At 63.3% G+C, this 55,690-nt stretch carries 55 protein-coding genes (2 of these 55 running past the window's edge); 19 read left to right on the forward strand and 36 right to left on the reverse strand.

The genetic code is table 11. The features are described 5' to 3' along the window. The 9 genes from H0274_RS10485 to H0274_RS10525 form a co-directional block, all read right to left on the reverse strand. Nucleotides 1–678: the 5' portion of a TauD/TfdA dioxygenase family protein gene (locus H0274_RS10485; RefSeq protein ID WP_226795282.1), read on the reverse strand. Its footprint begins 222 nt before the window's first position; only the first 678 of its 900 coding nucleotides appear in the window; the start codon lies at nt 676–678; its stop codon lies beyond the left edge, outside the window. A gap of 4 nt (nt 679–682) precedes the next feature. Next, nucleotides 683–1,930 (reverse strand): MFS transporter, encoded by a 1,248-nt coding sequence (locus H0274_RS10490; RefSeq protein WP_226795283.1) that lies wholly within the window; start codon nt 1,928–1,930, stop codon nt 683–685. Between the two features lie 79 nt (nt 1,931–2,009). Then, nucleotides 2,010–3,014, reverse strand: a complete 1,005-nt coding sequence (locus tag H0274_RS10495; RefSeq protein ID WP_226795284.1) for a zinc-dependent alcohol dehydrogenase family protein — start codon at nt 3,012–3,014, stop codon at nt 2,010–2,012. 138 nt (nt 3,015–3,152) lie between these two features. Next, nucleotides 3,153–3,926, reverse strand: a complete 774-nt coding sequence (locus H0274_RS10500) for a glutathione S-transferase family protein (protein WP_226795285.1) — start codon at nt 3,924–3,926, stop codon at nt 3,153–3,155. Nucleotides 3,927–3,940: 14 nt separating this feature from the next. Next, nucleotides 3,941–4,687, reverse strand: a complete 747-nt coding sequence (locus tag H0274_RS10505; protein WP_226795286.1) for an SDR family NAD(P)-dependent oxidoreductase — start codon at nt 4,685–4,687, stop codon at nt 3,941–3,943. Continuing rightward, entirely contained in the window at nt 4,687–5,145 is a 459-nt protein-coding gene (locus tag H0274_RS10510; protein ID WP_226795287.1) for a protein tyrosine phosphatase family protein, read from the reverse strand. The genes H0274_RS10505 and H0274_RS10510 overlap by 1 nt, the downstream gene beginning before the upstream one ends. A gap of 11 nt (nt 5,146–5,156) precedes the next feature. Continuing rightward, the gene (locus H0274_RS10515; protein WP_226795288.1) at nt 5,157–6,029 is read right to left on the reverse strand and encodes an amidohydrolase family protein; all 873 of its coding nucleotides are present in this window, start codon (nt 6,027–6,029) and stop codon (nt 5,157–5,159) included. 70 nt (nt 6,030–6,099) lie between these two features. Continuing rightward, a complete protein-coding gene (locus H0274_RS10520) occupies nt 6,100–7,614 on the reverse strand; it encodes an aldehyde dehydrogenase family protein (RefSeq protein ID WP_226795289.1) in 1,515 nt (504 codons plus the stop codon). Between the two features lie 170 nt (nt 7,615–7,784). Then, entirely contained in the window at nt 7,785–9,899 is a 2,115-nt protein-coding gene (locus tag H0274_RS10525) for a PQQ-dependent dehydrogenase, methanol/ethanol family (RefSeq protein WP_226795290.1), read from the reverse strand. Nucleotides 9,900–10,141: 242 nt separating this feature from the next. Between H0274_RS10525 and H0274_RS10530 the strand changes: the two genes are divergently transcribed. Then, complete coding sequence (locus H0274_RS10530; RefSeq protein ID WP_226795291.1) at nt 10,142–11,251, forward strand: 5-methyltetrahydropteroyltriglutamate--homocysteine S-methyltransferase; 1,110 nt, start codon at nt 10,142–10,144, stop codon at nt 11,249–11,251. Nucleotides 11,252–11,355: 104 nt separating this feature from the next. Continuing rightward, nucleotides 11,356–11,901 carry a hypothetical protein gene (locus H0274_RS10535; RefSeq protein WP_226795292.1) on the forward strand — a complete coding sequence of 182 codons (546 nt, stop codon included), beginning with the start codon at nt 11,356–11,358 and terminating at the stop codon, nt 11,899–11,901. A gap of 104 nt (nt 11,902–12,005) precedes the next feature. Here the strand turns inward: H0274_RS10535 and H0274_RS10540 are convergent, their stop codons facing one another. From H0274_RS10540 to H0274_RS10565, 6 genes are all read right to left on the reverse strand, one after another. After that, a complete protein-coding gene (locus tag H0274_RS10540; RefSeq protein WP_226795293.1) occupies nt 12,006–14,351 on the reverse strand; it encodes a TonB-dependent receptor in 2,346 nt (781 codons plus the stop codon). Nucleotides 14,352–14,737: 386 nt separating this feature from the next. Next, nucleotides 14,738–17,188 (reverse strand): TonB-dependent receptor, encoded by a 2,451-nt coding sequence (locus H0274_RS10545; RefSeq protein ID WP_226795294.1) that lies wholly within the window; start codon nt 17,186–17,188, stop codon nt 14,738–14,740. A gap of 151 nt (nt 17,189–17,339) precedes the next feature. Then, on the reverse strand, nt 17,340–18,473 hold the full coding sequence (locus H0274_RS10550) for an amidohydrolase family protein (RefSeq protein ID WP_226795295.1): 1,134 nt from the start codon (nt 18,471–18,473) through the stop codon (nt 17,340–17,342). Nucleotides 18,474–18,508: 35 nt separating this feature from the next. After that, the gene (locus H0274_RS10555; RefSeq protein ID WP_226795296.1) at nt 18,509–18,934 is read right to left on the reverse strand and encodes a nuclear transport factor 2 family protein; all 426 of its coding nucleotides are present in this window, start codon (nt 18,932–18,934) and stop codon (nt 18,509–18,511) included. A gap of 24 nt (nt 18,935–18,958) precedes the next feature. After that, nucleotides 18,959–19,435, reverse strand: coding sequence for a nuclear transport factor 2 family protein (locus H0274_RS10560; protein WP_226795297.1), 477 nt, complete (start codon nt 19,433–19,435; stop codon nt 18,959–18,961). Further along, entirely contained in the window at nt 19,435–20,133 is a 699-nt protein-coding gene (locus H0274_RS10565; protein WP_226795298.1) for a nuclear transport factor 2 family protein, read from the reverse strand. Before H0274_RS10565 ends, H0274_RS10560 begins: the two co-directional genes overlap by 1 nt. Nucleotides 20,134–20,204: 71 nt before the next feature. On the opposite strand from H0274_RS10565, the gene H0274_RS10570 reads away from it, so the two are divergent. Together H0274_RS10570 and H0274_RS10575 are read left to right on the forward strand one after the other, a co-directional pair. After that, complete coding sequence (locus tag H0274_RS10570; RefSeq protein WP_226795299.1) at nt 20,205–21,134, forward strand: SDR family NAD(P)-dependent oxidoreductase; 930 nt, start codon at nt 20,205–20,207, stop codon at nt 21,132–21,134. A gap of 132 nt (nt 21,135–21,266) precedes the next feature. Next, nucleotides 21,267–22,148 (forward strand): dienelactone hydrolase family protein, encoded by an 882-nt coding sequence (locus H0274_RS10575; RefSeq protein ID WP_226795300.1) that lies wholly within the window; start codon nt 21,267–21,269, stop codon nt 22,146–22,148. 204 nt (nt 22,149–22,352) lie between these two features. On the opposite strand, the gene H0274_RS10580 is transcribed toward H0274_RS10575, so the two are convergent. From H0274_RS10580 to H0274_RS10620, 9 genes are all read right to left on the reverse strand, one after another. Next, the gene (locus H0274_RS10580) at nt 22,353–23,327 is read right to left on the reverse strand and encodes an alpha/beta hydrolase (RefSeq protein WP_226795301.1); all 975 of its coding nucleotides are present in this window, start codon (nt 23,325–23,327) and stop codon (nt 22,353–22,355) included. A gap of 28 nt (nt 23,328–23,355) precedes the next feature. Continuing rightward, the gene (locus tag H0274_RS10585; protein ID WP_226795302.1) at nt 23,356–24,180 is read right to left on the reverse strand and encodes a CmcJ/NvfI family oxidoreductase; all 825 of its coding nucleotides are present in this window, start codon (nt 24,178–24,180) and stop codon (nt 23,356–23,358) included. 37 nt (nt 24,181–24,217) lie between these two features. Further along, the gene (locus tag H0274_RS10590) at nt 24,218–25,204 is read right to left on the reverse strand and encodes an aldo/keto reductase (protein ID WP_226795303.1); all 987 of its coding nucleotides are present in this window, start codon (nt 25,202–25,204) and stop codon (nt 24,218–24,220) included. Nucleotides 25,205–25,372: 168 nt separating this feature from the next. Beyond that, entirely contained in the window at nt 25,373–26,329 is a 957-nt protein-coding gene (locus H0274_RS10595) for a Gfo/Idh/MocA family oxidoreductase (RefSeq protein ID WP_226795304.1), read from the reverse strand. Nucleotides 26,330–26,410: 81 nt separating this feature from the next. Beyond that, complete coding sequence (locus H0274_RS10600) at nt 26,411–27,322, reverse strand: class III extradiol dioxygenase subunit beta (protein WP_226795305.1); 912 nt, start codon at nt 27,320–27,322, stop codon at nt 26,411–26,413. A gap of 2 nt (nt 27,323–27,324) precedes the next feature. Then, nucleotides 27,325–27,744, reverse strand: a complete 420-nt coding sequence (gene ligA / locus H0274_RS10605; RefSeq protein WP_226795306.1) for a protocatechuate 4,5-dioxygenase subunit alpha — start codon at nt 27,742–27,744, stop codon at nt 27,325–27,327. Next, nucleotides 27,741–28,064 (reverse strand): DUF2218 domain-containing protein, encoded by a 324-nt coding sequence (locus H0274_RS10610; protein ID WP_226795307.1) that lies wholly within the window; start codon nt 28,062–28,064, stop codon nt 27,741–27,743. Before H0274_RS10610 ends, ligA begins: the two co-directional genes overlap by 4 nt. Beyond that, a complete protein-coding gene (locus tag H0274_RS10615) occupies nt 28,061–29,086 on the reverse strand; it encodes an amidohydrolase family protein (protein WP_226795308.1) in 1,026 nt (341 codons plus the stop codon). The genes H0274_RS10610 and H0274_RS10615 overlap by 4 nt, the downstream gene beginning before the upstream one ends. A 17-nt stretch (nt 29,087–29,103) precedes the next feature. Next, nucleotides 29,104–29,973, reverse strand: coding sequence for an NAD(P)-dependent oxidoreductase (locus H0274_RS10620; protein ID WP_226795309.1), 870 nt, complete (start codon nt 29,971–29,973; stop codon nt 29,104–29,106). A gap of 264 nt (nt 29,974–30,237) precedes the next feature. Between H0274_RS10620 and ligK the strand changes: the two genes are divergently transcribed. The 3 genes from ligK to H0274_RS10635 all read left to right on the forward strand — a co-directional run bounded on the left by ligK (nt 30,238) and on the right by H0274_RS10635 (nt 32,973). Further along, complete coding sequence (ligK, locus tag H0274_RS10625) at nt 30,238–30,912, forward strand: 4-carboxy-4-hydroxy-2-oxoadipate aldolase/oxaloacetate decarboxylase (protein WP_226795310.1); 675 nt, start codon at nt 30,238–30,240, stop codon at nt 30,910–30,912. A 1-nt stretch (nt 30,913) separates the two neighbouring features. Next, the gene (locus H0274_RS10630) at nt 30,914–31,972 is read left to right on the forward strand and encodes a 4-oxalomesaconate tautomerase (protein ID WP_226795311.1); all 1,059 of its coding nucleotides are present in this window, start codon (nt 30,914–30,916) and stop codon (nt 31,970–31,972) included. Nucleotides 31,973–32,070: 98 nt separating this feature from the next. After that, nucleotides 32,071–32,973 (forward strand): amidohydrolase family protein, encoded by a 903-nt coding sequence (locus H0274_RS10635; protein WP_226795705.1) that lies wholly within the window; start codon nt 32,071–32,073, stop codon nt 32,971–32,973. On the opposite strand, the gene H0274_RS10640 is transcribed toward H0274_RS10635, so the two are convergent. The 3 genes from H0274_RS10640 to H0274_RS10650 form a co-directional block, all read right to left on the reverse strand. Continuing rightward, nucleotides 32,925–34,253 (reverse strand): MFS transporter, encoded by a 1,329-nt coding sequence (locus H0274_RS10640; protein ID WP_226795312.1) that lies wholly within the window; start codon nt 34,251–34,253, stop codon nt 32,925–32,927. The two genes, H0274_RS10635 and H0274_RS10640, sit on opposite strands and share 49 nt — an antisense overlap. A 155-nt stretch (nt 34,254–34,408) precedes the next feature. Further along, complete coding sequence (locus H0274_RS10645; protein WP_226795313.1) at nt 34,409–35,713, reverse strand: PQQ-dependent sugar dehydrogenase; 1,305 nt, start codon at nt 35,711–35,713, stop codon at nt 34,409–34,411. A 183-nt stretch (nt 35,714–35,896) separates the two neighbouring features. Next, nucleotides 35,897–36,859: a complex I NDUFA9 subunit family protein gene (locus H0274_RS10650; protein ID WP_226795314.1), complete on the reverse strand. Its 963-nt coding sequence runs from the start codon at nt 36,857–36,859 to the stop codon at nt 35,897–35,899. A gap of 144 nt (nt 36,860–37,003) precedes the next feature. On the opposite strand from H0274_RS10650, the gene H0274_RS10655 reads away from it, so the two are divergent. The 3 genes from H0274_RS10655 to H0274_RS10665 all read left to right on the forward strand — a co-directional run bounded on the left by H0274_RS10655 (nt 37,004) and on the right by H0274_RS10665 (nt 40,304). Next, entirely contained in the window at nt 37,004–37,816 is an 813-nt protein-coding gene (locus H0274_RS10655; protein ID WP_226795315.1) for a nuclear transport factor 2 family protein, read from the forward strand. A 112-nt stretch (nt 37,817–37,928) separates the two neighbouring features. After that, nucleotides 37,929–39,890 carry an ATP-dependent zinc metalloprotease FtsH gene (ftsH, locus tag H0274_RS10660; RefSeq protein WP_226795316.1) on the forward strand — a complete coding sequence of 654 codons (1,962 nt, stop codon included), beginning with the start codon at nt 37,929–37,931 and terminating at the stop codon, nt 39,888–39,890. Between the two features lie 153 nt (nt 39,891–40,043). Continuing rightward, nucleotides 40,044–40,304 carry a hypothetical protein gene (locus H0274_RS10665; RefSeq protein WP_226795317.1) on the forward strand — a complete coding sequence of 87 codons (261 nt, stop codon included), beginning with the start codon at nt 40,044–40,046 and terminating at the stop codon, nt 40,302–40,304. A 453-nt stretch (nt 40,305–40,757) separates the two neighbouring features. Here the strand turns inward: H0274_RS10665 and H0274_RS10670 are convergent, their stop codons facing one another. Together H0274_RS10670 and rpoZ are read right to left on the reverse strand one after the other, a co-directional pair. Continuing rightward, on the reverse strand, nt 40,758–41,501 hold the full coding sequence (locus H0274_RS10670; RefSeq protein WP_226795319.1) for a ParA family protein: 744 nt from the start codon (nt 41,499–41,501) through the stop codon (nt 40,758–40,760). Nucleotides 41,502–41,857: 356 nt separating this feature from the next. Then, complete coding sequence (rpoZ, locus tag H0274_RS10675) at nt 41,858–42,202, reverse strand: DNA-directed RNA polymerase subunit omega (RefSeq protein WP_226795322.1); 345 nt, start codon at nt 42,200–42,202, stop codon at nt 41,858–41,860. A gap of 171 nt (nt 42,203–42,373) precedes the next feature. On the opposite strand from rpoZ, the gene H0274_RS10680 reads away from it, so the two are divergent. Beyond that, the gene (locus H0274_RS10680) at nt 42,374–43,573 is read left to right on the forward strand and encodes a phospholipase D-like domain-containing protein (protein ID WP_226795324.1); all 1,200 of its coding nucleotides are present in this window, start codon (nt 42,374–42,376) and stop codon (nt 43,571–43,573) included. A gap of 109 nt (nt 43,574–43,682) precedes the next feature. Here the strand turns inward: H0274_RS10680 and H0274_RS10685 are convergent, their stop codons facing one another. Next, nucleotides 43,683–45,203 carry a replicative DNA helicase gene (locus H0274_RS10685; RefSeq protein ID WP_226795326.1) on the reverse strand — a complete coding sequence of 507 codons (1,521 nt, stop codon included), beginning with the start codon at nt 45,201–45,203 and terminating at the stop codon, nt 43,683–43,685. A gap of 167 nt (nt 45,204–45,370) precedes the next feature. On the opposite strand from H0274_RS10685, the gene H0274_RS10690 reads away from it, so the two are divergent. The 4 genes from H0274_RS10690 (at nt 45,371) to H0274_RS10705 (ending at nt 47,592) form a co-directional block, all read left to right on the forward strand. After that, on the forward strand, nt 45,371–45,853 hold the full coding sequence (locus tag H0274_RS10690; protein ID WP_226795328.1) for a UPF0262 family protein: 483 nt from the start codon (nt 45,371–45,373) through the stop codon (nt 45,851–45,853). A gap of 39 nt (nt 45,854–45,892) precedes the next feature. Beyond that, nucleotides 45,893–46,591 carry a glycoside hydrolase family 25 protein gene (locus H0274_RS10695; protein ID WP_226795330.1) on the forward strand — a complete coding sequence of 233 codons (699 nt, stop codon included), beginning with the start codon at nt 45,893–45,895 and terminating at the stop codon, nt 46,589–46,591. Between the two features lie 69 nt (nt 46,592–46,660). After that, nucleotides 46,661–47,077, forward strand: coding sequence for a cytidine deaminase (locus tag H0274_RS10700; RefSeq protein ID WP_226795332.1), 417 nt, complete (start codon nt 46,661–46,663; stop codon nt 47,075–47,077). 17 nt (nt 47,078–47,094) lie between these two features. Beyond that, nucleotides 47,095–47,592, forward strand: a complete 498-nt coding sequence (locus tag H0274_RS10705) for an MgtC/SapB family protein (protein ID WP_226795334.1) — start codon at nt 47,095–47,097, stop codon at nt 47,590–47,592. 857 nt (nt 47,593–48,449) lie between these two features. On the opposite strand, the gene H0274_RS10710 is transcribed toward H0274_RS10705, so the two are convergent. The 4 genes from H0274_RS10710 to H0274_RS10725 all read right to left on the reverse strand — a co-directional run bounded on the left by H0274_RS10710 (nt 48,450) and on the right by H0274_RS10725 (nt 52,213). After that, nucleotides 48,450–49,373, reverse strand: a complete 924-nt coding sequence (locus H0274_RS10710) for a hypothetical protein (RefSeq protein ID WP_226795336.1) — start codon at nt 49,371–49,373, stop codon at nt 48,450–48,452. Nucleotides 49,374–49,540: 167 nt separating this feature from the next. After that, the gene (locus H0274_RS10715; RefSeq protein ID WP_226795337.1) at nt 49,541–50,677 is read right to left on the reverse strand and encodes a M14 family metallopeptidase; all 1,137 of its coding nucleotides are present in this window, start codon (nt 50,675–50,677) and stop codon (nt 49,541–49,543) included. Beyond that, nucleotides 50,674–51,273, reverse strand: a complete 600-nt coding sequence (locus H0274_RS10720; protein WP_226795339.1) for a DUF4136 domain-containing protein — start codon at nt 51,271–51,273, stop codon at nt 50,674–50,676. The genes H0274_RS10715 and H0274_RS10720 overlap by 4 nt, the downstream gene beginning before the upstream one ends. A gap of 91 nt (nt 51,274–51,364) precedes the next feature. Then, nucleotides 51,365–52,213, reverse strand: coding sequence for a DUF4136 domain-containing protein (locus H0274_RS10725; RefSeq protein ID WP_226795341.1), 849 nt, complete (start codon nt 52,211–52,213; stop codon nt 51,365–51,367). Nucleotides 52,214–52,344: 131 nt separating this feature from the next. Between H0274_RS10725 and galE the strand changes: the two genes are divergently transcribed. The 3 genes from galE (at nt 52,345) to H0274_RS10740 (ending at nt 54,393) form a co-directional block, all read left to right on the forward strand. Next, entirely contained in the window at nt 52,345–53,349 is a 1,005-nt protein-coding gene (galE, locus tag H0274_RS10730) for a UDP-glucose 4-epimerase GalE (RefSeq protein ID WP_226795343.1), read from the forward strand. 71 nt (nt 53,350–53,420) lie between these two features. Continuing rightward, nucleotides 53,421–53,546: a type B 50S ribosomal protein L36 gene (gene ykgO / locus H0274_RS10735; protein WP_029941846.1), complete on the forward strand. Its 126-nt coding sequence runs from the start codon at nt 53,421–53,423 to the stop codon at nt 53,544–53,546. 223 nt (nt 53,547–53,769) lie between these two features. Continuing rightward, entirely contained in the window at nt 53,770–54,393 is a 624-nt protein-coding gene (locus tag H0274_RS10740; protein WP_226795345.1) for an HAD family hydrolase, read from the forward strand. Nucleotides 54,394–54,529: 136 nt separating this feature from the next. Here the strand turns inward: H0274_RS10740 and H0274_RS10745 are convergent, their stop codons facing one another. Further along, nucleotides 54,530–54,871, reverse strand: a complete 342-nt coding sequence (locus H0274_RS10745; protein WP_226795347.1) for a CC_3452 family protein — start codon at nt 54,869–54,871, stop codon at nt 54,530–54,532. Nucleotides 54,872–55,062: 191 nt separating this feature from the next. Between H0274_RS10745 and H0274_RS10750 the strand changes: the two genes are divergently transcribed. Then, complete coding sequence (locus H0274_RS10750) at nt 55,063–55,530, forward strand: winged helix-turn-helix transcriptional regulator (RefSeq protein WP_413463478.1); 468 nt, start codon at nt 55,063–55,065, stop codon at nt 55,528–55,530. Between the two features lie 84 nt (nt 55,531–55,614). Here the strand turns inward: H0274_RS10750 and H0274_RS10755 are convergent, their stop codons facing one another. After that, nucleotides 55,615–55,690, reverse strand: the end of a protein-coding gene (locus tag H0274_RS10755; protein WP_226795349.1) for a hypothetical protein. The gene runs 245 nt beyond the window's last position; only the last 76 of its 321 coding nucleotides appear in the window; the start codon falls outside the window, past its right edge; it ends in the stop codon at nt 55,615–55,617.

Genomic DNA, 55,690 nt, shown 5'->3' on the forward strand with positions numbered 1-55,690 from the left:
ATAGGTGTCGCAGATGAACAGCGATTCCTCGCCCGTTTCGGGGTGGGTGCGGACCAGCGGGTGGAAGCTGCCTTTCAGCCCCTGTTCCTGCTTGCTCGCATCGCCGAATCCGATCGCCTCGCCGCGCAGTTTGGCCTGTGTGGCGAAGTTGTTTGCTGCGCTCATGTGCACGCGAAGGCCGCGCAGCATATCCTGATAGGTTTTCGACAGATGGCGGAAGGCCAGTGCGCAATTGGTCCAGCAGGTGTCGCCGCCATAGGGCGGGCCTTCGACCTGCCGCAGGGTGGTGATGCTGGGCGGTTCGGGCAGGAACGGGCTGTCGGTATGCCACCCGCCGCCGAACAGCGAGGGAGTGACTTCGTCCGCTTCCTTGATGATCGGGTGAACGTCCCGGTGGCCGGGCACGCCTTGCGTATAGGCATCCACTGCGAAGGGGCCGAGGCGGGATGCGAAATGCTCATGCTCGGCATGGGAAAGGTGCTGATCCCTCAGATACAGCATCTTGTGCCGGTAGAGGGCCTGCTTCAGCTCCTCCATCCCCTCGTCCGAAAGATCGGGCAAGCGCACGCCGACCACTTCCGCGCCCATGGCGGCGGCCAGCGGTTCCACGGTGAAGTTCTTGTATTCGCGCGGATGATTGTCGAAATCGCCGCAAGGCGTGACGCGCACTTCCCACATCGTATCAGCTCTCCATTGCCGCGACCTTGCGGGGTGCGGTTTCCTTGAGGAACAGGGCAGTCAGAGCGGCAGCGAGCGCAAGTCCGATGCAGGTGTAGAACACTGCATCCAGCCCCAGCGCATCCGCCACCGGTCCAACAATAAAGGGCGCTACCACACCCCCTAGCAGTTCGGCCGTGCCCATGGAAAGGCCTACCGCAGTGGTAGCAAGGGCGGGGCTGACGCTTTCGGTCGGCACCGCGGCGCAATAGAGCGGGGCAATGCCCAGCGGCAGCCAGCCGAGCAACACGGCCAGTGCCAGCATCACCGGGTCCGCCGGCAGCAGCAGCAGGGCCGCAGGGCCCAGCGTGCCTGCCAGCGAGCCCCAGATCAGCACCGGCTTGCGCCCGATCCGGTCCGACAGCAGCGGCAGGCTGATCCCGCCGATCAGACCGGCCCAGCCGCCCATGCTGACGATCCAGCCCGCCGTGGTCGGCTCCAGCCCCTTGGTCTTGGTCAGGAACAGGGTCAGGTAAGTGCTTTGCAGCACCAGCCATGCCGTGATCAGCCCCGCAATGACGAGCGAGGCCCGCATGTTGCGGTTCTTCAGCAGCACGCCGAAGGCCGCGAAGCTCGATCCCTGATGCTCGGCCGGTCGGGCCACTTGCGGGGGATCGCGCCGGATCAGGAACAGCATCATCGCCGCCACGGCAAGGCCGGGCAGGATGGACAGGAACATGGCGGTGCGCCAGCCATGGGTGGCGCCCAGCTGGGTCGCCACGATCGGGCCGATGAAACCGGCAATGCCAAAGGCGCCGACCATCTGCATGAAGCCCATGTTCAGGCCGCGCCGTTCCGGGCTGCTGGTCTGGAGGATCAGCGTCTGGCTGATCGGCACGATCGGCCCTTCCGCCGCGCCCAGCGTGAAGCGGGCCAGCAGCAGTACCAGAAAGGTGGTGGCAAGCCCGCTGACGCCTGACAGCAGCGAGAACAGCAGGGTGCAGATGATCAGCACGGTGCGGCGCTTGCCGGTGCGATCCGCGATCTGGCTGCCGAAGAAGGAACTGAGCGCGATGGCCAGCGACAGGGCGCTGGCGGTCCAGCCGACCTGCGTGTTGTTCAGCCCCAGATCGTCCACGATGAAGGGGGCGAGGAAGGCCACGGTCTGCCGGTCGAACCCGACCACGCCATTGGCCAGCGTGAGGACGATCAGCAGGCCGAATTCATACGACCGGTTGCGCGCGGGCGCGGGGCCCGCTTCGATACTCGCCATCAATCCTCTCCCCAAAACCTCGCCTTTCGCGCCGGGCGGCTTCGTTCCGAAGTCTCGCCCGGCGCGAAAGGTAATAGCCTTACAATTCGATCACGGTCTTGCCGAAGCTCTCAGGCCCCCAGGCATGGGCATAGGCATCCTTGGCCTGATCGAAGGTGAAGCTCTTGCCGATAACCGGCTTGATGCCGTTCACGTCCACGGCGGCATTCAGCGCCTTGGCCATGGCGGCCGAGCCGACGAAGATGCCGCGCAGGCTGCCGCCGCTCATCATCAGGGCGCGCGGATTGGGGCCGCCTTCGGGCGAAAGCACGCCGATGAAGGCCACTTCGCCCTGCGTGCGCAGCGCCGACATGGATTGTTCGGCCGTGCCCGCGCCGCCCACTTCGATCACCTTGTCCACGCCGCCGAAAGTGCGGGCGATATGCGCGCCCCAATCGGGGGTTTCCTTGTAGTTCACGCCATGCGCCGCGCCGAGTTCCTTCAGGCGCGCCAGCTTGCCGTCGGAGGATGAGGTGGCGAAGACTTCGCAGCCGCCCGCGCGTGCGATTTGCAGCGCGAGAGTGGAAACGCCGCCGCTGCCCAGCACCAGCACGCGGTCGCCGGGCTTGAGGGCGCGGGGGCCTTCGTAAAGGGCATTCCACGCCGTAACGCCCGCGCAGGGCATGCAGGCGGCTTCGGCATAGCTGAGGCTCTCGGCCATCGGCACCACGCCGCTGGCGGGCAGCACGACCAGTTCGGCCAGCATGCCGGGCGAGATGCCGTCACCCAGCGCCGGGCCCATGCGCGGCGGGCCTTCGACCCACAGGGGGAAGAAGCTGGACTGGACCTTGTCGCCCACTTTCACGCCGGTCACGCCCGCGCCCACGGCAACCACTTCGCCCGCACCGTCGGACAGGGGCACGGCGGGTTTCTGCAGCACGCCGCCGAAATATTTCCCCGCCACCACGGCGAAGTCGCGATAATTGATGGACCAGGCCTTGGGCGCCACCACCACTTCGCCCGGGCCGGGCGTGGGATCGGGCAAGGTGTCCTGATAAAGCTTGTCGAAACCGTCGGACCCGGCAGGCATCAGCCATGCGCGCATTGTTGTTCTCCCCAGTTCATTCCGTTTCGGATTGTTGCAGCGGTTCTAGGCCATTTCGGAGAATTGGCTACCCGCTGCGGGACAATCGGAAGGCGCCGCAGGCAAGTGTCCTTTCGGGCAGGCCGGCGGCGGAAATATTCAGCGGTCCCCGCTCCAGGTGCGCAGGCCGGGCGTGGTGCGATCCTCGCCCGCAAGCGCTGCCTGAACGGCGGGGCGGGCCATCACCGCCTCGCGCCAGGCGACGAGGCGCGGATAGGTCGCATCCACTTCCATTTCGGGGAACATGCGCGCCACCATCAGGCCGCAATGGGCGAAGAAATTGATGTCGGCGAGGGAATAGCTGTCGCCCGCCAGCCACTCGGTCTGCTCCAGCTGGCGCTCGATCTTCTGCAGCGCATAGACGATCTTGTCGGTCGCGTTCTGGAGGTCGGCCTCGGAAAAGCCGGAGCGGGCGGCGGCCCATTTCTTGCGCTGGTCGGGCAGGGGGATGTGGCTCAGCAATTCCTCGAAAGTGCCGGCATCGATATTGCGCGCGATCACGCCCACCATGCGGTGCCAGCCATGCATGGAAACATGGTTCATCACATGCTCGTCCACGAATTTGTTCCAGTAGCGCATCCGTGCCGCGCCAACCGGGGTGCGCGGCCGCAGCGGGCCGCTTTCCGGATTGGCATCGGGGAAGGCGTCTTCCAGATATTCGTTGATCACCGTGGTATGGGTGATGATCGTCCCGTCATGGTCCAGCACGGGCACCTGCCCTTCGGGATTGATCGCCACGAACCAGTCGGAATGCTGCTCGAACTTGTGCAGATCGACATAGTGGCTCTCGTAAGCGAGCCCCTTCTCCTTGAGGGGGATCATCGACTTGAGCGAATTGGCGACCGGCTCGGCGTGGTAATATTTCAGGGCCATTGCTGTGTCCTCTCTCAGACTTCGATGCTTTCCAGCACGCCGCCATCCACGGCCCAGTCCTGGCCCGTCACATGGCTGGCCGCGTCGGACAGCAGGAAGCAGGCGACTTCGGCCAGTTCTTCGGGGCTGCCCATGCGGCGCTGGGGCACGCGGGCGGCGATCTTGCCGGCCTGCTCGGGCGGGATGCGGTCCAGCGCCTCAGTGCGGATGAAGCCGGGGATGATGCAGTTCGCGCGGATGCCATGCGGGGCCATTTCCACCGCAATGGCGCGTGTCAGGCCCAGCACGCCATGCTTGGAGGCGACATAGGCCGGGTTCATCGCCATGCCGCGCTTGGAACCCATGGAGCCGGTGACCAGGATGGAGCCCTTGCCCGCCTCGATCATGGCGGGCAGCACTTTCTGGATTGCCCAGAACACGCTGATCAAATTCACTTTGATGGTCTGTTCGAACACGTCGGGATCGAAGGCGACGGCGGGAGTGAAGCCGCCGGTCAGCCCGGCATTGGCGAACAGGCCCTCGATCGGCCCGAAATGCGCGGCGGCGGCTTCCAGCGCGGCTTCCAGCTGGGCCTTGTCGCCCACATCGGCGGCGAAACCTGCGGCATTGCCGCCGAGCGAGGCGACCACCTCGTCCAGCATTTCCTTGCGCCGCGCGATCAGCGAAACGCGGGCCCCACGTGTCGCCAGCATCCGCGCGCTGACCAGGCCGATGCCGCTGGATGCGCCAGTGACGACGATATGCATTCCCTTGAAATCCATCAGGCTTCACTCTCTCCAATGAAGGCCGCCCAGGCGGGGGCGGCGGGGTGGTCGCTCGTCAGCGGCGACCATTGGCGTTCCATCAATGCGCGCGCTTCGGCCTTGGCCATGCCGCGCGCCAGATGGTAGCGATAGAAAAAGGCGGAGACCCGCCAATTGGCGATGCAGTGGACATGGATGGGCGCGTCGATAGCGCCCAGTGCATCCACGAAGGCGTGGAAATGATCCTCACCGGGCGCATCGAAGGGCACGGGAATATGGGTATAGCCGATCCCGGCAGAGGCGAGCTTCGCGCCCTCATCCGCCAGCGCATCGGGATGATCGTCCAGTGCCAGATTGATGACATGGGCAATTCCGATGGCCTTCAGCCGGGCAATGTCAGCATCCTCGATCCGCCCGGAAGTGGTGACCCGGGAAGACAGGCGTTGCCAGCCTCTGATGTCCTCCGGGTCGCCCATTCCAGATCGGTTCAGACGAGGCCCAGAACCCTTGCGGCATTGTCCTTCATGATGCCGGGCATCACTTCCTCGCGGAAGCCGACTTCCTTGGCTGCGGTGATCCACTTGTCAGGGTGGATCAGCGGGAAGTCGCTGCCGAACAGCATCTTATGCTTCAGCTGGGTGTTGGCGTACTGGATCACCTGCTTGGGGAAATATTTGGGGCTCCAGCCAGACAGGTCGATATAGACGTTGGTCTTGTGGAGGGCCATGGACAGGCTCTCGTCAACCCAGGGCCAGCTCGGGTGGGCCAGGATGATCTTCATGTCGGGGAAGTCCACCGCCACATCGTCGATCAGCATGGGCTGGCCATATTTCAGGCGCATGCCGCCGCCGCCGCGCATTCCGGTGCCCATGCCCGAATGGCCGGTGTGGAAGATCACCGGCAGCTGATATTCGTTGATCACTTCATAGATCGGCCAGGCCATCCGGTCCGCCGGGTGGGCGTTCTGGGCGATGCCGTGGAACTTGAAGCCCTTCACGCCGAAATTCTCGACCAGGTCGCGCGCTTCGCGGGCGCCATATTTGCCCTTGTGCGGATCGATGCTGGCGAAGGCCATGCAGATATCGTCATTCTTCGCGGCGAGTTCCGCCACTTCGTAATTGCTGACGCGCTTGGCGCCCATGCCGCTCTCGCAATCGACCGTGAACATGCACAGGGCGATGTTGGTTTCGCGGTACAGCTCGATGATTTCGGGCATCTTGGGCCGTTCGCGCGGCGCCTTGAAATAGGTGCTGGCGGCATCGAAGAATTCGCCCATCACCGGATCTTCCGGATCGTGGCACGAAACCTCCGCGTGAACGTGGACGTCGATGGCGCGGATCTTGGTGAGGTCGATTGGCACGTGCGGTATCCCGGATAGTAAAAGGCCCGCCCCGGCTGGTGCCGGAGGCGGGCCTGCATTGTCAATGCAATCAGAGCTTCATCAGCACCGACTTGGTTTCGAGATAAGCCTCGAGACCCAGGCGGCCCTGTTCGTGGCCGATGCCGCTTTCCTTGTAGCCGCCGAAGGGCAGCGCCGGGTCGATCATCGCGTGGCAGTTGACCCACACGGTGCCGGCCTTGAGCTGGCTGGCGATGCGCACGGCGGAGCTGGCGTCCTTGGTCCACACACCGGCGGCAAGGCCGAACGGCGTGTCATTGGCTTCCTTCACCACGTCGTTCAGGTCTTCGAAGCGCTGGGCAACCACGACCGGGCCGAAGATTTCCTCGCGAACGACGCTCATCTGCGGGTTCACGTCGGTCAGGATGGTGGGGCTGATGTAATAGCCGCCATCATTGCTGGGAACGTCGCCGCCCATCAGCACCGATGCGCCATCGCGCTTGCCCGCTTCGATATAGCCCAGCACGCGCTCGTGCTGTTCCTTCGACACGACCGGGCCCATATGGGCGTTGGGGTCGAGCGAGGGACGCGGAGCCCAGAAATCGGCGGTTTCGGCCATGCCTTCCACCACCTTGTCGAACACGGACTTGTGCGCATAGAGGCGCGAACCGGCGACGCAGACCTGGCCCGAATTGAAGAAGATCGCGCCGGCAACGCCGGGGGCGGTTTCGGCCACGTCCACGTCGGGCATGACGACCACGGGGCTCTTGCCGCCCAGTTCCAGGGTGACGTGCTTCAGCGTTTCGGTGGCATTGCGGTTGATCAGCTTGCCGATCTCGGTCGAGCCGGTGAAGGCAACCTTGTCCACATCGGGGTGCTTGACCATGCGGTCACCCGCGGTGTGGCCATAGCCGGTGATGATGTTGACGACGCCAGCGGGCACGCCCGCTTCGTTGATCAGGTCAGCCAGGCGCAGCGCGGTGAGGCTGGTCTGCTCGGCAGGCTTCAGCACCGTGGTGCAGCCTGCGGCCAGTGCGGGGGCGATCTTGAGGCAGGCCATCAGCAGCGGGAAGTTCCAGGGCACGATCTGCGCACAGACGCCGACGGGTTCCTTCACGGTATAGGCGAACATCATGCCGCCCGGCAGCGAATAGGGGGCCTGCGTTTCGCCGCCGATCTTGCCGGCCCAGCCAGCCATGTAGCGGAAGTGGGCGGCAGCGCCCGGCACGTCCACCGCATTGGCCATGCCCACCGGCTTGCCCACGTCGATCGCTTCCAGCTCGGCCAGTTCGGCACCATGGGCTTCGATCAGGTCGGCGATCTTGTGCATGGTCTTTTCACGCACGATCGGGGGCAGGTTGCGCCAGCGGCCATCGTCGAAAGCGGCGCGGGCAGCGGCAACGGCCCTGTCCACGTCCTTGTCGGTGGCTTCCACGACGCTGGAGATGACCTTGCCCGAAGAGGGATCTTCGACGTCGATCGTCTGGTTACCGGAGCTGTCGACCCATTCGCCGTTGATGTAGAGCTGCGGCTTGCGCGCCAGGGCAGCCTTGGCGGCTGCCGAATATTCCCGCTGGGTGCGGTCGATGGTGGTGATCTCGTTCATCTCAGGTCCTTTCCCGAAGCGAATCCTGTTGCTTCTTCCGACTACCAAATTCCGGCGGCCCTGCCCATGGCGAGCAGGGCGCCAACGTAACGCGCGTTATAATTCCCGGCGCATGTCTGTCGATTCAGAAATGCGCCGGGGCAATCTCGGGTTCCCCCTTACGTTCCCCCTTACGTTCCGGGGCCGCCAAGCTTCTTGTCCTCATTGGCACGCATGATGACATATTGGCGGATGCCCTCGATCTCCTGCCGCGAGAGCGTGCCGGCGAAGCTGACCATGCCGTTATCCTGCAAGGCGCCGTCATGCACCACACTGGCCCAGCCATCGGCATCGCCCAGCAGGGCGCTGCGGCGCAGGTCGGGCAGCACGGTGGAGCCAACTGCGGCATCGCCATGGCACTGCCCGCAATAGCGGCCGTAATTATAGAGGGCCGACGCGAGCTTGGCCTTGTCACCAGTGAAGGGCGGCGGATCGAGCGGCATGCGCGACAGCGGCGGGGCGGGGGGCAGGGTTGCCTTGCCGCCCAGCTTGAACACCAGCAGGCGCGAGATATTGGGCACGGGGCCCGCCACTTCGTTCAGCACGCCCCCGGGCGCCAGCGGCCAGATGCCGCCCCAGCCCGCCAGCACGGCGACATATTGTTCGCCATCGATCATATAGGTCATCGGCGGGGCAACCACGCCGGTCTGCGCGGCAAAGGACCACAGCTGCTTGCCATCCTTGGCATCGTAGGCGACGAAATTGCCCGCCGCAGTGCCCTGGAACAGCAGGCCGCCAGCGGTGGAGAGCAAGCCGCCATTCCACGGGCCCTGGTAGGGCACGCGCCAGCGTTCCTTCTGCGCCACCGGGTCCCACGCCACCAGCGCGCCCTTGGTCGCCGCGCGGGCGCCGTTGCGGGCGGCCAGGTCGGCGGGCATGCCGCCTGCGGCCTGGTCGATGCCCACGTTGAAGCCGCGCTTCGTGTTGGGCTTCCAGTTCGCCTCGGGGAAATAGGGGAAGGCCGCCTCGATCACCGGGATATAGACGAGGCCTTCCTTCGGGCTGAAGGCCATCGGGTGCCAGCTATGCGCGCCGCCCGCGCCGGGCGTGGAGACGAAGGGCTTGCCCGTCTTGTCATAGCGCGCTTCGGGCACTTCGATGGGCCGCCCGGTTTTCATGTCGACCCCGGTGGTCCAGTTCTGCGGCACGTAATTCTTGGCGGAGATCAGCTTGCCCGTCTCGCGGTCGATCACATAGAAAAAGCCGTTCTTGGGCGCCTGCATCAGCACCTTGCGCTCTTTCCCGTCGATCTTCAGCGTGGCCAGCATGATATGCTGCGTGGCGGTGAAGTCCCAGGTTTCGCCCGGCGTTTCCTGATAGTGCCAGACATATTCGCCCGTATCGGGCCGGATCGCCACAATGGAGCTGAGATAGAGATTATCCCCGCCGCCCGGCGAACGATAGGACTGGTTCCAGGGAGAGCCATTGCCCACGCCGATATAGAGCAGGTCCAGCTCGGGATCGTAGGCCATTGAATCCCACACGGTGCCGCCGCCGCCCAGCTTCCAGAACTCGCCGTTCCAGGTCTTGCGGGCCTTGGCGAGATATTCCGGCTCGTCCTTCGCCTCCTCCGGCGCGCCGGGCACGGTGTAGAAGCGCCACAGCTGCTTGCCGCTATCGGCATCATAGGCGCTGACATAGCCGCGCACGCCATATTCGGCGCCGCCATTGCCGATGATCACCTTGCCCTTCACCACGCGCGGGGCGCCGGTGATCGTATAGGCCTTGGTCTGGTCAACCGTGACCTGCGACCAGACTTCCTTGCCCGTTTCGCGATCCAGCGCGATCAGGCGGCCATCCAGCGTGCCGAGGAACAGCTTGTCGCCCCATGCGCCAAGCCCGCGATTGACCACATCGCAACAGGCCTTCACGCCTGTCTCGCCCGGCACCTTGGGATCATATTCCCACAGGAGCTTGCCGGTCTTGCCGTCATAGGCCTTCACCTTGCTCCACGCCGTGGTGATGTAGAGCTTGCCGCCGATCATCAGCGGCGTGCCTTCCTGCCCGCGCGCCGTATCGAGATCGGCCGACCAGGCGAGGCCCAGATCCTTGACGTTATCGAGGTTGATCTTGTCGAGCGGGGAATAGCGCTGCTCGCCATAATCGCGCCCATAGGTCAGCCATTCGCCATCGGGCGGGGAGGTGATCATCGCCTCCGTCACGCCGCCCGAGGCCGCATTATCGCTCTTGGCGCAGCCTGTCAGGGCCAGTGAAGCGGCAAGCACCGCAACGATTCCGAACCGCATTCCCACCTCCCAATCGGCCCGCCCGTCTTCCCGCGGCAAGGGCACTTTGTAAGCGATGCCTACGATTTGCGCCCCGTCCCGGTCAAGCACAGAAAGCGCGGGATTGCGTGCATTGGCGCGCATAATTTACCCATTGCCTCGCCCGCCGGATTGCCTGTATTCCTTGTGCGTCAGAAGAGCGCGAGCCCGCGTTATGACCCTGGCTTAGCAATGCTACAGCTTAAGATCAGGAACACTCTCAAATGACCACCAAACTGCCTTCGCGCGCCGACCATGTCGGCTCCTTCCTGCGTCCGCGCGAGATTATCGAAGCGCGCGAACATCGCGCGGCCAACAACATCGACTATGCAACCCTGCGCGCGATCGAGGACAAGGCGATTGCCGAACTCGTGAAGTGGGAAGAGGAACTCGGCCTCAAGGCGATCACCGATGGCGAATTTCGCCGCTATTTCTTCCATACCGATTTCCTGCTGAAGCTGGATGGGGTGGAAGAACAGGGCGGTATCGCCAAGGCGTTCAAGAACGACACCGGAAAGGATGTGCAATTCGCGCCGCCCAAGATGGTCGTCTCGGGCAAGATCCGCCATGTCGAACCGATCCAGCTGGCCGATTACCAATATCTCGCCTCGCTGACGAAAGAGACGGCCAAGGTCGCCATCCCTTCGCCCACAATGCTGCATTTCCGCGCGGGGCGCAGCGGCATTCCCCAAGACGTCTATCCCACGATGGACGAATTCTACGCCGATGTCGCCGCCGCCTATCGCGCGGAAGTGGACAGTCTGGCTGCAGCCGGCTGCCGCTACATCCAGATGGATGATACCAACCTTGCCTATCTGTGCGACGATACCCATCGGGCCGACGCCGCCGCGCGCGGGGTCGATCCCAACGATACGCCGCGCCAATATGCCAAGCTGATCAATGAAAGCTTCGCCAGCGCGCCGGCCGACATGATCAAGGCAGTCCACCTGTGCCGGGGCAATTTCCGCTCCAGCTGGGCGGCCGAGGGCGGCTATGAGCCGGTGGCCGAGATCATGTTCAACGAACTCGATATCGACGCCTTCTTCCTTGAATATGACGATCCGCGTTCCGGCGACTTCGCTCCCCTCCGCTTCCTGCCCAAGGGCAAGACGGTGGTGCTGGGCCTCGTCACCACCAAGCTGGGTGAGCTGGAAACCAAGGATGACATCAAGCGCCGGATCGACGAGGCGGCCAAGTTCGCCCCGCTCGACCAGCTGGCCCTTTCGCCGCAATGCGGCTTCGCCAGCACGGTGCATGGCAATGATATTTCCACCGAACAGCAGGCGGCCAAGATCCGTCTGGTAGTGGAAGTGGCCCAGGAAGTCTGGGGCTAAGCGCTTCGGCCTGTTTCGTCATTGCGAGGGCCTTTGGCCGCTTGCAATGACGACGGGCTGGAGGGGTTTAGGGGGATGTCCGTATGAGGTTGCTGCCCCTCGTAATGGCCCTGGCCTTCATACCTTCGGCATGTTCTGACGAGGCGCGGGAGTCTCCAGATACTGTTGCGGCCTGCGGTATAGCGTTGGACTACGCGCAGCGTTTCAGGACCGACTGGGAAAAACTCGGTCGTCCGATCGCGATACGCTATGAACCGGGCCTCAGCGTGCCCACACGTCAGAAACTCGAGCAAGTCCTGGCGGATAATCCGGAATTCGAGGGTGGCCCGGAGGTCGCCATCACGCTTGCGGCAGCTGATTTGCGTGACCGACGTGTGATGGATGAATGTTCAAATTTGCGAAACTGGGTGCAAACTTCCGGCATCCTTAGCGATGACGCGCGGATCGATGAGCTGACGCGTCAACCGGAATGGCCCATAGCGGTCCTTTCAATGTCGCTGCCGGCAGTCAGTGAGGATGGTTCCACCGCCCTCTTCTATTCCAGAAAATACGCGGGACCTCTTGCAGGGGCCCTCATGGCCGTGACCTACAAAAAGCAGGCAAGCGGCAAGTGGGTGCTTCACGATGAAGAGGAGCTGGCGATCAGCTAGCCGCCGAACGCTGCCACCGCTGAAGTCCGCGCTTCGGATCGCGCAAACAAAAAGGGCGGCCCCGAGAGGCCGCCCTTTCTTTTCCGGTATGCCGGAGTTTCGGATCAGAAGGTCTTCTTCACCGAAACGCGCCATTCGCGCGGCGCACCCACGGTGGAGTAAGCCGTGCCGCTGAGGGCATATACAGCCGCGAAACGGGTCGGCGTGTAATATTCGTCGAAGAGGTTCGTCACTTCGAGCGATACTTCCACGTCCTCGTTCGCATTGCGGTAGGTCAGGCGAGCGCTGCCCAGCGTGTAGGCGTCCAGGTAACGCAGGTCGGTGCTGAGCGAGTCCAGCGAGTGACCCACATACTGCTTGTCGCGGTAGGAGACGTCGAAACGCGGCGTGATCGAGCCCGTGTCGCCCAGGTCGACCTGGTACTGGATGCCGAAGCTGCCCTGGAAGGTCGGCGAGACGATCGGATCGTCAAGCGTCACGCTGGTGCCCACTGCGGCCGCGAGATAGGTGTACTTGGAATCCAGCAGGCTCAGCGAGCCGTCGATGGTCAGGCCGTCGATCGGTTCGGCGAACAGTTCCGCTTCCATACCCCAGATCTCGCCGTCGCCGGCATTGGCGCGGACGGCGCAGGGAGCTGCAATCCCGCCGTAAGCGGTGCAGTCCGACAGGCCGAGCTGGATGTTCTTGTAGTCGTTGAAGAAGCCCGAGAGGTTCAACCGCACGCGGCGATCGAACAGGTCGGTCTTCAGGCCCAGCTCATAGGAAGTGACGGTTTCGGGGCCGAAGGTGCCCATGGTCGCATGCGCGGGGTAGAACGGACGCGCCGTGACGCCGCCGCCCTTGAAGCCGGTGCTGACGGTTGCATAGGCCAGCAGCTGCTCGTTGAAGCGGTAGTCCGCCGAAACGCGCCAGTCGACACGGTTGCCGTCATAGACCGAGACGAGACCGTCGAGGTTTTCGACGCCGCCGCCCACGGGGCCCTGGCTGTAGTCAAGCCGACGACGCACGAAGGTGTAGTCCTTGTGCTCTTCGGTGTAGCGCAGGCCGCCGGTCAGGGTCAGGCTGTCGGTCGGACGAACGATCACGGTACCGAAGGCAGCGATCGTGTCGGCATTGACCGGATCGTTACCCACGAACTGCAGCGGGCTGCCAGCATAGGGACCGTAACGGATGTCCTGGATGGTGTAGTAGGTGCTCTTCTGGTCGGAATAGAAGCCGCCCAGGGTGTATTCCACCAGATCACCGACCTTGCCGTTCAGGCGCAGTTCCTGGCTGAAGAACCAGAAATCGAGATCGTTGTAACCGCCCGCGGCAATCGCCGGGTTCGGCGTGAAGTCGTCGTCCGAACCCCACTTGTTGTTGTAGGTGCGGTAGGCAGTGATCGACTGCAGGTTCAGCGAATCGCTGATCTCGTAATCGGCATGGCCCGACACGCCCCAGCCTTCGAAGACGTTGCGGTTGCCGGTGTTCCAGTCACCCGTCTGGCCGCGGCCGTCCAGGAACCAGCTGGCATAGGTGCAATACTTGCCGCAGATGAAGTTCGACTGGGCATTGTTGGTCACCGACACGACGTCAGCCGAGCTGGTGCGATCGGACTTCTGGTAATCGGCGATCACCATCAGTTCGAGCTTGGAGCCTTCGTAACGCACCGCGCCGCGCAGGCCGGTGTAGTTCTGTTCGCCCAGCTTATCGACCACGCAGCTGTCATCCGAACCCGGATGGGCAGCCATCATGGCGGGGATGCCTTCCGGATTGTTCGGGTTGGCGCAGCCATAATCGACCTGGTCGACATAGCCTTCCTGGCTCTTGTGGACGGCCGAGAAGCGCGCGAACAGATTGTCGCTGATCGGCAGGTTCGCACCAGCGCGCAGTTCGACGCGGTTACGGCTGCCATAGCTGGCTTCGCCAAAGGCTTCGGCCTTCGGTCCGGGCTTCTTCGAGAAGAGCTTGATCGCGCCGCCGATCGAGTTGCGGCCGGTCAGCGTGCCCTGCGGGCCGCGCAGAATTTCGACGCGCTCAAGGTCGAGCAGGTCGAAGTTCGCACCGGTCAGCGTCGGGTAGTAGACGTCGTCGATATACATGCCCACGCCGGGTTCATAGGCGGGGTTGAAGTCGTTCTGGCCAACGCCGCGGATCGAGGCCGACATGGAAGCGCCATAAGCACCGCCCTGTTCGGTCAGCGTCACGCTGGGAGCCTGGGCCGCGACGGCCTTGATGTCGTCCTGGTTGCGCGATTCGAGCAGCGCGGCATCCACCGCCGTGATCGACAGCGGGGTGTCCTGCAGCTTCTGTTCGCGGAACTGCGCGGTCACAACGATTTCGTTGCTGCGGGGTTCTGCGTCAGCGTCTTGCGCAAATGCGGGGGTGCCCACGGCGATCGCGAGAGTCGATGCGGCGAGGGTGAGCGAAACGGTACGGCGCGATGCCGTGAAACAGTTGTATCTGATCATGTACCTCTCCAGAAGGGCGCAATTGCGGGGGGTGCAATTGCTTAGCTAATCAATCCCCTGGTGAGAGGGCCCATATCGCGGAAGGTTGCTTTCGCAAGCATTTAGCTGGCACCCTGCGCAGGCGCGCAACAAGTGATGCAGGAAATCAACAGTTTGACGCAGGCAAACTGGATGGCGCGCCGATCAAGTAAAGAGTAGAACAGTTTTTTGCGGGGCTAGGAGAAAAGTATTGGCCGGGTCTAACGGTGCCATGCCCGCAATATCGGATGATCGGTGGCGAGTTGATTGTAAGCATTGCATACAATTTTTCAAGATTTATGTGCATGAATAAATGAAGGGCGACCATGCCAGGCCGCCCTCCAGATCTTGCCGCATGGGCGCGATGATCAGAACGTCTTCTTGACGCTCACCGCCCATTCGCGCGGACGGCCTGGTTGAGCCTTGTCCAGCCCCGCGCCGGCTTCGCGCAGGTCGAACAGGGTGACGTAGTAATATTCATCGGTCAGATTGGTTACCTCCAGCGATATGGAAAGGTCCTTGTCCGGATTCTGCCAGGTGAGTCTCGCATTCACGATGGTGTAGGCATCGATGTTTTGCGGCACTCCGTTATATTTGGCACCGGTATACACTTCGCTCTGATAGCTGGCGTCGATGCGCGGGGTGATCGATCCGAAAGAGCCGGCATCGATCTCATATTGCGCACCCAGCGCCCATTTCCACTTAGGCGCCCCGGCGAGCGGATCGTCGAGCGAGGTGCCGCTGACCGACGGGTCCAGCTTTGTATATTTGAAGTCGAGATAGCTTACCGAACCGTCGATCGAGAAACCTTCGGTCGGACGCAGCGTGAATTCCGCCTCGACACCCTTTTCCTCCGCATTGCCGGCATTGACCAGCGCGGCGCAGGGGGTGGTGCCGTCCGGGCAGACCGAGACGCCGATCTGAAGATCGCTCAACTTGCCGTAGAAGGCGTTGAGGTTAAGGCGCAGCATCCGGTCGAACAGATCCGCCTTCATGCCGACTTCGTAATTGGTCAGCACTTCAGGAGCGAAGCTGATTGCCTGGCTGGCATAGAAGGGGCGCGGATTGGTGCCGCCACCCTTGAAGCCGGTTGCCACGCTGCCATAGACCATCAACTCCGGAGAGAAGCGATAGTTCAGGGCAGCGCGCCAGTCCCACCGCTGGCCCTTGTAGCTGGCGACGAGCCCGGTCAGCGCCCCGGGCGTGCCCGCGCCGTTCACCGCGCCAACCGGATCGAGATAGGGGTTGATCGTCCCATCGGGATTGAGCCGGAAGTAGCGATACTCCTTGCTTTCATCCGTATAGCGGATGCCGCCGTCAAAGGTCAGGCCGGGGGTTATTTCCCAGCTGACATTGGCGAAGACCGCCTTCGCTTCCGCCGGGGTTTCGTCAGGCTGGATGAATTGCAGCGGGAACAGGCCCACGCCCGGCGCGACATTGAGATAACGCAGATCCTGATAGGAGTAATAGTCAGTCCGCTGCTTGAAGTAGTAGCCCCCCAGCACGGCGGTGATATTATCCGCCAATTGAGCGTTGAGCCGCAGTTCCTCGCTCCAGTTCCAATGGGTAAGGCTGTTATAGCCGCCCGAAAGCGGGATCGGGGAAAGATCGTCATCCACCCCGAAGGTGGTATCCCAGGCCTGATAGGCCAGGATATTGTCGATCGAGATCGTGTCGCTCAACGCGAAGTGGAAATTCGCGGCCAGATTGTACCCGCTATAGACGCTCTGGTCGGAATTCTGCGTCGCCAGCAGCGGCTGGCCGGTCGGCGGAGTGGCTACGCCAAAATAGGTGATCGCCGGTGATGAGTAGGACGAGAAGTTGCAGAACTTCCCGCAGATGAAGCGGTTGTCGTAGGGAACCCCGCCGATATTGGTGTTGGGATTGTCGATCACATCGGTCGCCGCCAGCACTTCGCCTGCGGCAGTGTGGGAATCATGGATATATTCCGCACTCAGATTGATATCGATGTCGCTCGAGGGGTTGTAGCGCAGGGCCCCGCGCACTGCCTGATAGCCGACTTCGCCCAGCTTATCGATCAGGCAGGAGCCTTGCGGCTTGAGGGCGGGAATGCCGCCCGCCGGGTTGACCAGCTTGGTGGTGCCGTCATTCGCCTTGAAGGTGGCCGAACCGCCCGCCGGATAGACGCAGCCGAAATCGTAGCGTTCGACATAGCCTTCCTGATGCTTGTAGACGCCCGAGACGCGGCCTGAGAGATCGTCCGTCAGCTTGAAGTCGAAGCCGCCGCGCAGCCCGATCCGGTTCCGGCTGCCATAAGTGGCCTCCATATAGCCGGTGTTGCTGCCCTGGGGCCTGCGGGTGAACATCTTGATTGAGCCACCTTCCGAATTTCGCCCGGAAAGCGTGCCCTGAGGCCCGCGCAGGATTTCGACGCGCTCCAGATCGAGCAGGTCGAACACTGCGCCGGTCAGTTGCGGATAATAGACATCGTCGATGTAGATGCCCACGCCCGGCTCGAAGGCTGGGTTGAAGTCCGCCCCCCCGATGCCGCGGATCGAAACCGCGATTGAGGGGCCGAACGAGGCACCCTGCGGCTTGAGTGTGACGTTGGGGGCGCTGTCCGCGACCTGAGCCAGATTGGTCTGGCTTTTGGCTTCCATGGTTTCCGCCGTCACGGCCGTGATGGCCAGCGGAGTATCCTGCAGGTTCTGTTCGCGGAACTGGGCAGTAACGATGATGTCGTTATTGCCGGTCGTATTGTCCTGGTCGGACTGTGCGGCGGCCGGACTTGCGATCCCGATTGCAAGCATGGACGCGCCGAGCACCATGGTGGTGCGCAGATGCAGATTGTTTTTCATTTTACCCTCTCCAGATTTTGTAAGTGCATTTCTCAGAAAGAGCCGGTCCGTTTGTCTGTTATCCGGCCCAAAATGCTTGCGTTTCTCCTTTCATTTCCGGGGCGCTTGTGAGTGGTGTGCCGCCCATCAAAAGCCGGGCGGCTCACCTGTGTCAGGCGGGAAGGTTGAACACCCTGCGGGCATTGCCTTCCATCAGCATCTTCTTGTGCTCGTCACTGATCGTCAGGCGATCATAGGCGGCGACCTCGTCGCTCGATTGCTGGTAGGGGTAATCCATCGCGTAGAGTACGCGTTCGGGGCCCAGCACATCCATGCAGAACTTGATTCCCGGCTCCCACCCGACGCCGCTGGTGGTGACCCAGATGTTGTTGCGGAAATAATGGCTGACCGGGTGTTGCAGCTTCACCGGCGGCTGGCCGCCGCGCAGGCCCGCGCGATTGTCCGCATTGCCCTGCATCCAGTCGAAGCGATAGAGATGCAGCGGCAGGCATTCGCCCAGATGGCCGATCACCAGCTTCAGCTTCGGGAAGCGGTCGAAAGCGCCGGAAAAGATCAGCCCCATCGTGTGCAGCCATACGTCGTGCGGGAAGCCGCCCAGCGCGCCGAAGAAGCCGCGCGTTTCATAATGCGGCGCGTTGAAGGGCGCTGTGGGATGGATGTAGAGCGCGCCGTCATGCGCTTCCAGCGCCTCAAGGATCGGCCAGTATTCCTGCTCGTCGATATAATGGCCCTGCCAGTGTGAATTGAGCACAGCGCCATTGAGCTTCAGCGTGCCCAGCGCGCGGTCCAGTTCCTTGACCGATCCCGCCACGTCCCGCGGATCGAAGGCCGCAAGGGCCGAGAAGCGGTCTGGATGGCGGGCACAGGCATCGGCGGCGATGTCGTTCGCCTCACGCGACAGGGGCGTGCCTTCGCCCGGCTTCACCACCTGCACGCCGGGCGCGGTGAGCAGCAGCAATTGCCGGTCGATCCCGAATTCATCCATGTGGGACAGGCGCAGATCGCCCAGATCCAGCAGCATTTCCTGCAAAGACGGCATCCGGGCGAAGAGGCCCGCCATCTTCAGCGAATCGTCGTCCGGTGCGGCGCCGCTCTGCAGATATTTCATCTGCGCATCCACCAGTGCGGGGAAGGTCCAGGCCTCTTCCGTGGCGATGCGCTTGTAGGGTGCGCTGCGATCGATATGCCCGGCGCGCGGGGCAAGCCCGATCCGCGTCCTGACGCTGAAATCTTCCTCGAAATGGCCCTTCAGGCCCTTTTCGCTACCATCCGGCAGAAGCGGCATCCCATCCCTCCCATCAGCCGGCCTTTGGCAGCCGGTCAGAACATTCCATTATCGTTGCGTGCGGTTTCCGGCACTTCCTGCATCACGTCCCAATGTTCGACGACATAGCCGTCCTTGATCCGCAGGATATCTACCACGGCATAGCCGCGCTCGTCTTTGCGGCGGCGGAAATGGTGGTGGACAGTCACCAGCCCTTCGCCGTCCTTTTCCTCGCCGAAGATCACGCGCTTCACATCATGCGTCAGTTCGGGATTGTTGCGCACGGCGGCGGCCAGCACTTCCAGCGTGGCATCGCGTCCTGTGGGTGCATTGGGGTTGTGCTGGATGTAATCCGGATGGACCCAGGCGAGGAAGGCGTCGGTCGGATTGTCCTGATGGTGGAACAGCTCGATGAACCGTTCCGCCACTTCACGGACGGAGAGCTTTTCCCGATTGGAAGTATCCCTCGGATCGATCGTCACGTGCCTCTCCTGCCTGTTTTGCGTTCAGAACATCCCGTTATTATTGGCGCTCTTGGCGGGGACGGGCTGCACTACGTCCCAATGTTCCACGATCTTGCAATTCTCCACGCGGAAGATGTCCACCACGGCTGAGGGGGCAGCGTCCGGATTGAAGCGCGCTTCATTATGCACGGCCACCAGATCGCCATCGGCGATCACGCGGTGGACGATATAGCGCGCCTGCGGGTTCGCATCGAAGAAGGGCTGCAGGAAGCCGACCGCCGCATCGCGCCCTGTGGCGGCGAAGGGATTGTGGTTGATGTAATCGGGGTGGACCCAGCGTTCAAAGGCCACCTTGGCGTTGCGCTGCTCGAAGAACAGGGGAATGAACTCATCCAGCACTTCGCGCGCGCTCATGGTGCAGGGCGCGTCGGATTGCCCGGTTTCGGCTGCGGCTGCCGGGACGGCGACCATGGTGGAGGCCAGCGCCCCCGCCAGAATGGTTGCGAGGGCGCCGCGCATCACTTCTTCTCCTGCCCGGCCAGAATCGAGCCGAACTTCGGATGGGCGAAGTGCATCGGCACATCCTGGCGATAGGGCCAGGTCTGGCGATGCTGGTCGGCGGGCAGCAGGACGTCGGGCCCCAGCGGATCTTCGGGGAAGGTCTTCTCGGCGGGCTGGAGGTGCGCGGTGGTGTGCGCCCAGCCTTCCTCGTAATTGCCCTGCCACTGCATCATGTAGTCCAGCCGCTTGATCTTCCAGATCCCGTCGACCTTCACATAATCGTTCTCGTAAATGCCGGCTTCCATGAATTGCTGCGGCATCATTTCTTCCTTGGTGTCCTGGAAGTCATCATGCCAGCCGCCCAGCAGGATGCCGTGGAAGCGGCCCTTGGCGGTCTGCCGGTCAGGCGCGACGGTGATGATGTCCTGCATCTGGAAATGGTCCAGCAGCAACCCGTTTACAGGGCCGGGGCGTCCGCCGGTGAAGCGGCCCGCGATCCAGTCGCCATAGAGGCGCTTCACACCGGCATGGCCGACATATTCGCCCGAAAGGAACACCACCGCGCCATCTTCGGCAAACAGGTCGGCCACTTCCTCGGGACGGTTGAAATCGATGTAATAGCCATAGGCCCAGTGCAACCGCCGGATCGCCTGGATATCCTCCAGCACGCCGACCTTCTGCTCCAGCTCCGCCAGGCGGGCTTCCACATCGCTCATTTGCTCTCTCCCAATTTGCTTGGCACACGTTACTAACGATCGTGATAATTTTGGCGAGAGGATTTTCGGACATGAGCAATGCAGATCGCCCCTGGGAGGGCCGGGTCGCTTTCATCACTGGCGCGGTCACGGGTATCGGGCTGGGCGTGGCGCAGGCCTTCGCCGATGCGGGGATGCGGCTGGCGCTGTCCTACAGGAACGAGGATGACAAGAACCGCGTGGCGGAATGGTTCAAGGCAAAGGGCTATGAACAGCCGCTGTTCCTCAAGCTGGACGTGACTGACCGTGCCCGCTTTGCCCAAGTGGCGGAAGAAGTGGTGAAGCATTTCGGCGAGGTTCACGTGCTGGTGAACAATGCCGGCGTCTCGGTCTTCGGGCCGACGGACGAGGCCAGCTATGACGATTATGACTGGATCATGGGGGTCAATTTCGGCGGCGTGGTGAACGGGCTGGTTTCCTTCCTGCCCAAGATCAAGGCCAGTCACGGCCGTCGCCATGTGGTGAACATCGCAAGCATGGCCGCCTTCCTGCCCGGCCCGCAGGCGGGGATATATACCGCCAGCAAGTTCGCCGTGCGCGGCCTCACCGAATCGCTGCGCTACAATCTGGCCCCGCACAAGATCGGCTGCTCGCTGTGCTGCCCGGCGCTGACCCGCACCAATGCCTGGACCAGCGCCTTGAAGCGTCCTGACGGCTTTGGCACCAGCGGATTTCCCGAAGTGGCCGAGGGCGAGCTGCAGCAATTCGGTACTGCTTTCGAGGAAGGGATGGACCCCTATGAGGTCGGCACCAAGATCCTTGCCGGCATGACCGAGCAGAAGGGCCTGATCCTGACCCATCCTGAGCATGGCCCCGATTTTGAGGAAATCCACGCCGCAACCATGGCCGCCCTGCCCAAGGAAGAAGCCCCTGCGGGCCGCCTGAAGATCGAACAATTGCGCCGCGACGCAATGAAGGCCGCCGAGGAAGGGCTGATCATCCGTCTCGATGACCTGACCTGATCGACCGATTTTCTTATTCCGCCTGCCGGTGCCTATTGGGCATTGGCAGGCCCGGACAAAAACAACATAGTGTCGGGCGATCCGGCGGGGCAACGTCCACCGGCTGGACGGGAGAAGTTAAGGAGAGAATCGATGTGCGATGATTTCACGGCTCTGGCCGATGATGCCACGCTGGCGAAACGGGGCCTTAGCCGCAGGGACTTTGCGGCGATCAGTGCGGCGGCGATGGGAACGCTTACGGTCAGCACTGCTTGCGCGGCGCAAGGCACCAGCCCGGCGCTGACTGAAACCACGGTTTCCATCACCACGCCCGATGGCAAGATGGACGCCTTCTTCGTCCATCCGACGGAGGGCAAGCATCCCGCCGTCATCATGTATCCTGACATTGCGGGCCTGCGCGATGCCTATAAGGCGATGGCGCGCACGCTCGCCGCGTCCGGCTATGCGGTGGTGGCGGTGAACCATTATTACCGCAGCGCCAAGGCGCCGGTGATGGCCACCATCTCCGAATTCTTCGCCCCCGAAGGGCGCGAGAAGCTCGCCCCGATGATGGCCAAGCTGACTACGCCCGCAATCATGAGCGATGCCAAGGCAATCGTGGCCTGGCTCGATGCGAACCCGGCGGTGGATGCCAGCAAGAAGATCGCTGCTGAAGGCTATTGCATGACTGGCTCCTACGCTGTGCGCACGGCTGCTGCCGTGCCTGGCCGCGTGGGCGCGGTAAGTTCCTTCCACGGCGGCGGCCTCGTCACTGCAGCGCCGGACAGCCCGCACAAGCTGCTCAAGGGCACCAAGGCGCTGTATCTCTTCGCCATTGCGCAGAACGACGACAAGCGCAGCCCGGATGACAAGGTGGCCCTGCGCCACGCGGCGGAAGATGCTGGCGTCGGCGCCCGCGTGGAAGTCTTCGCCGCAGATCACGGCTGGTGTACGGTGGATTCGGCCGCTTATGAACCGGTCGAGGCGGAACGGGCGCGCATTCTCTCGCTGTGGAATTACGGCAAGATGGGCTGATCGCCCGTCTTCGAGGCCTGATTATGAAAAGGCCCCGTCTCACTGGGTGAGGCGGGGCTTTTTCTATGACGACAAGTATTCTTCCGTCGTCCCGGGCTTGACCCGGGACCGCTGGCCACCTTGAGCCAGGCCAACTCTAATCAGGCCATCTTTAGTCAGGACTGCCAGCGATCCCGGCCTTCGCCGGGATGACGGATAGAAGCCTCAGCGCAGATTCTTCCGCTCGATCGTCACGTCCGGATCGCCGCACAGGCCGCAATCCTTGCCGACGAAGCTCTTCGCGGCCTTCTGATCGCCGCGCAATTGCCATTCCAGCCAGTCCACCGCGATGCGCGCGCCCTTGCCGCCCATTGGTTCGTGATAAGTGCCGCCATGCCCGGTGGGCAGGTTCACCATCACGGCAGGCACGTGGTTGATGTGTTCGAAATCGTCCTTGCCATTGGCATAGGCAATGTCTGTCGGCCCGCCCTGAATATAGATCACGGGCGTATGAAGCTTCGCCAGCGCGCTCTTGGGCAGTTCCATGCCGGGAATGCCCAGCGAAGGATCGGTCAGCAGCCCGCTATTCTGGATCACCAGCGTATCGATCCGGGGATCGGGCGCGATCTCCAATGCCTGGATGCCGCCGCAACTGAAGCCGCCTGCGGCAATCGCCTTCTCGTCGATCAGCCCGTGATAGGGGCTGCCTGCGCGGGCATTTTCCGCCAGCGCCCAATCCAGCGCGCTGGTCAGGTCCGCTGCTTTGGTGGGCGGCGGGGGATAGGAACCGTCGGCATTGCGCCCGCGCGGCGCGGCCTTGGGGTCATGCGCATTCGGCCCGCTCCGCCATTTGCCCGGCGCGATCACGAGATAGCCATAGGATGCGATCTGCGAGAGATGCAGGCGTGAACTGGTGGCATCGTCCGCACAGGCGCCATTGCCCCACACGAACAGGCCCAGCTTGGCCTTGCCGAGTTTGGAGAGGTCCGCCGGGCGATAAATCACATGATCGGGCAGGGAAGGATCGACCTCGATCAGCGAGGGATAGGGGCCGTCTCCGGCGGTATCGGGAACCTTGTCCCGCTCGGCCTCCTGCCGGGCCATGTCCTCCGGCGATTCCTGCGCGGCGGCCTGAACGGTCATGCCGGCAGTCGCCAGCAGCGCCAGCGCGCCGGCCAGATATCGTGTTTTCCTCTCCATCACTTCCCCCTTCTTCTTTATCGCGGGTCTATTCGAACCAATAGGCAGTGCCCCGCATTTCCAGGCTGACCCGCGCGGGCGCATCCGGCCCGGCGAGCGGATTGTCGAAAGCGCCATGCGGCGTCAGCTGTGCCCTTTGCGGGTCGCTCTCGCTGCTCTTGAACACGATTGCCTCGTCGGTGCGCATGTCGCTGAAATAATGCCAGCGATGGGCCGGATTATGCCGGATGACATAATTGCCGAAGCTCCATTCGGGCGAGCCATCGGGCGGATCGAAGATCGCCAGGCAATCGATCAGATCGCCTTGGGAAACGCTGGGATAGGCGCACATGGCCAGCGGTACGTCCTGTGGCGGGCCGGACAGCACACGCCAGACATTATACTGCGCGCTGCGAAGGATTGCGCGGCCGCCGGTCACGTCGGGGCCGGGCGCGCCCTGTTCGCGGGCCGAGGCGGCGGCGGAAACCGACATGTCGACATGGGCGAAGCGGGCGGGGTGCGAATTATCGGTGCTGCCGGTGCGGCCGCTCCGCTCCGAATAGCGCAAGATGCCGCGCGGCATGACGGCCACGTGATCCGCGCCGGTAACCTTCTTCAGCAGCGCCTCGATCTCGCCTGCATGGATGCGGGCCACCGCTTCCATGTCGGTAAGGTCGGAGAGGGCGCTGGCATGGCTGACGAGGATGAACCCCTCGCGGTCGAGCGAGGTTTCGGTGCCTCGCGCGTCCGCGATATCCATCTCCACCGGGGCGAGGGGGACATAGTCCTTCTCATGCGCGTTGGCGTAGAAATAAGGCTGTTTGCCGGTATCCTCGGTATAGCCGATTTCCGCGCGCACATTGCCGCCTGGCATATGTCCCGTTCCTCTTCCGTGGCGGAGCCTGGCCTTTTTAGGCGAAGTCTTCCGTGTCGATCGTCGGCCGGATCGCATCGTGATAGCGATGGCCGGCAACGGTCTGTTGGTTGATCAAGGCGTCCGCCCGGTCAAGCATATCCTGCCCGATGCCCACGCTGGCGGCGTTATAATTGTCTTCCAGATGCTGCAGGCTGGTGGTGCCGGGGATGACGTGGACATTGCCTCCACGGCTCAGCACCCAGGCATTTGCCAGCTGGCCCGGCGTAACGCCCGCTTCGGTGGCCAGCGCCACGAACTGCTCGATCAGCGCCAGGTTCTTCGGCCAGTTTTCCGCGTTGAAGCGCGGCATGACGTTGCGCAGATCGCCTTCTTCCAGCGTCGTCGGGTCTTTCAGCACGCCGCCCAGCGCGCCGCGACCGACGGGGGAGAAGGCCACCAGAGCGATGCCCAGTTCCTTGCAGGTGTCCAGCACGCCCAGTTCGACATTGCGGGTCCACAGCGAATATTCGGTCTGCACCGCGCCCACGGGATGGATGCCATGTGCCTCGCGAATATGGGCGGAGCTCCATTCGGACACGCCATAGGCGCCGATCTTGCCCGCATCGATGGCGTCTTTCAGTGCGCCAACGGAATCGGCAATCGGCACCTTGGGGTCGAAACGGTGCATGTAATAAAGATCGATGTGATCGGTTTCGAGCAGCTTGAGGCTGGTCTCGATGGCGGCATGGATCGCCTCGGGGCTGCAATCCACGCCGCGCTTGGGGCCTTCCACCACGATGCCGCATTTGGAGGCGAGGAAGAACTCCTTGCGGCGGCCCTTCAGGGCGGCGGCGATCAGCGCCTCGTTCTTGCCCGCGCCATAGATGCGGGCCGTGTCGAGATGGTCGTAACCCAGGTCCAGCGCGCGGTTGAGCAGCTTCACGCCCTCTTCTTGGCTGGGCGGAGTGCCATAGGCCCAGGACAGGTTCATGCAGCCGAGGCCGACGGGATGGACGGAGCGGTTTGCCAGTTGGCGCTTCATGGATTTCCTCGTCACGAGCTTTGGAGCGGGGCGCATATCGGCCCCCAGATGCAAGACACGGGCCCGAACGGGTGAACCGCCGAGCCCGTGCCTGTGTTTAGTCCGGGCTGCGTCAATCGCAACCGCTGCCGCGCCAGTCCATAACGGAAACGGCGCGGCGGGATGGGATCAGGACCAGCCGTCCTGCGCTTCGAGGCTGGCGGCCAGTTCGCCGATCACCCGGTAGCAGTCGAGCACGCCGGCGACCGAGGAATTCGGTTCGCGGCCTTCGCGGATCGCGGCGATGAATTCGCGGTCCTGCAGTTCGATGCCGTTGTTCGACACGGTCACGCCGGTCAGGTCCACCGGTTCTTCCTTGCCGGTGACGAGATCGTCATAGCGGGCGATGAAGGTCGCATTATCGCCGATATAGCGGAAGAAGGTGCCGAGCGGCCCGTCATTGTTGAACGAGAGCGAGAGAGTGCAGATCGCGCCGCTTTCGCTCTTGAGCTGGATCGACATGTCCATGGCGATGCCCAGTTCCGGGTGCTTGGGGCCCTGAATGGCATTGGCGGTGACGATCTTGCCCGCCTGATAGGCGAACAGGTCGATCGTGTGGGCCGCGTGGTGCCACAGCAGGTGGTCGGTCCAGCTGCGCGGCTCGCCCTTGGCGTTCATGTTCTTGCGGCGGAAGAAATAGGTCTGAACGTCCATCTGCTGGATGTTCAGCTCGCCGGCCACGATCTTGTTGTGAACGTACTGGTGGCTGGGGTTGAAGCGGCGGGTATGGCCCACCATGCAGACCAGGCCCGTTTCCTTCTGCTTGGCGGCAACCGCTTCCGCATCGCCCCAGCTGTCGGACAGGGGGATTTCCACCTGCACGTGCTTGCCCGCATTCATGCAGGCAATGGCCTGTTCGGCGTGCATCTGGGTGGGGGTGCACAGGATCACTGCGTCCACATCGTCCCGCTCCAGCGCTTCCGACAATTCGGTGCCCGAATGCTTGGCGCCATATTTGGCAGCCACTTCCGCGGCCTGTTCGGCCCGGCGGGAAATGACCGAGGTGATTTCGACGCCGTCGATATTCTTCAGGCCATCGAGGTGCTTTTCACCGAAAGCACCGGCGCCCACGAGTGCAATGCGCATGTCTGCTCTCCTGTCTCGCTAAAGTTGAAAATAGGGACGGGCGCCTGCCGATGCAGGCGCCCGTAAACTCTGCCGGACCTATCAGGCCCCGGCGGTCAGGCTGTGGCCGCTCATCACCTTGCGCGGTTCGAGCGGAGCGCCAGCGGTTTCCTCCGGCTGGAGCAGCAGGGCGCCCAGCGCGGTGTTGGAGGCGGGGATGTGGTAGAAGGTGTAGAGATCCTTCACCTTGTCGCCCAGCGCGCCGCGCATGATCAGCCACATCACCAGTTCGATGCCTTCGCTGCCTGCTTCGCGCAGATATTCGATATGCGGCATCTTGCTGAGGGTTTCGGGGTCCTTGATCAGCATGTCGATGAAGTTGAGATCGAACTCCTTGTTGATCAGGCCCGCGCGCGGACCCTGCAACTGGTGGCTCATGCCGCCCGTGCCCCAGACATGGACGTTCAGATCTTCCGGGAAGCTCTCCACCGCGGCGCGGATGGAATCGCCCAGGTTGAAGCAGCGACGGCCCGACGGCGGCGGATAGGTCACCACGTTGACGGGGAAGGGGATGACCTTGCACGGCCATGCATCGGGCTCGCCGAACATCATCGAGAGCGGCACGGTGCAGCCATGGTCTACATCCATCTTGTTGAAGATGGTCATGTCGAAATCGTCGAGGATCAGGCTCTGGGCGATGTGCCAGGCAAGATCCGGGTGACCGATCACGTCGGGAACCGGGCGCGGGCCCCAGCCTTCGTCGGCCGGCTTGAAGCTTTCGGCGCAACCGATCGAGAAGGTGGGGATCACGTTCATGTCGAAGGCGGAAGCGTGGTCGTTATAAACCAGCACCACCACATCGGGCATGTTGCCCGGCTGCTTGATCCATTCCTTGATCGGCTCGTAGCCCTTGAAGACCGGACCCCAATATTCATTGTCCGAAGTCTTGGTCTGCAGGGCGGCGCCCAGCGCGGGGATGTGGCTGGACGTAATGCCCGTAGTAACGCGTGCCATGATCAGAAACCTCCCTTGATCGAGCGCACGCCTTCGGGCGAACGGCCACCATTGATCATCATCTGTGCATATTCTTCCTGGGTCATGCCGGTCATCGAACCGGCGGCGAACTGGAAGCTCTTGCCGTCGGTAGAGAACAGCTTGGACAGGAAGTAGACGTTGCCGCCTTCATCGATCATCGCGTTGTAATCGCGGTCCAGCACGGCCTGCTTGGCGGCGGGCGTCAGGTTCCATTCGTCCAGATAGGCGCTTTCGTCGGCCTTGAAGCGCTCGCGGTTTTCTTCCTTCATCAGGCTCATCGCGAACTGGTTCAGCCAATAGCCCTTGCGGGCGCGCTGCGCGGTAAACACCCGGGTGCCCGGGATGTCGTCGAACGCCGCGAGGTATTCGTGGATGTCGATCCTCTGCTTCTTTTCGCTCATTGTTCTTTCCATTCGTAGCTCAGGGGCGCCTCTTTGAAGGCGAACCGGTCAATATGGCGTTCGATCACGCCGCGCAGGTGGACGTTGCGTTCGGCATCGCCGGTGACGAGAGTGATCGCGATCCCCTCGCCGTGAACCTGCATCGTCGCATTCTCGATTTCGGAAAACGGAAACGCGCCCAGCCCGTCGGCATAGCTGGTGGCCATCTTGTGGCTCCAGTGGCTGACGAGCTGCTGGATATACCGGTCCGGCCTGGCGCAGCGCGCAAGGCCGGTTGCAACACGGGCAGCGTCGAGGGGGGCGGTTTCGTTTGCGGTCATAGGCCACGTTCCTTCAATCGGGCATCAAGCCTCGGGAACACCTTACGCGCATTGCCTTCGAAGATGGCGTTTTTCTCTGCGTCAGAGATATCGAGTGCGTCGATATAGCGCTTCGTATCGTCAAAATAATGGCCGGTGGTCGGGTCGATCCCGCGCACTGCACCCACCATTTCGCTGCCGAACAGGATGTTCTTGTTCTCGATCACGTCAGCCAGCAGGTTGATGCCCGGCTGGTGATAGACGCAGGTGTCGAAGAAGATGTTGTTCATCAGATGCTGGTCGAGCGAAGGCTTCTTCAGCATGTCGGCCAGACCGCGATAGCGGCCCCAGTGATAGGGCACCGCGCCGCCGCCATGCGGAATGATGAAGCGCAGCGTCGGGAAGTCGGTGAACAGATCGCCTTCCAGCAGCTGCATGAAGGCCACCGTGTCGGCGGCCAGGTAATAGCCGCCCGTGGCGTGCATCGCCGGGTTGCAGCTGCCAGAGACGTGGATCATCGCCGGAACGTCCAGCTCCACCATCTTTTCATAGAAGGGATACCAGAACTTGTCGGTCAGCGGGGGCTGCTTGAAATAGCCGCCGCTCGCATCGGGGTTCAGGTTGCAGCCGATGAAGCCCAGCTCGGTCACGCAGCGTTCCAGCTCCGCGATGGAGCTGGTCATGTCCGCTTCCTGCGACTGGGGCAGCATGCAGACGCCGACGAAGGTTTCGGGGAACAGGCCGACGACACGCGCGATCAGGTCGTTGCAGGCGCGGGCCCATGGCACGGCGACCGACTGGTCACCCACATGCGGGGCCATGGCGCTGGCGCGGGGCGAGAAGATGGTCAGGTCCGCGCCGCGTTCCTTGATCAGGCGCAGCTGGTTCTGTTCAATCGTCTCGCGAATCTCGTCATCGGAGATTTCGGGATAGGCCGGCGCGGCAACGCCTGCCTTGAAGGCGGCCTTCTGCTCTTCGCGCCAGGCATCGTGCCCCTTAGGAAGCACAGTGTAATGGCCGTGGCAGTCGATCACCATTGTCATGTCTTGACTTTCTCCGTTCAGTTCGGGCGCTTGAAGCCCGGTGATGCCTTGATTGCATCGATCTTCGCCCGCAAGCCCTTTGGCGGCAAAATTGCAAGTTCGCCGATGGCTTGCTGCCAGGCGACGGTGTTGTCCGTCATCATCGGCGCGATGTTGAGACCCGCCAATGTCTTGGCGGATTCCTGCATTTCAGCCGCACGGCGCAGGCCATGCACGATCATCCGGTCGAGATTGTAATCCGCCCGTTCGGTCCAGCTCACCTGTTTTTCGCTGGCGTCCAGCGAAGCGAGGACTTCATCAAGCACGCCTGCGGAATCTGCGGCCAGCACCAGTTCGGCGGTCAGTGCCTCCAGCCCCTTGACCATTACCGAGCGGATCATCTTGATCGCGCTGGCGCGGCCCACTTCATCGCCCACCACACGCGTATTGGCAAAGCCCAGCGCGTTGAGCATTCCCGTGGCGTCCTGCGCGGCGGCGCCCGCGATCAGCAGCGGAACGGACAGGGCCTGGGGATCGACCGGGGCCATCACCGCGACATCGACATAGCGCCCGCCTGCTTCCTCCACCATGGCGGCGGCCTGCCGCTTGGTCTCGGGCGAGACGGAGTTCATGTCGCACCAGATCGCGCCGGGGGACAGCCAGCGGGCATAGTCCGATGCGGCGGGAAGGGCGGAATCGGCGGTTACCAACGAGAGCACGATGGCGGCGCCTTCCAGTGCGGCCCGTGCATCCGCTGCCGGGGCAACTCCGCATTCGGGCATCAGGGCGCGGCGTTCCTCGTGAATGTCCCATCCGGTGGCGGCACCGCTCCATTGCCCGGCGCGGGCAAAGGTCGAACCGGCTTCGCCAAAACCGATCAGGGACAGTCGGGGCAGGTGCGCACTCATGATTCGTATGTGCCGTTCCTCTCTGGCGGGCGATCTATCGAATGTATGTGTTACTTACAAGTTGAGGGGCAAGTTGAGGGGCAAGTCGGCGGACAAGTCCGCAGGCACCTCCATTCGCCCACCCAAGGCCATTCGCCCAAGCAAGGCTTGACGCGGGGCCGCTGCCGGATGCAAGCGCCGCCTTGCGTTTTATCGCCCGAGTGTATTTTCAACGCGGGTGGATTTTCAACCCAAGGGCACCATTTCCAAAAGGGAGAGCCGAAGATGAGCGGAGTCGTCGTCCAGAATATCGAGCGTGCGGAACGCGAGGTGGTCGAAGGACTGGGCGCCTGCGGCGTCGCCACGGTGCATGAGTCGCAGGGCCGCACCGGCCTGCTCGCCAGCTATATGCGCCCGATCTATTCCGGCGCGCGCATCGGCGCTTCGGCCGTGACGATCAGCGTGCCCCCGGGCGACAATTACATGGTCCACGCCGCGATCGAGCAGTGCCGGGATGGCGACATTCTGGTGATCGCGCCGACTTCCCCTTGTGAAGACGGCTATTTCGGCGATCTTCTGGCCACCAGCGCGCAGGCGCGGGGCGTGAAGGGCCTGATCATCGACGCCGGCGTGCGCGACGTGCGCGACCTGACCGAGATGGACTTCCCCGTCTGGTCCAAGCGCGTCTTCGCGCAGGGCACGATCAAGGCGAGCCTCGGCAGCGTGAACGTGCCGGTGGTCTGCGCCGGTGCCTATATCGAGCCGGGCGACGTGATCGTGGCCGATGATGACGGCGTCTGCGTGGTCAAGCGCGCCGATGCCGCCATGGTGCTGGAAAAGGCCCGCGCCCGCGAAGCCAATGAAGGTTCCAAGCGCCAACGACTCGCTTCGGGCGAACTGGGCCTCGACATGTACGGCTTCCGCCAGAAGCTGATCGACATGGGCCTGAAGTGGATCTGACATGAAATCGGCACCCGTCATGTGGATGCGTGGGGGTACCTCCAAGGGGGGGTACTTCCTCGCCAGCGACCTGCCCGCCGATGTGGCTGAGCGCGATGCCTTCCTGCTCGGCGTGATGGGCAGCCCCGATCCGCGCCAGATCGATGGCATGGGCGGCGCCGATCCGCTGACCAGCAAGGTAGCCGTGGTGAAGAAGAGCAAGCGGGAAGGGATCGATGTCGATTACCTGTTCCTGCAGGTCTTCGTCGATCAGGCCATCGTCACCGATGCGCAGAATTGCGGCAATATCCTTGCGGGCATCGGCCCCTTCGCCATCGAGCGGGGTCTGGTATCCGCCACGGGGGACGAGACCAAGGTCTCGATCTTCATGGAGAACACCGGCCAGGCCGCCGTCGCCACAGTGCAGACGCCGGGCGGTGTGGTCAGCTACAAGGGCGATGCCCGGATCGATGGCGTCCCCGGCACCCATGCGCCGATTCCGCTGGAATTCCGCGACACCGCCGGTTCTTCCTGCGGGGCGCTGCTGCCCACGGGCAATGTGGTGGATGTGATCGAGGGCGTGGCTTGCACGCTGATCGACAATGGCATGCCCTGCATCGTGATGAAGGCGCAAGACCTTGGCGCGACCGGCTATGAAACCCGCGAGGAGCTGGAGGGTGAAGGCTTTGCCGCGATCCGCGCGAAGATCGAAGGCATCCGCCTTGCCGCCGGGCCGCTGATGAATCTGGGCGACGTGAAGGAAAAGTCCGTCCCGAAGATGTTTCTCGTCTCGCCGCCGAAGAATGGCGGGGCGATCAACACCCGCAGCTTCATTCCCCATCGCGCCCATGCGACCATCGGCGTGCTCGCCGCGGTCAGCGTGGCGACGGCCAGCCTGCTCAAGGGTTCGCCCGCCAACGATGTGGCACAGCTTCCCGAAGGCAGCCGCAAGACCCTGTCGGTGGAACATCCCACCGGGGAAATGAGTTGTGTGCTGGAAGTGAACGACGCCGGGGAAGTCACCAGCTCCGCCCTGCTGCGCACCGCGCGCAAGTTGATGGACGGGGTGGTGTTCGCCTGATTCAATCATCCTCGTCATTCCCGCGAAGGCGGGAATCCAGATGGCGAGGGGAAGCAAACTGGATCCCCGCCTGCGCGGGGATGACGAAAGTGGAAAAGATGACCGATCGCATCATCAGCTGGCATGCCAACCCCTCCAAGCCGAAGTTCACTCCGCCCCCGGGCGCGGTAGATGCGCATTGCCATGTGTTCGGCCCGATGGCGCAGTTCCCCTTCAGTGCGAAGGCGAAGTATCTGCCCGAGGATGCCGGCCCGGAAATGCTGTTCTCGCTGCGCGATCATCTGGGCTTCGACAAAAATGTGATCGTGCAGGCCAGCTGCCACGGCACCGATAATTCCGCCACGCTCCATGCCATTGCGGCTTCCAACGGCAAGGCGCGCGGCGTGGCGGTGGTCGATCCGGCCATTCCCGAGGAAGATCTGCACATGCTGCATGATGGCGGCATGCGCGGCATCCGCTTCAACTTCCTCAAGCGGCTGGTGGACGATGCGCCGAAGGACAAGTTCCTTGAAGTGGCCAGGCGCCTGCCCGCAGGCTGGCATGTGGTGATCTATTTCGAGGCGGACATTCTGGAAGATCTGCGCCCCTTCATGGACGCCATCCCCGTGCCGATCGTGATCGACCATATGGGCCGCCCCGACGTGACCCAGGGCCCGGACGGCGCCGATATGAAGGCGTTCCGCCGCCTGCTGGAAAGCCGCCCGGACATTCACTTCAAGCCCACCTGCCCCGACCGGCTGGATGGCACCGGCGATCCGTGGAATGCCTTTGCCGAAGCCGTGGCGCCGCTGGTGGCGGATTATTCGGATCGCTGCATCTGGGGCACGGACTGGCCGCATCCCAATATGCAGGACAAGATTCCCGACGATGGCCATCTGGTGGACATGATCCCCCGGATCGCACCCACGGCGGAACTGCAGCACAAGCTGCTGGTGGCCAATCCGATGCGGCTCTACTGGGCCGACAGCGAAGGCGACGCGGTTCCCCCGCCCGCCTCGTAAGCGCGGGACAACAGGCGATACTGGCGTGAGTTGAAGGCGATCAGCGTCATCACCACGCCCAGTATGCCGGTTACCGTGAACACCACCGCCATGCCGCGTTCGGGCCCGGTGCCATACCAGTGGCCGATGGCCTGAGCCCCCGCGCCCGTGGTCATCAGCGGGATAAACACGAACTGGGTCAGCGGGCCGATCAGGAAGGCGGTGAAGGGCGATGCCGCCTGCTCCACCGATTGCGCGAAACCGAAGACGCGCCCCTGCCGCTCGAACGGGACGACGCGTTGCAGCGCCGTCTGCTCCGCCGCCTCCGCATAGGGGTTGAGGAACAGCCAGATCAGGCAGGCCACGATCAGCATCGGGATCGACGACTGAAGCGTGAAGACCGCCGCCACGGTCCAGATGATCAGGTTCACCAGCAGAAGGGTGCGCAAGGGGCGCGGCCCCAGGCCCCAGCGGGCAATCGCCATTCCGGCCAGAATGAAGGCGCAGGAAACGAAGGCCCACAACATGCCCCATTCCTCCACTTCCATCAGCGACAGGCCGTATCCGTCCATCAGCGCCATGAACACGCCGCCCAGCAGATTGTTGAAGGCGGAAAAGCCGATCAGCGCGAACAGGCCGGGCACCGCGCCCACGATCCGCACCGTGCCGCGCAGGTCGATCCGGCGCGGTTCGCCGGAAACCTCGGATTGCGGCGCCGGCTCGTCCAGCCGCAAGGCCAGCAGGTGAAGGAAGGCGATTGTCGTCAGCACCAGCGCGAAGATCAGCGTCGCCAGCATTCCGCCCCAGGCCACCAGAAAGCCGCTGATCGCCGATGTGATGACGAAGCCCACCCCCGTCACCATGCCGACCAGCCCATTGGCCTTGTCACGCCTATTTTCCGGGATCATCGCCGTAACCAGCGTGGGCAGGGCGATCATGCGGATATTGCCCGCGATCACGCCTGCCATCACCAGCAGCACGAACAGCCATAGCTGCGCGCCATAGACATCCTCGAAGGCACGTTCGGGCACCAGGGCCAGCGCGCCCAGCGATGCCGCATAGAGCGCGAAGGACGCCGCGCTGGAGATCAGCATCACCGATCTCTTGCGATGATGGTCCACCAGGCTGCCGAACCAGATCGCCCCGGCGGCCGTGAATACCAGATAGATGCCGCCGATCATCCCGGTGGCGAAAACGGACTGCGTTTCCAGAAACACCCAGAACACCAGCGCGAACCACACGGTGAAATTGGTGATGTTCTGAACCAGATTATTGGCCAGGATCAGGTGGAACGCGCGCATGGTTACGGGCTCTGCATGGAGGGCACGCAGAGATGGCTGGGCGTGGTTCCAAAGGCAAGGCGATTAGGCGGCTTGCCTTTGGGGCATGTAAGGATGTGCCGGTGAGGCGAAGCCCGCTCCTCCCCCGGAGGGAGAGGAGCATCGGGCAGAAACGCTTACTTGCCGGGCGTCAGCCGCAGCATCGCGCCTTCTTTCTCGTCCGTGAGAATGTAGAGATTGCCGTCCGGGCCCTGCCGCACATCGCGCAGGCGCTGCTTGAGGTCCTGCAGCATCGCTTCCTGCTTGCCGGAAGGATTGCCCTTGGCATCGAATTCCACGCGGACCAGCGACTTGTTCATCATGGCGATGATCAGATTGCCGTCCCAGCCGGGGAACTTGCGGCCGTGATAGAAGGTCAAATTGCCCGGATTGGACGAAGGCGGGCCCCAGACGGCCAGCGGATCGACAAAGCCTGCCTCGCCCTTGATGAACTTGGCGGGCGTATCGTCATAATGATGGCCCTGGGTGACATCCATCCAGCCGTAATTCTGGCCGCGCTGGATGCGGTTCAGCTCGTCGCCGCCGCGTGGGCCGAATTCGGTGGACCAGATCTCGCCGAAATCGGGATCGACCGTCAGGCCCGTGGGGTTGCGGTGGCCCGTGGTCCAGATTTCCGGCTTCCAGTCCTTGTCGCCAACATAGGGATTGTCATCCGGCACGGAGCCGTCATCGTTGAGGCGCAGGATCTTGCCGAAATGATTGTCGGACTTCTGCGCCATTTCGCCATAATTGCGCTCGCCGCTGGCGATGAAGAGGTATCCTTCGCCGTCAAAGGCCATGCGCCCGCCATAGCTGCCATAGACCGGACCCTGGCCGCAGCATCGGGCCGGCACCGGCTCCTTGCCGAACCAGGCATCGGCCACGAAAATGTCCTTCACGTCGGACAATTGGTGGCTACCGTCCCACTTGGCGCGCAGAACGGCCAGGGTGGTGTTCTTCGGATCGGCCGGATCGGCCTTGGAATAGCTGAGATAGATCAGGCGATTCTTCGCGAAATTGGGGTGCAGCACCACGTCCATCAGCCCGGCGAGGCCGACATTATAGATTTCCGGCAGGCCCGCGATCGGCGTGGGATCCAGCACACCGGCCTTGCTGACGATGCGCAGGCGGCCCGGCCGCTCGGTCACCAGCATGTCGCCACCTGGCAGGAAGGCCATGCCCCAGGGGCGTTCCAGCCCCTTGGTGACGACTTCCACATGGACCTTGGCCTTTTCGGTCTGGAAATCCCACGGACCTGCCCCCAGCGGAGTGGGCAGGAAAGCGCTGGGCGCGGGCTTGGGCGCATCGCCTTCATTCTCGGAAGGGGCTGCCGGAGCTGCCGGAGCGGCGGGGGGCGCAGGCGTAGTATCGTTTTGCGCCGCAACCATCGCGCCCGTGCAGGCAAGCGCGGCACCCATTGCCAGACCAATGACCCGTTTCATGATATTCCCCTCATCCCAGCCCGGACCGGTTATTGCCCCCGTCCGGCATTTGCGTGCGAACGGCCCGCTGCTGCGCGGTGCCTTATGCGCTCTCATTAAGCCTTTGGAGCGGCGCGCACAATCGGGGGATTGAAGGGGAATTGCAGAATTGAGAGGCGGGCGCGCCGCCCCCAGTTCAGTCCATCAGCCTTCGGTGTGCTTCACCGCGCTGATCTTCGTGCCGAAGCGGCCATGCTTGCGATAGCGGACCATCCATTTGTCCATGAACAGATCCAGCGGCTTGGGCACGACGCCCAGCGCCTTGAGGCCCGGCAGCTTGCCGGAAGGAACACTGCCCGATTTGAGCATGATCCACTGATCGCGATTCATCGGCGTGCCGGGCAGGGCGGCGAACAGCGCGGACATCGCATCGGGCATATCCAGCAGCAGGGGGCTGCGTTCCTGTCCCTTGGCGATCATGCGGTGAAGCTGGCCCATGGTGATCGCTTCGGGACCGGCGATCTCATAGGTCTTGCCGCCATGCGTCTTCGGATCGCCCAGCGCATTGCCGATGGCCTGCGCGGCATCGTCCACCCACAGCGGCTGCACCTTCGCCTCCGGTCCGAACACCGGCAGGACCGGGAAAGCGGAAATCAGCCCGGCAAACAGGTTCACGAACTTGTCGTCTTCGGCAAACAGCACGCCGGGGCGGATGATCGTGGCCTTCGGGAAGGCGGCGATCACGGCGGCTTCGCCTTCCGCCTTGGTGCGGGCATAGGCAGCTTCGGAGGCGGCATCGGCGCCCAGCGCGGAAACCAGCACGAAGCTTTCCAGCCCCGCTTCGGCGGCGGCCTGCGCGGCAGTGCCGGCGCCCTTGGCCTGAATGGAAGCCAGATTGCCGCTGAAGGAACCGACCAGATAGATGGCGGCATCCGCCCCGGTCAGCACCGCGCGAATGGTGTCAGGCTTGGTCACATCGCAGGCGACGAACTGGATCTGGCCCAGATTGCCCAGCGGCTTCAGCTTGTAGGCGCGTTCCGGGTGGCGGCTGGCGATGCGCAGGCGTGCGCCGCGTGCCAGCAGATCCTGCGCCAGATGCGTGCCAACAAAGCCCGTGCCGCCCAGCAGCACTACCAGTTTTCCGTTCAGCGGGTCGCGTTTCGCCATGCCAGTACCGTTTGCCTTTGCCTGCGAGTCCAGTTTCGCGCCCGGCAATGCAACAAGCGCCGCTTCCCCGCAAGCACGCGATTGCGCCGGCGCTTTCCATATTCGGATAGCGCGGCGATAGTGTGAAAAAGGGGAGAGAAGCCAATGCTCGATTACGCAGCCTATGTGGGCCTGTTCAACACCGGCGATGATGAGGAAGTGATCCGGCGCTTCTATGCCGATGATTGCGTGATGCTGAGCGCCAGCGGCGCGCGCCATGGCAAGCAGGGGCTGCGCGAATTCCTGGCCTGGGCGCATGACGGCGTGCGTGAAGTGATCCGCCCGCAGGCGGTGATTTCGGACGAAAGACTGCTGTTTGCCGAAGTGGACATGGATTTCCACGCCAGCAAGGAACGGCCCGATTTCCCTTTCGGCCCCATGTTCCCCGGCGATCTCATCACGGTGAAGTTCTTCGCCAGCTATCGCCTGGACGATCACGGCAAGATCGTGGAGCTGAAGACCATGGTCTGGCCACCCGAACAGGGGGTCAGCAAGCTGCCGCGCCTTGGCGCCCATGCCAGCCAGATCGCGGCCTTCCGGGCCTATGGCGCGGCTTTTTCGGCGGCGGATTTCGTTCGCTGGCCCAAATTCTACACTGACGATGTCGTGTTCAGCCTCCACTCCTTCGGTACGTTCGAAGGCAAGCAGGCCATTGTCGATTTCTACCGCCCGGTGTTTCAGGACATTCGCGAGGAAGTGATCTTCGAAAGCATCGAGGCCAGCGATCATCATATCCGCGCCGTGGCCACCAGCCGTTTCACGGCCCTGCGCGATGCGCCCGATTGCGTGCTGGGGCCCATGCGCAAGGGCGATGTGATCATCGCCCCGGTGATCGCCCAATATACGCTGCGCGACGGGCTGATCTGCCGCATCGAAGTGACCCGCAACGGTGAACGCGGCTATGAACCGGCTGCTTGATGCGACACCGGTTGCGACATAGCGGGCGGACAAAATGCCCAATGGCACAGCTCAGCTTGCCATTCGGCCCCTGCTTCCTACATAATCGGAAGTTGAAAGGCAGGACTTACCGATGAGTGACGGACCCGATCCCAACCGCGACCCCGATCGCGAGCCGGGTGGCAATCCCTGGATCAAGAATCTCGCCGTATGGGGCGGGATTTTCCTGGCCCTGCTGCTGATCGTTTCGATGTTAGGCGGCGGCTCTGCCCAGCAGGGCAGTTCGATGGCCTATTCCGATTTCCGCGCCAAGGTTGCCGAAGGCAGCGTGGAGCGTGTGCAGATCGGGCCGGAGCGGATTTCCGGCATTCTCAAGAACAAGGAGCCATTCACAACCGTTCCGGTGGCGAATGACACCGATCTGCCGCGCCTGCTGGAAGCGAACGGCGTGAAGTATGAAGGCGCCGCCCCGGCGGAGCCGAACCTGCTGCTTGCCATTCTGGTGAATGCGCTGCCGTTCCTGCTGATTCTGGGCGTCGCCTATTTCGCACTGCGCCAGATGCAGAAGGGCGGCGGTTCGGGCGCGATGGGCTTCGGCAAGTCCAAGGCCAAGCTGCTGACCGAACGCCATGGCCGCGTGACCTTTGACGATGTCGCCGGCATCGACGAAGCGCGTGAGGAACTTCAGGAAATCGTCGAGTTCCTGAAAGACCCGCAGCGCTTCTCCAAGCTTGGCGGCCAGATTCCCAAGGGCGCGCTGCTGGTCGGTTCGCCCGGCACCGGCAAGACCCTGCTTGCCCGCGCGATTGCGGGTGAAGCGGGCGTGCCCTTCTTCACCATTTCCGGTTCGGACTTCGTCGAGATGTTCGTGGGCGTCGGCGCCAGCCGCGTGCGCGACATGTTCGAACAGGCCAAGAAGAACGCGCCCTGCATCGTCTTCATCGACGAAATTGACGCCGTGGGCCGCCATCGCGGCCATGGCCTCGGCAATTCGAATGACGAGCGCGAGCAGACGCTGAACCAGCTCCTGGTGGAGATGGACGGCTTCGAGGCCAATGAAGGCATCATCATCATCGCGGCCACCAACCGGCCCGACGTGCTGGACCCGGCGCTGCTGCGCCCCGGCCGTTTCGACCGGCAGGTCGTGGTGCCGATCCCGGACATCGAAGGTCGCGAGAAGATCCTTTCGGTCCATATGAAGAAGGTGCCGCTGGCGCCCGACGTCAATCCGCGCACCATTGCGCGCGGCACGCCGGGCTTTTCCGGCGCGGACCTCGCCAATCTCGTGAACGAGGCTGCCCTGCTGGCCGCGCGGCGCAACAAGCGCCTGGTCGCCATGCAGGAATTCGAGGACGCCAAGGACAAGGTCATGATGGGGGCGGAACGCCGCTCCATGGTGATGACCGAGGAAGAGAAGAAGATGACCGCCTATCACGAGGCCGGCCATGCGATCGTCTCCGTCCACGAACCGGCTTCCGATCCGATCCACAAGGCCACCATCATCCCGCGCGGCCGTGCGCTGGGCATGGTGATGCGCCTGCCGGAACGCGACAGCTATTCCTACCACCGTGACAAGATGCATGCGAACCTCTCGGTCAGCATGGGCGGCCGCGTGGCGGAAGAACTGGTCTTCGGGCATGACAAGGTCAGCTCGGGCGCAAGCTCCGACATTTCCTATGCCACCAGCCTTGCCCGCAGCATGGTCACCAAATGGGGCATGTCCGACAAGCTCGGCCCGCTCCAGTATGAAGACCAGTATGAAGGCTATCTGGGCATGGGCGGTACGCAGCGCACCATGACCTCGGACGAGACCAACAAGCTGATCGATGCGGAAATCCGCGGGCTGGTGGACGGCGCGCATGAGCGCGCGCGGACCCTGCTGACCGAACATCGCGACCAGCTGGAACTACTCGCCCAGGCGCTGCTCGAATATGAGACGCTGAGCGGCGAGGAGATCACGCAGCTGCTGGAAGAAGGCAAGATCGACCGCCCTGAAAAGCCCTCGGGCCCGGCAGTCGTCCGCCCGGTGCATGGTTCTGCCATTCCCAAGGCGGGCAAGCGTTATTCCGGCGGCACGGCCCCGCAAGGCGCCTGATTCACTTCGCTCGCTCCACCCCCGCGGGTGGGGCGAGCCGGGCCACTAAAGCGGCGGGTGGGGAAACCCTGCCCGCCGCTTGTCCGTTAAAGGCAGGGGCGGGACGTGCCTGCCCTGTCAAAAATCCCGAACAGACCCACAAGGGAGAATGCGATGAAGAAGCTGATTCTTGCCGCCCCGATCCTTGCACTGGCGCTGGCCGCCTGCTCGCAGGAAACGGAAGACAAGGCCGATACGGCGCTGGATCAGGCGGGCGATACCGCCGAAGCCATGGGCGACACGGTCGGCTCCGCGGCGGAAGATGCCTCACAGGGCGTGGAACAGGCCATTGATGCGGCGGAAGATGCCGCCAGCGATGCTTCCGACGATGTGCATGACGCTGTGAACGACAAGACTCCCGCTTCAGCCGAGTAATCCGCGCGCGGGCATTCGATTGCCCTTGCTGCTATTACGTCATTGCGAGGGCGGAAGGCCCCGTGGCAATCCAGCGATGCACATTGCCTCTGGATTGCCGCGCGGCTTCGCCGCTCGCAATGACGAGCAATTCTTAACGAAGGCTGGGCCCTAGGCGGCGTGGACAAATTCCAAAGTTAACGGCCGGCCGCTTTCGGCGGGCTCATGCGAGCGCAGGAACGACCGGATTGGGGTGGTTGGCGGGACCGCTCTGACCCGTCATGCTGAACTTGTTTCAGGATCCATTTGACCGGATTGAGCGGCAGTCCGTGGGGAGAAATGGATGCTGAAACAAGTTCAGGATGACGATAGTGCAAACGTCCGCAATGTTGTCGCGTCCGGAATGGCAGCTTTTGGGCCAAAAATGGCCTGGCAGCGGACTTTGAGGCGCACGATTGAATTGGTCCACGCCGCCTAGCTCGCCCCCAAATCTTCGAGCTTCGCCTCTATTGCTTGCCACAATTCGGCAAAGGCCACGGCGCCGGGCGAAGTGGGGGCGAAGCTGCCCAGCGGCGCCTGCCGTTCCGCCACCTGTTCGATCGCGCTGCTCATCGGGATGACCGGCCAGTCCGGCATGCCTGCCCGAAGCTGCTTGTGCAGGCCCCGGCGTGCATCGAGCATGGATAGGACCGGCAGGATCGGGGGATGCTGCTTGTGGTTGGCAGCCAGTTCCTTGCGAATCGCCTGCAATGCCCGCTGTGACAGGGGCGAGGGTGGCAGCGGCACGATCACAACATCCGCCGCGCGGATCACCTGGGCGGAAATCTCGTTCAGCACGGGAGGGCAGTCCAGAACGATGCGCTCATATTTTCCGGACAATTCCGCCGCCAGCTTTGCCAGCCGCTTCTTCTTGCCCAGCGCCAGCAGGCTGTGCTCCAGCCCGCGCAGGCTGTCATCGGCGGGCAACAGGTCCAGCCCCCAATAGCCGCTGGGCAGGATCATCGCCTCCGCATCTTCCTTGCCGCGGAAGATGGTGACGGCGCCCTTTTTCTTCGTCTTGGGTTCCACCCCGAACAGAAAGGCCGCTCCGCCTGAGGGGTCGAGATCCCACAACAGGGTGCGCTTCTCTCCGATCACGGCGGATTGCCAAGCCAGATTGGCGGCGATGGTGGTTTTGCCCACGCCCCCCTTCACGCTGTAAACGGCAATCACGGCCATGTCGTTCTCCCCCTGCGGCGATGCAGGAGAATACTTTGTTACACTTCGGTGACACTATTCAAGCAGGATGGATGAGCAGTCACGCGCCGGTCATGGGAAGTGGGGCCATTGAACACTTCGGTTGCCAGACATGTTGCGGCCGCCTTCGTCATGCTGAACCTGTTTCAGCACCGATCTCTCCCCACAATCAGCAGCCCGATCAGGAGAAATGGGCCCTGAAACAAGTTCAGGGTGACGGTTGGGCAGCATTATCGACCACCTCTGCCATCGCGCTTGAACCGAATGTTATAGCCAAAGCAAAAGGGCCGCACCTTGCGGTGCAGCCCTTTGATCGTGGCAATCTTCGGTGGGGAAGATCAGCCGTCGTAATCGGCGCCGATCGAGGTCGAGCGGGTCGGGGCGGCGGCGGTGATGCGCAGCGCCTCGGCCGACTGGCTCAGCGAACCGATTTCGTCCGCTTCATCCTCATCGTCAGGCAGGACGCGCTGCAGCGACTGGGTGAGCGATTCCTTGAGGTCGCGGGGGCGGACGGTCTCTTCCGCGATTTCGCGCAGGGCGACCACCGGGTTCTTGTCCCGGTCGCGATCGACAGTCAGCTCCGCACCGCCGGAAATCTCGCGCGCACGCTGCGCTGCAAGCAGGACGAGATCGAAACGGTTGGGAACCTTGTCGACGCAATCTTCGACGGTAACGCGCGCCATAGGGCACTCCAGTGAAAATGAATCTGCCGGGAAAGCTCCGCAATTAGGTTCAGGGGCGCCGGAAGTCAAGGAAATGCCGCCCGAGCGCCCCGCCGCCCGGCCGCAGCGGGGCGGGGACGGGGCGGGGGGCGGGCTTGCCCCTGCCGGGCCACTATGCTCTTTGCCTGTCTTATGGAGAGTGCCCGCCCCGAACCCGAAGGTGGAGCCGAAGGCGCGGCACCCTATCGCGATCCGGAACCGTTCTCGATTCGCGCGCAGGGCCAGCAACTCACTTTCTACCCTTCGGGCGGAGACCGGCTGGCGGCGCTGCTTTCGCTGATCGAGGCGGCGCGTCATACGTTGCGGCTCTATTACTACATCTTCGCCACGGATCAGTGCGCCGAGAAAGTGCGCGATGCGCTGGCCGCCGCCGCCCGGCGCGGAGTGACGGTGACGCTGATCGTGGACGATTTCGGTTCCACTGCCGATGCGAAGTTTCTGGCCCCGCTGACCGAGGCCGGCGGCATGGTGCAGCGTTTCAGTTCCCGCTGGGGCGTGCGCTATCTGATCCGCAACCACCAGAAGATGGCGATCCGCGATGGGGAGGCCGCGATGATCGGCGGCTTCAATATCGAGCAGGCCTATTTCGACCCGCCGGAAAAGAATGGCTGGAACGATCTGGGCGTGCTGGTGGAAGGCGATGCGGTGAAGCGCCTGTGCGACTGGTTCGACCTGCTGGACGCATGGACCGACGATTCGCGCCGCGTCACCTTCATGGATGCGCGGCGACAGGTGCGCGAATGGCAGGCGGGCACCGGCCCGGTGCGCTGGCTGGTGGGCGGCCCTTCGCGCACGCTCAGCCCCTGGGCGCGCAGCGTGATAGTGGACATCGCCCTGGCAACGCGGCTGGACATCATGGTCGCCTATTTCTCCCCCCGGCGCGGGCTGGTGAAGCGGATCGGCAAGGTGGCCCAGCGCGGCGAGGCGCGGCTGCTGCTGGCCGCCAAATCGGACAATGCCGCCACGATCGGCGCGGCGCGCGCCAATTACGGGCGGATGTTGCGCCGCGGCGTGGAGATCTACGAATTCGAGCCGTGCAAGCTGCACGCCAAGATCTTCGTGGTGGACGATGTCACCTATATCGGCTCGGCCAATTTCGACATGCGCAGCCTCTATCTCAATCTGGAGATCATGCTGCGGATCGAGGACAAGGCGCTGGCGGAAAGGATGCGGAGCTTCATCGCGGGGCATGTGCCGCATTCCACCCATGTCACGCGCGAACTGCACCGCCAGAGGCGCACGGCCTGGAGCCGCATCCGCTGGAGCCTGAGCTGGTTTCTGGTGACGGTGCTGGACTACACCGTCACGCGCAGGCTGAATCTGGGGCTGTAGGTTTCCTGATCGTCATTGCGAGCGGCAAAGCCGCGCGGCAATCCAGGCCCCGCGTTCAACGCTCTGGATTGCTTCGTCCCTGGGGTCCTCGCAATGACGAGGCCTATTCTCACTCGTAATCGTCGTAGGCGCGGCTGCTTTCCGCAAGGTCGGAGAATTTGGTGATCTCGCTCTGGAACTGCAGCGGGATATTGCCGGTGGAACCGTGGCGCTGCTTGGCCACGATCAGCGTGGCGCGGTTCACCAGATCGCTGTGGCGCTGTTCCCACTCACTATATTTCGCCTCGGCATCAGCATTGGCGAAACCGTTCGGCCCCGGCCCGTCGGGCTTCAGGGCGTTGTGATAATATTCGGCGCGGTAGATGAACCACACCATATCGGCGTCCTGCTCGATCGAGCCGGATTCGCGAAGGTCGGAAAGCTGGGGCCGCTTGTCCTCGCGCTGTTCCACCGCACGGCTGAGCTGGGACAGGGCAATCACCGGCACGCTCAGTTCCTTGGCCAGTGTCTTGAGGCCCCGGCTGATTTCGGAGATTTCATTCACGCGGTTGTCGTTCCCCCGGCCGGTGCCCTGCAACAGCTGGAGATAGTCGACCACGATCAGCCCGATATCGTGCCGCCGCTTCAGCCGCCGCGCGCGGGCGCGCAGGGCGGCGATGGAAAGGGCGGGCGTATCGTCGATATACAGCGGCAGTTCGGCAAGGCGCTGCGCGGCGAAGGACAGTTTCTGGAACTGGTCGCGGCTGATGCGGCCCATGCGCAGGGCTTCGCTGGAAACCTCGGCCTGTTCGGCAAGGATACGCGTGGCCAGCTGATCGGCGCTCATTTCCAGGCTGAAGAACACCACGCCCGCGCCCACCGATTGCTCGATGCCCATCTCGCGGTCGTTCAGCAGCCGCTCCGCGCAGTTGAAGGCGATATTGGTGGCGAGCGAGGTCTTGCCCATGCCCGGACGCCCGGCGAGGATGATAAGGTCGGAATCGTGGAGGCCGCCGATCTTCTCGTTGATGCTGACAAGGCCGGTGGTCTTGCCCGAGATATGGCCGCCTGAATTGATCGCCGCCTCGATCTGGCTCAGCGCCGTATGGGTGGCGGTGCGGAAGCTGGAAGCCTCGTTGGCGGTCGCGGCGCCTTCGGCCACTTTGTAGAGCGCGGCTTCGGCATATTCGATCTGCTTGAGCGGTTCGACGCTTTCCGATGTGTCGAGCGCATCTTCCACCAGAGTGCGGCCGACGTTGACCAGCTCGCGCAGCAAGGCCAGGTCATAGATCTGGGCGGCCAGTTCGCGCGGGGCCAGCAGGCCCTGCCCGTCCGCCGTCAGCCGCGCCAGATAGGCGACGCCGCCCAGTTCCTTCAGTGCCTCGTCCGCTTCGAAATAGGGGCGCAGGGTAACCGGCGTCACTACCGCGCCGCGATCCAGCAGGGTCAGGATGCGCTCATAGATGCGCTGATGCACTGGCTCGAAGAAATGGTCCGGCCGAAGCGGGGTGGAAAGCTCCTCGATCACGCGATTGTCGATCAGGACCGCGCCGATAAAGGCCGCCTCCGCCTCGATATTGGCTGGCAGGCTGCGGGCCTGCGGTTCGGAAGGCGCAGCGGCAGGGGAACGGATCAGGAGGTCTTCGGACATCGCGCTCTCATGCGCATGGCAGGCGGCGGGGCGCAAGCCGGAACGGGGTATGGTGGCTTGTGGATATCGGGGATGGAGCAAAAACCTTCGGCCCGGCCGGCCCGCCGCCGAGGGGCATCTCCAAATTCCTTGCCGCCTCCCCTGCCGGGTGCGAAAGGATCGGGAACATGGACGACCACCGCATCAGCCATATCGATCTCGACGAGGCGACGATCCTGTGGCGCAACGCGGATATCGAACAGGAACGGCGGGTCGCCATCTTCGACCTGATCGAGGAGAATCGCTTCAAGCCGGTGCGTGCCGCCGCTGCCGGGCTGACCGGGCCCTGGCGCCTGCGCCTTTCCGTGCAGGACGGGCGGCTGGCGATGGATATTTCCGACGATGCGGGCAATCCGGTGGAAACGCTGCTGCTGGGCCTCGCCCGCTTCCGCCGCCCGATCCGCGAATATTTCGCGATCTGCGATTCCTACTATCAGGCGATCCGCAAGGCTTCCGCGCAGGAGATCGAAACGATCGACATGGCGCGGCGCGGCATTCACGATCAGGCAGCGCGGCTGCTGCTTGAACGGCTGGAGGGAAAGGTGGAAACGGATTTCCCCACGGCCCGCCGGCTCTTTACCCTGATCTGCGTGCTGCATATCAAGGGGTAGCAGGAGCCGGAGGGTTCCCAGGCGAAAGGCGATTCCCCGATGGGCCGAAAGAAGCGATTTCCCACGCGCTGGCGCGTGATGGCGGCGCTGTTGCTGGCGGCGCTGCTGGGCGGCGCCTGGCAATGGTGGGAGTTCATTCACTGGACTCCGCAGCGCGAAGCCTATCCCGTGCAGGGCATCCTCGTCAGCGCGGAGGATGGGCGGACCAGCTTTGCCGCCTTCAAGGCCATCGGCGCGGATTTCGCCTATCTGGAGGCGTCAAGCGGGGCTGTCCGGCGCGATCCCGCCTTTGCCCGCAATCTGGCGGCAGTGCGCGCGGCGGGGCTGCAATTCGGCGCGGTCCATCATTACGATCCCTGCATCCCGGCAGACCGGCAGGCGGCCAATTTCGTCACGGTCGTGCCGCGGGACGACAAGCTGCTGCCGCCCGCCATCGAGCTGGATGAAACGGCCGACGAATGCGAAAAGCCGGTTAGCGATCAGGCAGTGGAAAGCGAGCTGATGACGTTCCTCAATCAGGTGGAAGGCCATGCGGGCAAGCCCGCGCTGCTGAAGATCTCCGAGGAGTTCGAGCGGCGCTATCGCCTTGCCACAGCGATCGACCGGAACCTTTGGCTGACGCGGGACCGGTTCGAGCCGGACTATGCCGGGCGGCCATGGACCTTGTGGACCGCGAATTCCGCGCTACGCTCCGAAGCGAGCCCGGCGCCGGTGCGCTGGGTGGTTGTGCAGCCTTGATCGGGTTCGTCCTTGCGCGCGAAGCCAAGCAAGGGCGAGAAGATGACATAAAAGGGAAGGTGCCTGGTTATGAGCGACGATTCCGACCGTGACGAGCTGGTGATCGCGGCCAAGCGCGCTCAGGAAAATGCCTATGCGCCCTATTCCAAATTCCGCGTGGGCGCGGCTTTGCGCTTTGCCGACGGCACGATCGTGACCGGGGCCAATGTGGAGAATGCCAGCTATGGCCTGTCGCTCTGCGCCGAGGCCATGGCGGTGGCCAAGGCGATGAACGAAGGCCATCGCGGCGGGCTGGAAGCCGTCGCGGTGATCGGATCGGGCAAGCAGCCGATCGCGCCCTGCGGACGGTGCCGGCAGATATTGTTCGAGCTGGCCGATCTGGGCGGCACCGATCCGCTGATCTGGTGCGCCAGCAAGGAAGAGGCGGAAGGCGTGCTGCTGTCCGAACTGTTTCCCCGCGCCTTCGGGCCGGGCAGTCTGGACTGACAAGGCAGGGCCGCGCCATGCTGCTCAATCCTGCCATTCCGCTGGGTGCGATCGATGGCGATCTGCTGCTGCGGCTGGGGGCGGCTGCGCTGATCGGGCTGGCGCTGGGGCTGGACCGGGAAATACGCGGGCATGAGGCGGGAATGCGCACGCATGGGCTGGTGTGCTTTGCCGCCGCCACCATGACGGTTTCGGTCATCGCGCTCTATTTCCAGCTTGGCGTGCCCAATCCCGGCAGCCGGATGGACCCCTTGCGTATCTTCGAGGCGGCAGGCTCTTTCGTGGGCATTATCGGGGCGGGGCTGATCGTGTTCAGCAAGGGGCGCCTGCATAATCTGACGACCGCCGCCAATCTCTGGCTTGCCGCCGTGGTGGGCATTGCCTGCGGGGCCGGGCAATGGCCGCTGGTGCTGCTTGCCAGTGTCATCGGTCTGGTGATGATCAGTGTGCTGCGGGTGATGGAAGACAAGGTAGAACTGAAGCGGGCCCGCCGCGACCTGACCGACGACCGGTAGGGGCGCGGGGGAGGCTGGTTCTCCCCTTGACATTTATAACCTATTTGGTTATATGCACGCCCATCCTGCATCTCAAAACAGGATATGGAACCGGGAGTGCGGCTCGGCCGGCTTGCCTTCCCCTCCTTCGCGGGTGTCCCTGCTTTCCGGCAGGGAAATGTCACTCCCGCACCGCGGCCGGCGCTCATGCGTCAGGGACAGGCCCCGCAAGGCCGGTCCAGCCGCCGGATCGGATATGGCGCGGCATCAGCCGCGATGGAAGTGCGCCCCGTGCGAGCCCGCCCGCGCTTCCCAGCCGCTCCGGACAGGGCCGAGCCTTGGCGCGCAGCGGAACAGGCGCCAAAGCCATTCGCAAGATAAACCTTCCGTACTGCCCCCGGCGCATTGCCGGCCGCGCGGTTCCTCTGCTTTTCCCACGGCGTTACGTCCGGGCTCGCCGCCGGATGAGAGGGTGTGGATGCGCCCTGCCCAACCCAACCTTCGTCATTCCCGCGCAGGTGGGAACCCAGTTCACAGGTTGCTGCTGGGTTCCCGTTTTCACGGGAATGACGAGAAGGGGGGATAATCGCAAACCCCGTGAGCCCCTGCCTGCGCAGGAGCGCACATCAATCCTCCAGCCACTCCGCCAGCGCGGCTAGGCAGTCGCGCGCGAGCAGCTTCGAGCGTCCGGGGCTCACGGAGGGTTTTCCCGTCCCAAGGCTTGGTGTCGATCCAGTCCGCAAAGGGATCGTGTCGGCGCTTGTCCGCTGGAGCGAGAATGTAGCGGGCGACATTGTGCGACGACATGTCGTGGTTGATGACGAGACTTTCGATCAGGGTCCGCGCCACTGCGTCGCGGTTCGCTGACCCGCGCGACCTCACCAATCACGCCACGCGTCAATTTCCTCGGCCAAGGCCTTCTGTCGCGCGACAAATGCCATCTCTTCCAACACGGCGCAGATGTCCTCCCGTTCTTCAGTCTCGATCACACCACCTGCCCGTTCGTCGGCGTCGTTGAACCACTGAACCGTTTGCTTGAGAACCTTCCGGACCTCCGCCTTGCGCGGTTTTGAACCCAGCTTTTGGATGGCGAGACAGGCCTCCCGGATCACCTTGCGCGCAGCGTTAGCGAACTCTTCTGGCGGGAAGGGTGGCGATGGCGACCAATTGTCGAAGGGTGTCTCAGCGAGAAGCTGATCCCAGGTCAACTTGCTCAGCCTGGTCCGGTATCGCTCTTCTTTGGCTGCCCGTTCCGCCTCTTGCTTTGCATTGTTTAACTCGTGCTCGTGGACAAATGCAGCCCGATCATTCGACCAACGCCATTCGCCTTCCGCTGCATAATTGGCCGCGTGGATGGTCGAAAAGCGGGAACCGGGAGCAAATTCGAATATCCCCTTGGCGAAGGATCGTTCGGCACGGGAAACCGCCAGCTGCCCAAGGTAGCTCAGTTCATTCAGATCCTTTTCCGGTTCCCACCAGTCGCGGTTTACTCCGAAGATGGCGGGCCTGCCTGTATGCGCAAAACGATGCTCGTTAACGATCGAGCTTGCCCGCACAGCGTTTAAGGCAGGCGCCTCAGGCCAGATGCCATCAAGCACCGCAACGGCAACCTGCTTGTCCGTGGCTCCGAGAATCTTGAAGGCTGCATATCGCCCGGTCTCCGGCGGTGCGAACTCTGAATAGGGTTTGGTACGAAATGCGTAAACCTGCCCCTCGTCTGGAGCGGATGGCAAGGGCAGGTGTTTTCCCCCGCCTTCAGCGGACGTTCGCCTGAACATTCGCGCAATCAAGTTTCTTGCCATTCGCTCGCCTCAGGATTTTGCCACCAATAAGATGACCAGTGCCGCTTGGAAGCTAAAACCGGCTACGGCCTGTTCCGTATTAAGTGAACCGAGCGAACGCCCTCACAAGCGGCAACATGCTCCGGATCGGCACTTTTGCCTTGCCGAGTTGGTAACAGTCCAAGGCGCTACCCCTCCAGCCACTCCGCCAGCGCGGCCAGGCAGTCGCGGCCCAGAATCTTCGAGCGTTCCGCGCTCCAGCCCTGCTGCGTGCAGGGCAGGTCGTCATTGTCCTTGAACGGCATTTCCAGCGTCATCGAACAGGCGCCATAGCGTTCGGCGAGCTGATTGGTGGACATGGTGAGGTTCGCCTGCCCGGGCCGCGCGACCGGATAGCCCTTGGCGGTCTGGAAATCGGGCGTGCGGCGCTTCAGGATCGAACGATAGCGTTCATAGGCCGCGCCCAGTTCGTCGGTCCAGGACGGGATGCCTTCGAAGCCGGCCAGGAACACTGCCGGGATCGCCTCGTCCCCATGGACATCCATGGCAAAGTGCACGCCGGTTTCGTCCATTGCATTGCGCAGGGCCAGCACTTCGGGGCTCTTTTCCGCGCTGGGCTGCGCCCATTCGCGGTTGAGGTTGATGCCTGCTGCATTGGTGCGCAGATGGCCGCGCCGCGACCCGTCGGGATTGGCGTTGGGCACCACATGCAGGCGGCATTTGGCGCGCAGCACGCGGCCTACGGGATCGGCGGGATCGGTCAGGCATTCCAGCGCCCCTTCCATCCACCATTCGGCCATGCTCTCGCCCGGATGCTGGCGGGCATAGAGCCACACCTGCGTCTCGCCTTCGCCCATTTCCAGGCAGTCGATCGGCTGCCCGTCCAGCGTGGTGCCCAGCACGCGGTGGCTCACCCCTTCATAGCAGGCGGTTTCCGCCACCAGATCGTGATGCCGCTCCATGGAAAAAGGCGCGAAATAGGCAAACCATGCCGTGCCGCCTTCGGGCGTGTAGCGGATGGTCAGCGTGCCGTTCTCTTCCGCCCGGTCATAGCTGGTGTCGGTGCGGCCCCAATAATCCCGGTCTTCCGAAACGCAGGCGCGATAGCCGGGCCAGCCATCGGGATAGGCCGAGGCATTCAGCCCGGTGATCTTCAGCACCAGTTCGCGCCCTTCGGCCCCCGCCACGCGGAAGTGGAACCACTGGAAGAAGTCGGATTCATGGTCCTTGCGGATCGCCAGCTTCGCCGTGGCGCCGGAAATCTCCAGCACTTCGATATTGCCGGCATCGAAGGCGGCGTCGATTCGAATGGGGTTGGAACTCACTTCACTTCTACCGTTTCACCATTGTTGCCGGGAAAATCGCTGAGCAGGGCCGCCGCCATGCGGGGCGCGCCAAGCGGGGTCTGGGCCAGCGGGGCACTGGCGCTGACCGTGAAATTGGCGCGGCCTTCCCACAGGGTCTGGCCGCTCGCCCGATCGCGGATCGTCACGCTCAGCCGGGTGTTTACCCGCGCCTTGGGCTTGCCGGAAAGATCGATGCCGATCCCCAGCCCGACGCCCGAGCCATAGCTGCCCACCGATGCGCCGCCGCCCACGGAAACGGGGCTGCGCTCTCCACCAGGCTGCATCGTTGCGCGTTCCAGCCGCACCATGGCCACCTGCGCGCCGGTGCCTTCAGGCACTATCTGATAGCCGAGCCGCGTCAGCTCCCGGGCAACGGCCTGATTGTAGGTCGCCAGTTCGAGCGATTTTGCGTCCAGCCCCGGTGCGGCTTCCACGGCGATAGTGCCACGGCCCAGCTGCGCGGCGCCCTGATGGAAGCGGGTGACTTCCACCGGGCCCACAGGGGTCATGCAGCCTGCCAGGCCCAACAGGGCGGCGGATGCTGCGGCGAGGATGGCAATGCGCTTGCTGGTCATTCCGTGCCCCTCCCTGGGCGGTTGCCGCGATTCTGGGTGGAATGGGGCCAGGATGCAAGGGCGGTGCGCACAGGCGCGGTTTGCCGGCGGCCTAGCGCTGAGTGAAGCTCTCGCCATTCTTGCCGGGGAACTTGCGGAACAGCGCCTCGGCCAGTTCGGTGGCGATGGCCTGCCCGGTCCAATTGTCGCTGCCGTCGCGCGTGGCGATGTCGGCCCGGCCTTCCCACAGCGCGGCGCCATTTTCGCCATTGCGGATGCGGACTTCCAGCCGGGTGGAGAGCAGGGCCTTCTTCGGCTTGGTCAGATCGATATTGATCCCCAGCCCCATCATATTGCCGCGATTGGAAACGCCCACTTCCATTTCGCCGCTCACCGGCTTGCGCGGAGCTTCAGGCGGCTGCGCCACGCCGTGGGTGATGCGCAGTTCCACAACCTGCCCCTCGCCCCCGGTGGCGGGCTGGGTTTCATAGCCGGCCTTCACCAGCTGATCGATTACCGCCGCCTCGAAAGTGGCATTCTCGCGGTCGTCGCCGCGCGCGCCCAGTGCCGGGGAGGCGGAGGGCTGGGGCGGGCCATAGGAAGATCCGCGGTCCTCTGCCGGGGCATCGGGCGGGGGCATGTCGTCATAGGCGCGGCTGCCGGGCCTTGGCCGGGCGCCCTCGTTGGAAAGGACCACCACCTTCACCGGGCCATGGCCCAGCGCCTTGGCCGCATCGCCTTCCACCACGAAGCGGCTGACTTCCACTTCGCCCTCGATGTCCTTCTGGCGGGGGGAGGAAAGGCGCGAGGAGGGGCTATCAAAGCCGGAGGAGGGCCTGCCCCATCCGCCATCCCACACCGGCGGTCCGGCCAGCGCGGGAACCGCCTGGAACAGCGCCAGAGTGGTGAGGGCCGCAAGGCCGCCGCGCAGGGCATGAGAGCGTGAGGGGAAATGAGGCATGGCGATCCGAGGGTCCGGTCTGTTCTTGAGTGGCCTGCTTCACCTATGCTCCGGCGGATTGCCCGGTTATGAACCGCTTCTTTCCTAAATCATTGACCAAACGGTCATCCAGCGATGGTAGCAGCCGATCCATGACCAGACTTCCCGTACTCGTGACCGGCGGTGCCGGCTATATCGGCAGCCACGCCGTCCTCGCCCTGCTCGACGCGGGCTGGGACGTTACCGTGATTGACAATCTCACCACCGGCTTCCGCTTCGCCGTGCCCGATGGCGTGGCCTTCCATGAAGGCGACATAGAGGACGCGGCGCTGATGGCGCGGATCATCGCGGAACGGGGCATTGGCGCGGTGATGCATTTCGCAGGCTCGATCATCGTGCCCGAATCGGTCGAGAACCCGCTCAAATATTATCACAACAACACGGCCAAGAGCCGGGCCCTGATCGAATCGGCGGTAAAGGGCGGAGTGAAGCATTTCATCTTCAGCTCTACCGCCGCGACATATGGCATTCCCGAAGTCTCCCCGGTGAACGAGGACAGCCCCAAGCTGCCGATCAATCCCTATGGCATGTCCAAGCTGATGACGGAGATCATGCTGGCGGACACGGCCAAGGCTCATCCGCTGAATTATTGCGCCTTGCGCTATTTCAATGTGGCAGGGGCCGACCCCGCCGCCCGCAGCGGCCAGTCCACGGCGGGCGCCACTCACCTGATCAAGGTCGCGGTGGAGGCTGCTCTGGGCAAGCGCGCGAATGTGCAGGTCTTCGGTACGGATTACGATACGCCCGACGGCACCGGCGTGCGGGACTATATCCATGTTTCGGACCTTGCCGCCGCCCATGTGCTGGCGCTGGAGGAACTGATCGCCAGCCCGGATCAGTCGCTCACCATGAATTGCGGCTATGGCCGGGGCTTCTCGGTGCTCGAAGTGCTCGATGCGGTGGACCGGGTGACGAATCGCCGGATCGAACGAATCATGGGCCCGCGCCGCGCGGGAGACCCCGATTCGCTGATTTCGGACAACCGCCGGATCAAACAGACCCTTCCCTGGGTGCCTCAGCATGCCGATCTGGACCAGATCGTCACCCATGCGCTCGCCTGGGAGCGGAAATTGAGCGAAATCCGTGGGGAAGGTTGACTTGGAAGCCCATCGCCCGTAACGGCGCGGCTTCAATTTTCAGCGGGTAATCCCGCAGACGAGATAGAGCCATGAAGATTCGCAACAGCCTCAAGTCGCTCAAGGACCGCCATCGGGATTGCCGCGTGATTCGTCGCCGTGGCCGGACCTATGTGATCAACAAGACCAACCGTCGCTTCAAGGCGCGCCAGGGTTGATGTCTGCCTCGCTGCGGCTTTGCCGTGGCGGGATTTGAAGAGAGGCCCCTGCGAAAGCGGGGGCTTTTCTTATGCGTGTTTTCCGCGTGTTACTTCGGGTGATTAGTGGAACTTCCGACTCGCTCCCCCACCCGGCCATCCATTCGGATAATCGCTTGGGTGGCCGGGTGGGGGAGCGGGATGGCACAGACTCCGGCAGCCCAACATTAGATCCAGGTGACTCATGAGCCAGACTGCCGCAAAAATAGACGCCGTCGTGTTCGATGTCGGGCGGGTGCTCTATCACTGGGATCTGCGCCACCTGTTCGAAAAGCTGATCGACGATCAGGAGGAACTGGACTGGTTCCTGCGCAATGTCGTGACGGAAGAATGGCATTTCGAACATGACCATGGCCGCGCGCTGACGGACATGGTGCCGGAACGGATCGCGCTGTTCCCCGATTACGAAGCGCATATCCATGCCTATGCCACGCGCTTCAACGAGACTGTGCCGGGCCCGGTGGAAGGCTCGATCGAACTGGTGGAGGCGCTGCACGCGCAGGGCGTGCCGCTTTATGCGATCACCAATTTCGGGCACGAATTCTGGGGCGCCTTCCGGCCGGAACGTCCGGTGTTCGACCTGTTCCGCGATATTGTCGTTTCGGGCACGGAGAAGCTCGCCAAGCCCGATCCGGCGATTTACCGGCTGGCGGAAAGCCGCTTCGGCCATGCACCGGAGGCGATGCTGTTCATCGACGATAATCCCGCCAATATCGCCAGCGCGCGCGAATGCGGCTGGAACGGCCACCTCTTCACCGATGCCGCCACGCTGGAAGCGGAGCTGAAGGCACTGGGCCTGCTGGGCTGAGGCCCCCGGAAAGACGGCCCTAGAAAGAAGGGCCCCCGCGTATGATCGCAGGAGCCCTCCTCTGATCCCGGCCGGGGATGGGGGGCAGGAGGCCGGGATCGAAACCTGTCAGCTGTTGCCGGTTACCAGCGGCTCTTTAGCTGTTGCAGCGCATCAGGCCGGTCTGGTCCAGCATATCATCGCCCTTGGTGAAGGCGGCGATGGGGCCCACTTTCTGGGCAAGGCGGGCGCATTCCAGCTCGGCCCGCGAACCGCCCTTGGTGCCGGTGCAGCTCGATTCCGCGCAGGTCCAGATCACGCCGTTGAGAATCTCGCGGCGCGGCGCCGCCAGCGGCGAGGCAAGCTCCGCGCGATAGAAGGCGCCGTCCGCGGCAATGGCCGGTGCGGGAGCGAGTCCGGCAAGCGTGCTAGCCAGAGCGAGAGTGGAAAGGGTCATGGCGCCTCTGGCGCGCCGTGCAGCAGTAACGAAACGGATCATGGCAGAATCCCCTCTCAACGGACCGCCCGGGCAAAGGCTCGACGATCCATATCCAGTTGCGAATTGCTACCTATATAAATAGGTTTCCAGTTGCAACTTGAAATATATTGCGCTTCGCCAATTGTGCAGGCGATTAGGCGCTGGACTGACGGGAAGAGGATGGAAGTCTGCGGGAACCTTTATCAGACGTAGTGGCATGCGGGCTGCCGCAAGCGCTGGAAGTCATGGGCGAGCGTTGGTCGTTCATGATCCTGCGCGCGGCGTTCAACAAGCTGTGCCATTTCGAGGAATTCCTCAGCGAGCTGGGCATCGCCCGCAACATATTGTCCAACCGTCTCGCCAAGCTGGTGGAGCACGGTGTGCTGAAGCGCGAGCCTTGCCCGGAAGACCGGCGCAAGATCGAATACAGGCTGACCGAAAAAGGCATCGATCTGCTGCCCGCCATGCTGGCCCTGCGCCAGTGGGGCGAGAAATATACGATGCAGGAAGCATCGAATCCGGTGCTGGTCGATTCGCGCGACTGGCTGCCGATCGCCCCGATCACCATTCACGGCCATGACGGGCGCGAGCTGGGCTATCACGAACTGCGCTGGCAGGATCGTTCGAAGCTGGGCCAGAATGGCGATCTCGAAAGAGGCCTGACCGGCCCGAACCTCTAGGGCCGGCCGACACTCAGCTCAGACGGAGCCGGAAGCGCGGAGAACCGCCCCTGGCAGGTTTACAGGGCCGAAGTTCGATTGGGCCTAGAGATTGGGCGGCGGGGGCGCCGGACGGCGCGGGCCGCCGAACAGGCGCCTGAACCAGCCGCGGGGCGGCGGC

The sequence above is a fragment of the Fulverythrobacter ferritrahens genome (assembly GCF_020539485.1).
Lineage (GTDB): Bacteria > Pseudomonadota > Alphaproteobacteria > Sphingomonadales > Sphingomonadaceae > Andeanibacterium > Andeanibacterium ferritrahens.

Excerpts from the sequence above, each read along its gene's own strand:
- H0274_RS10490 (WP_226795283.1), bottom strand. The coding sequence starts at position 1,930 with ATGGCGAGTATCGAAGCGGGCCCCGCGCCCGCGCGCAACCGGTCGTAT.
- H0274_RS10495 (WP_226795284.1), bottom strand. The coding sequence starts at position 3,014 with ATGCGCGCATGGCTGATGCCTGCCGGGTCCGACGGTTTCGACAAGCTT.
- H0274_RS10500 (WP_226795285.1), bottom strand. The coding sequence starts at position 3,926 with ATGGCCCTGAAATATTACCACGCCGAGCCGGTCGCCAATTCGCTCAAG.
- H0274_RS10505 (WP_226795286.1), bottom strand. The coding sequence starts at position 4,687 with ATGGATTTCAAGGGAATGCATATCGTCGTCACTGGCGCATCCAGCGGC.
- H0274_RS10510 (WP_226795287.1), bottom strand. The coding sequence starts at position 5,145 with ATGGGCGACCCGGAGGACATCAGAGGCTGGCAACGCCTGTCTTCCCGG.
- H0274_RS10520 (WP_226795289.1), bottom strand. The coding sequence starts at position 7,614 with ATGAACGAGATCACCACCATCGACCGCACCCAGCGGGAATATTCGGCA.
- H0274_RS10525 (WP_226795290.1), bottom strand. The coding sequence starts at position 9,899 with ATGCGGTTCGGAATCGTTGCGGTGCTTGCCGCTTCACTGGCCCTGACA.
- H0274_RS10530 (WP_226795291.1), top strand. The coding sequence starts at position 10,142 with ATGACCACCAAACTGCCTTCGCGCGCCGACCATGTCGGCTCCTTCCTG.
- H0274_RS10535 (WP_226795292.1), top strand. The coding sequence starts at position 11,356 with ATGGCCCTGGCCTTCATACCTTCGGCATGTTCTGACGAGGCGCGGGAG.
- H0274_RS10540 (WP_226795293.1), bottom strand. The coding sequence starts at position 14,351 with ATGATCAGATACAACTGTTTCACGGCATCGCGCCGTACCGTTTCGCTC.
- H0274_RS10545 (WP_226795294.1), bottom strand. The coding sequence starts at position 17,188 with ATGAAAAACAATCTGCATCTGCGCACCACCATGGTGCTCGGCGCGTCC.
- H0274_RS10550 (WP_226795295.1), bottom strand. The coding sequence starts at position 18,473 with ATGCCGCTTCTGCCGGATGGTAGCGAAAAGGGCCTGAAGGGCCATTTC.
- H0274_RS10560 (WP_226795297.1), bottom strand. The coding sequence starts at position 19,435 with ATGCGCGGCGCCCTCGCAACCATTCTGGCGGGGGCGCTGGCCTCCACC.
- H0274_RS10565 (WP_226795298.1), bottom strand. The coding sequence starts at position 20,133 with ATGAGCGATGTGGAAGCCCGCCTGGCGGAGCTGGAGCAGAAGGTCGGC.
- H0274_RS10570 (WP_226795299.1), top strand. The coding sequence starts at position 20,205 with ATGAGCAATGCAGATCGCCCCTGGGAGGGCCGGGTCGCTTTCATCACT.
- H0274_RS10575 (WP_226795300.1), top strand. The coding sequence starts at position 21,267 with ATGTGCGATGATTTCACGGCTCTGGCCGATGATGCCACGCTGGCGAAA.
- H0274_RS10580 (WP_226795301.1), bottom strand. The coding sequence starts at position 23,327 with ATGGAGAGGAAAACACGATATCTGGCCGGCGCGCTGGCGCTGCTGGCG.
- H0274_RS10585 (WP_226795302.1), bottom strand. The coding sequence starts at position 24,180 with ATGCCAGGCGGCAATGTGCGCGCGGAAATCGGCTATACCGAGGATACC.
- H0274_RS10590 (WP_226795303.1), bottom strand. The coding sequence starts at position 25,204 with ATGAAGCGCCAACTGGCAAACCGCTCCGTCCATCCCGTCGGCCTCGGC.
- H0274_RS10595 (WP_226795304.1), bottom strand. The coding sequence starts at position 26,329 with ATGCGCATTGCACTCGTGGGCGCCGGTGCTTTCGGTGAAAAGCACCTC.
- H0274_RS10600 (WP_226795305.1), bottom strand. The coding sequence starts at position 27,322 with ATGGCACGCGTTACTACGGGCATTACGTCCAGCCACATCCCCGCGCTG.
- ligA (WP_226795306.1), bottom strand. The coding sequence starts at position 27,744 with ATGAGCGAAAAGAAGCAGAGGATCGACATCCACGAATACCTCGCGGCG.
- H0274_RS10610 (WP_226795307.1), bottom strand. The coding sequence starts at position 28,064 with ATGACCGCAAACGAAACCGCCCCCCTCGACGCTGCCCGTGTTGCAACC.
- H0274_RS10615 (WP_226795308.1), bottom strand. The coding sequence starts at position 29,086 with ATGACAATGGTGATCGACTGCCACGGCCATTACACTGTGCTTCCTAAG.
- H0274_RS10620 (WP_226795309.1), bottom strand. The coding sequence starts at position 29,973 with ATGAGTGCGCACCTGCCCCGACTGTCCCTGATCGGTTTTGGCGAAGCC.
- ligK (WP_226795310.1), top strand. The coding sequence starts at position 30,238 with ATGAGCGGAGTCGTCGTCCAGAATATCGAGCGTGCGGAACGCGAGGTG.
- H0274_RS10630 (WP_226795311.1), top strand. The coding sequence starts at position 30,914 with ATGAAATCGGCACCCGTCATGTGGATGCGTGGGGGTACCTCCAAGGGG.
- H0274_RS10635 (WP_226795705.1), top strand. The coding sequence starts at position 32,071 with ATGACCGATCGCATCATCAGCTGGCATGCCAACCCCTCCAAGCCGAAG.
- H0274_RS10640 (WP_226795312.1), bottom strand. The coding sequence starts at position 34,253 with ATGCGCGCGTTCCACCTGATCCTGGCCAATAATCTGGTTCAGAACATC.
- H0274_RS10645 (WP_226795313.1), bottom strand. The coding sequence starts at position 35,713 with ATGAAACGGGTCATTGGTCTGGCAATGGGTGCCGCGCTTGCCTGCACG.
- H0274_RS10650 (WP_226795314.1), bottom strand. The coding sequence starts at position 36,859 with ATGGCGAAACGCGACCCGCTGAACGGAAAACTGGTAGTGCTGCTGGGC.
- H0274_RS10655 (WP_226795315.1), top strand. The coding sequence starts at position 37,004 with ATGCTCGATTACGCAGCCTATGTGGGCCTGTTCAACACCGGCGATGAT.
- ftsH (WP_226795316.1), top strand. The coding sequence starts at position 37,929 with ATGAGTGACGGACCCGATCCCAACCGCGACCCCGATCGCGAGCCGGGT.
- H0274_RS10665 (WP_226795317.1), top strand. The coding sequence starts at position 40,044 with ATGAAGAAGCTGATTCTTGCCGCCCCGATCCTTGCACTGGCGCTGGCC.
- H0274_RS10670 (WP_226795319.1), bottom strand. The coding sequence starts at position 41,501 with ATGGCCGTGATTGCCGTTTACAGCGTGAAGGGGGGCGTGGGCAAAACC.
- rpoZ (WP_226795322.1), bottom strand. The coding sequence starts at position 42,202 with ATGGCGCGCGTTACCGTCGAAGATTGCGTCGACAAGGTTCCCAACCGT.
- H0274_RS10680 (WP_226795324.1), top strand. The coding sequence starts at position 42,374 with ATGGAGAGTGCCCGCCCCGAACCCGAAGGTGGAGCCGAAGGCGCGGCA.
- H0274_RS10685 (WP_226795326.1), bottom strand. The coding sequence starts at position 45,203 with ATGTCCGAAGACCTCCTGATCCGTTCCCCTGCCGCTGCGCCTTCCGAA.
- H0274_RS10690 (WP_226795328.1), top strand. The coding sequence starts at position 45,371 with ATGGACGACCACCGCATCAGCCATATCGATCTCGACGAGGCGACGATC.
- H0274_RS10695 (WP_226795330.1), top strand. The coding sequence starts at position 45,893 with ATGGGCCGAAAGAAGCGATTTCCCACGCGCTGGCGCGTGATGGCGGCG.
- H0274_RS10700 (WP_226795332.1), top strand. The coding sequence starts at position 46,661 with ATGAGCGACGATTCCGACCGTGACGAGCTGGTGATCGCGGCCAAGCGC.
- H0274_RS10705 (WP_226795334.1), top strand. The coding sequence starts at position 47,095 with ATGCTGCTCAATCCTGCCATTCCGCTGGGTGCGATCGATGGCGATCTG.
- H0274_RS10710 (WP_226795336.1), bottom strand. The coding sequence starts at position 49,373 with ATGGCAAGAAACTTGATTGCGCGAATGTTCAGGCGAACGTCCGCTGAA.
- H0274_RS10720 (WP_226795339.1), bottom strand. The coding sequence starts at position 51,273 with ATGACCAGCAAGCGCATTGCCATCCTCGCCGCAGCATCCGCCGCCCTG.
- H0274_RS10725 (WP_226795341.1), bottom strand. The coding sequence starts at position 52,213 with ATGCCTCATTTCCCCTCACGCTCTCATGCCCTGCGCGGCGGCCTTGCG.
- galE (WP_226795343.1), top strand. The coding sequence starts at position 52,345 with ATGACCAGACTTCCCGTACTCGTGACCGGCGGTGCCGGCTATATCGGC.
- ykgO (WP_029941846.1), top strand. The coding sequence starts at position 53,421 with ATGAAGATTCGCAACAGCCTCAAGTCGCTCAAGGACCGCCATCGGGAT.
- H0274_RS10740 (WP_226795345.1), top strand. The coding sequence starts at position 53,770 with ATGAGCCAGACTGCCGCAAAAATAGACGCCGTCGTGTTCGATGTCGGG.
- H0274_RS10745 (WP_226795347.1), bottom strand. The coding sequence starts at position 54,871 with ATGATCCGTTTCGTTACTGCTGCACGGCGCGCCAGAGGCGCCATGACC.